The organism is Shewanella sp. SACH (assembly GCF_001887095.2).
Classification (GTDB): Bacteria; Pseudomonadota; Gammaproteobacteria; order Enterobacterales; family Shewanellaceae; genus Shewanella; species Shewanella baltica.
Genome location: NZ_MPDG02000005.1, coordinates 229579 through 278178, shown reverse-complemented (window position 1 = coordinate 278178; position 48600 = coordinate 229579). Strand labels below are relative to the sequence as shown.

Genomic DNA, 48600 nt, shown 5'->3' with positions numbered 1-48600 from the left:
AGCAAAGGCCATGGTCTTGCACACGATCCTTTAAATGCAATTGTGGGTCCTCGACCGATCGGCTGGATTTCATCACGCAATGCCGAGGGGCAACGCAATCTCGCTCCTTACAGCTTTTTTAATTGTTTCAATTACAAACCGCCCATCATTGGCTTTGCCAGCACAGGTTGGAAAGACAGTGTCGCCAATATCGTCGAAACAGGCGAATTTGTGTGGAACCTCACCACTCGCAGCCTTGCCGAGAAAATGAATCAAACCTCCGCCATGTTGCCACGCGGTCAAGATGAGTTTAGCTTTGCTGGACTCACGGCTAAAGCAGGCACGATTGTTAAGGCCGATTTAGTGGCTGAAAGCCCAGTGAATTTTGAATGTAAGTTGTCCCAATGTATTCAACTCACCGCCGCCAATGGCGACAAGATTGATACTTGGTTAGTGTTAGGTGAAGTGGTGGCCGTGCATATCGTCAAGCATTTACTCAATGCCGAGGGGATTTATCAAACCGCACTTGCTGAGCCCGTATTACGTGCCGGCGGCCCATCGGCTTATTATGGGATCTCCGAAGATCTGCGTTTCGATCTACATAGACCACAAGTGTAAGCGGCTGCTCAGGCGCCGCAGGGCTTTGGGTTTTTAAACTTCGTTTGAGTTTTTGACTTATGAGTTTTGGTCTCTCATGGCAGAGCAATTCATGACTTAAGCTTTTTTTAAAAGAAAAATCAAAGTCGTGGGGCTTCACCCCCTGATTTTTAATAAAGAGTCGACCAAGGAGGACTGCTCGTCCTATCCTCCTTGCCTTTCTTTTCACAAGCAGCCAAGACGCCCCTAACGGAGTTGAAAGCCCCTTGGGCATTAAGCGTTCTTATGCTATCGCGTCAGACGCTCGTCCCTGATTCGACTGACGCTATCTCGGCATCTGATAGACAGGATGCCTGAATGTGGTGAAGTGCATGGATGCACATGAGCGACCATGCCTCGCTCACGCAACGAACGCAAATGCCCTGCGTCAACTCCGAAGGGAAGGTGAACTTCTGTGATCTCGGGTTGGCAGTAAATCCCAAAAGAGTTATGTCCCATCTTTTCCAGTGGTCTCCATTCTTACTTTTTATCTGTAGCACAACCTTAATAATTGAGGCAAACAGCAGGTGGTAGTGGGATGTCCTCCTTTGCGATTAACGTTGGGAATTGGTTGGTGATTTGAGTGTATGACTCAGGGAACTTCAAACGTATCAATGACATTAAACGTTGATGCTGAGGATAGACCTTGGGTTCAAGTACCATTAGTAAGGATAAGTACTCCAATAGATGCTCAGGGTTAAATTTGTAATGGTTAGTATCCAATAACAGATACAGTGGATCTCGTCCGCTTTCCCTATATGGATAGCTAATATGCTGATTAACCAAATAATTGAGCAGTGGAAGATCGTGCTCCATTATCGCAATGTCAAGCCAACTTTTACCCGTATAATCTAGTTTGTCGATATCTAAACCTTCGCTGATAAGGGAAATCGTCCTGGTATGAGCCATGCGATACAAAGCATCGTAGTTGAAGGTCTCTTGACGTAATTGGCTGAGTTGTAACTCAGTGAAATACTCGGGGTTATAACCTAACAGTTGATAGAAAAATTCACGATTTACAGCCTCTTCTAACTGCGCGTCCTCGACCATTTTAATGGCTTCATTAATCTTATTCTGAGCCGCAAGCCCGTATATAGTGTTGTCTAAGCTGTGATTGCCACTTTGGCGTCTGGGGAGTGGTTGCCGTTGTTGGTAGTTAAAGCAGTCAGTTAATGCAGGATCAATATGATTGAGATTGCTGGCAGTGACCTCCTTGCCCTCTTTGATTAGTTTATCGCTAAAGTAAGAAAGATTATGTGGCTGCCATTGAGAATCTATTTTGTGAACTAATGACTGGCAGTCTGCAACTGCTTCAGGTGTAGCACTGTTTGCATGTAGTTGTGCAAAATTGGTGTTAAGTTCTGTTAATAAAGCGGAGTTAGGATCAAAAGTTAATGCTGTTTTAGGGCGGATCTCGGTGAGCGTGAGGCCATACATTTGCTGTAAATTTGTCATTTGTTGTGCATCGAAGCTGTAACCATGACGAGGAAAGAAACCTACGGCTTTTTGATCTGATTGAATGCTAAAGTTGGCGGTGCTATTTAGCCCGTGAAGCGCTTTAATTATTTTGACTTGTCGTACAATTAAGTCATCTTCTAATGGAATATTCATATGGAAATAGTCATCTAGACGATCAAGGGCATACTCCATGGTTGTGCCAAGGTATGCATCATCACTGAGAACACTGTTCTTTTCTAGCAGAGTGGTTACTATTTGATCTCTGCCGTAGTAGGCCGCGGTATCGATAAGGTGTAGAGTTTCGTTCTCTTGGATTCCAAAGCCTATAAATGCATCAGTATCATCAATATTTTCAATTGCTTGCAACAATAATTGCTGGCTAAGTGAATCTTGTTTAAGTAGCCAGTCAACATCATCGATGGTGAGCTTCGTTTCTTTAATGAGTGCTAGTGCGTCAGCTTGACTGAGTGTGGCAATATTTTCTATTTGAGATTGAGGTATGCTTCTCCCGATTAGCACAAAAGAGGGGAGATCAGGTACTAAGGCTTTTACTTGTTCGGTTAGGCTTTGATTTTGCTGATTAAGTTGCGAGTTCTTTTTGAGCATTTTTGCCCGCCAATTGGCAGCGAAATTAGAATTTAAAAAGTGATCTATAGCCAACGTAATATCATCGATAGAATATCCCTTGTCTAACCATTGATCCCACTCTTGCTCTCTAGCCCAATTCCAATGTGTTTCTTTTTCCGATGCGATAAGCTGCTGACAACTATGGTAGTTGTTAGGAGCCTTAAGCTTTGTTTGGGTAATTTCTTTTTCAAGTGTCGCGGATGATGAGGTAGAGGGCTGGGTTGTTTCTATCGTGTCATTGAAATACGACGAGCTGTTAGAGTTCTTTTGGGTAAAACAAAATAGCGCTGCAATACAGCCTAGTAAAGCGACAAGGTATTTCTTCATTTTGTTTCAATCCTTAAAACGAGAATAGAATTATAATTATGTTTTATAAGGGGATAATACCACTGGAGTTCGTCGTAATATGAAATTTTTATTTAGCCACCTATTGTAAAAGCACTTTGTTAACTCGTTTGATGTGTGGTTGTAAAAATAGATTTAAGATTTCGTAAGGGATGGGAAGATTAAACGCTGGCATGGAAGTGACCGTCCGCCCCATGGTCGCTTATTCACATCCATGAAGATTTAATCAGCCATCCATTCTTAAAGTTTCCATGAAAGAGAGCAGATAAAGGTTACAGGGATCACCAATATCCTCGGAGTTACCGTAGCAAAAGATAGGGCAGGCAAAACTCTTTTGGGATAAACATCTGACACCGAGATCACAGTAGTTCACCTACCCCTGCTAAGTTGCTGAAGGGCGTTAGCTATTTTCGAATAAGCACCGAAGCCAGTCACTAATGCATGTAACTTCGCTAGGGTGAATGCTGCGCAGCAGCGTTATGAACGAGAGTCATGGATGACGAACTGGCAGTTAGATATGGAAGTTGCTCGTCTTGGAGAATCCAAGGGCGAAGGCCTACGGCCGCTTTGAGCGCGAGATATGGATATCGAGCTGGCTATTTAACATGGACGTTTTTGATAGGACTAGCAGTCCTCATTGGTCGGGTATGGGGTGAGTGACAATTGTCTAACGGTGAGCTGAGCGGCAACAGCGATCTTATCCGCACGTCTCAGTGCTTGGACTCTAAATTCAGCTATTTTTTGTCGGCATAATCACCTTGTTAAGTGATTTGATTCACTTAGCAAGGTGTCTAAAGGTGTTGCTAGGGCTCAAATCGTCTACTGGTCAAATGCGTTGCGATTCTGACTTCTGAGATTATGCTAACTCAGGCACTGCAGAACCACTTCGTTCAACCCTACAAGCTCCAAAGTGAATAACCTGATATTCTGCTCCAGATTTTTTGATCGTTTCAAAAATATCAGATAGATGTCGTTTATGCTTTTTATCCGTGACCAATGCAATATCAACATCTGGACTATATTTTCCATTTTGATGTTGCTGTATTAAGGCATGAGTATTTTCATGATGGTATAAGGCATAATCTTTCACTCTCTCGCCCTCAGTGACGCCATCTTTCTTATAAGTTGCCAAGTTCAGCATGTCATCTCGAATACTCTCAACCGACTTATTTCGACTATTAGCTAAGAGAAGTAAATCGCTTTCACTGAGCCCTAGATGGGGCTCTAATCCTTTAAGCGCATCATTTGGTCGTTTATTCACTTCTGAAAGTACACTCGGCCCTTTAGTGAAGTTTTTATCCTCAGTATAGAAATCTATACGTAATCCATTGGGTACATGTGTCCATCCATCACCGACCTGGCGGCGAAAGGTGGTTGACTTATTCTCAAGCTCTTTCCATCCGCCGTGAGTCAAAATAACTAATTGTTTGGCATGACCTGTTTGGCTTAACGCTATGCCATTATGATTGAAGACTCTTGGTGATATTTTGGCTGCTACATTTTGGATATTCCGAACACTTTTCACATTTTTGGAAAAATTATTTTCGCTTTTCCCTACAGTGTCAAATATTGATTGAGTGGAAGTTATGGGAATAATGGGTGATAAAATTGATTTTGGCATACAGACCTAAAAAGTGGAACTACAAGAGTTGGTATTCTTATCTTATATATCATCAATTTCACTCGAAAATTCCCGAAGTATTCTGTAAAAATATTCCGGTAGTTCTTTTTACACTTAAGAATTTTTCGGGGTTAATATGTCTAGTTATGCAAAATATTGATACTAATGATAAAATTATGATCTGTTACGCTTAAAATCTGTTAGACATGAGCAGCTTTGGTTCAGTAAGGCTAGTGTTCTATTTGCTTCTACAAATTTTCCTTAATGTATAAGTCTGGCTTTTCACAGTAGAGCATGGACATGTCGATCTATTTGATGGCGTCAACATAGACACTTAAATACCATTCATCTACCTGCAGAGGCGTCATTTGGGTCAACAAACAAAAATTGCCGCTCACATTAAGTGTTGAATATCGTGGAGTGCATGAGCGACCATGGCGTGGATTTAAAATCCTCGACCTGATTTTATCTGGTGAGGGAAAGGGTGTCGCTGAGCTTTGGCGGTAGTCGAGGAACTTAAATAAGATAGCGGCAATAAATGAATGTCAGTGATGGTTGCCGTGATAGCTGTTTTAATAGCTTAAGTATTTTTGTGACACTGCAAAAGGATGACGTATGACTGCTGATAACCGCTATTTTTACGAACCGAGCAAAGGCCATGGTCTTGCACACGATCCTTTAAATGCAATTGTGGGTCCTCGACCGATCGGCTGGATTTCATCACGGAATGCCGAGGGGCAACGCAATCTCGCCCCTTACAGCTTTTTCAATTGTTTCAACTACAAACCGCCCATCATCGGCTTTGCCAGCACAGGTTGGAAAGACAGTGTCGCCAATATTGTCGAAACAGGGGAGTTTGTGTGGAACCTCACCACTCGCGGCTTAGCCGAGCAGATGAATCAAACCTCCGCCATGTTGCCACGCGGTCAAGATGAGTTTAGCTTTGCCGGACTCACGGCTAAAGCAGGCACCATTGTTAAGGCTGATTTAGTGGCTGAAAGCCCTGTGAATTTTGAATGTAAGTTGTCCCAATGCATCCAGTTAACTGCCGCTAATGGCGACAAGATTGATACTTGGTTAGTGTTAGGTGAAGTGGTGGCCGTGCATATTGCCAAGCATTTACTCAATGCCGAGGGGATTTATCAAACCGCACTTGCCGAGCCCGTATTACGTGCCGGCGGCCCATCGGCCTATTATGGGATCTCCGAAGATCTGCGTTTCGATCTACATAGACCACAAGTGTAGGGGCTGCTCAGGCGCCGCAGGGCTGTGGTTTTTTAAATTTCGTTTGAGATTGATCTTGGTGTAAAGGTTTGTGCATTAGAAATCTAAATCAACGTCGTGGGGCTTCACCCCACACCCGACCAAGGAGGACTGCTCGTCCTATCCTCCTTGGATGCTCCATGACGCCCCTAACGGAGTTGAAAGCCCCTTGTGCTCATTGACAAATTTGCTATCGCTTCCGAAGGATGCATCCCTGCACCTGCGAAAGCTAGCTCGCCATCCATGGCGAGACTCACGCCATTTGTCTATTCGCCCTGCGGCAACTCCGAGGGGATGGTGTATCCCTTAAGTTTTAATGTTGTTAGTTAGCCCTGAAAAGCCAAATAATTGTGAGTGTCTTAATTCTCAGCTGGGCTGAGACGCCAGATATATGTTGCAAGACCGCCAATCATTAATAACCGATACTCTGCTGTAAAAGGTGATATATCAATTTAGCGTGAATGTAGTTTGAAAAGGAAAGTACATTTGCCTTCTAAACCTGAAGTAACTATATATCTCCTCATTTATTATTGATTTTCATGACTTTTTATTTTTGTGATCAAAGTTTTATTATTCATTACAGTCTTAAGGTGTTCGACCCACGTTTTTGTATAAAGATAATGATCAAAACCCTCTATGTAGCCTGCATATTCACCTTTAAAAGAGGCCTCAATGCTCTGCGGTCTAGCCTTGAAGTATTTCCAACACTTTGTGTGCATTGCCATATTGAACTCAGAGAAATGGTCATTTAAAAGAGCGACAACCTTGCCTGGTTTTAACTTATATGGAGACTCAACTCCCTTAATAAAAGCTATACCACGTTCATAATTCCTGAGCTGCTCAGCACTCAGTTTTTCTACATTAACAAACTCAATAGTCAAATCAGAGCTTTTTGCATGATTGCCTACTTTTGGGACCAAAAATGCTCTTAATCGGAAGTGTTGACTTTGAAATACCTCTTCATCGAGGTCTTTTCTAAAAGTTTCCATATATTCCCGAACAACACGATAGTTCTCTCTTTGTAGCTGCTTCATTGCATCAATTTGAGCCTGCTCAGCAATTCTGGTTAACTGCATTGCAATGGCGAGATTTACGCATAGGGTGTGTGTGTCTCCAAATTCCTTAATCAGAAGGTTCTCAAAATTGGAAAGAGCTGATTGGCATTCTCCCGCAACTGCAAGGTCCAAAGCAGGAAGACTTCGGTGTTCTATTCTGTTTCTTAGCCCAACCAAAAATTCAATATTAGCTACCTCAGCCGCTCCAGTATTTTGCCAGTAATACCGACAACATTTTGATAATTCCCAAGCTTTCGTATCCCCATCAATCATGACTGGATTACCAGAGCCATCTAGGTACCTATAATCTACCCCTTGTTTCTCGAAAATTGCGTGAAACAAGGAAGTGTAAGCAATCACAATATTCACTATAAACCCATAGGTTTTATAGTGAGTAAAAGGATTGTTATAGGTTGATACTGCTAGCAAGGCAAATTCCTTTGCTTTCTCAAGCAAAATACCTCGTGAAGAGAGATCTGTCGTTTGTTGCAGTTTTTGGCTGTGAACGGTCCTGAACTCTTCCAAACTCATGTAGGCAAAGCCCGAGCTGGAATAATCCATACCAATCTTCTCCACATACTGATGCCAACGCTTTGTTGGGTATGTTTTGCATGTCTCAACTGTCCAGTCTGTAGCTTCAGCAAGCTCTTTTATCGTGAAAGTTTCACCTGATCGCTCCTTACTAACAAGAAAGCTGAAAGCTCGGTCTACTTTTTGATATTTACTGGCATGTGCTTTTTGCTGTACAAGTTGTTGCTCAGGCAGGTTAGAGATAAGCTCCAGAATTCCTTCCAACGTAGCACTCGCCATTTGGTATTTTTGATAAAACGCTTTCTTAGTTCCGCACTCATCCAAAGCCGCTTGAAGTGCAATTTTGGCTTTATTTTTACCTGCTAATTGCACCCAGTGTTCGATAGCGACATTTCTAGCCTTTCCAGAAAACTGACCTCCAGGCTTATAGCTACTGTTAATTTTTGAAATAGCTTCGGAGAATGACCAATCCTTATTTATTTGCATTATCTGATTCCTTTCTTAGTAGCTAGAGATCATTAACTAATCTGAACTTATGGCCCTCCTCGTGATCGGATTTTTTGACCACGAGAGTCACATTACACCGGAGATCCTATGCATAAGTTAGTGTAAGCATTTTTCGATGTCGATGATTTTTTTGCTGTTTTCCTCCTGCATTTATAGAGACACCCATTGTTGAATTTTGCAATGCTGATGGCTATTGGTATTAACAGCCAAAGCCGAAGTGACAGAATACACCTCCCCTCGGAGTTGTCGCAGGGCGAATAGACAAATTGCGTGAGTCTCGGCATGGATGCCGAGCTAGCTTTCGCAGGTGCAGGGACGCATCCTTCGGAAGCGATAGCGAATTTGGCAATGAGCACAAGGGGCTTTCAACTCCGTTGGGGGCGTCTTGGAGAATCCAAGGAGGATAGGACGAGCAGTCCTCCTTGGTCGGGTGTGGGGTGAAGCCCCACGACTTTGATTTAAAATAACAAACGAAGTTTGGATATGTAGATTTTCTTGGCCGTAAGGCCGTATTCAAAGTGAAATACGGCGAAAACTGGGGTTTATTATTTACAGCCCAACTGGCAAACGTTAGCCAGCCAAGCTAACAAATTATCGTGTTATTTGATCAATGCGATCGCATCACTGCTGGGTGCCGTCCATTACACCAATCACTCTCGAGATATAGTGAAATCATCTCAATCATTATGATTTATTGGTTACGTGTTTGTTAAGTTATTGACTAATGACATTCTCATTGATAATTTACCCTACTTAAAAAATCATTGGTAATAATAGGTTACCTAAGTAGTACTTTGTGATGAGCTTAACTCGCTTAATACAATGTGCGGTATGGATAGACAATAACTTAATGGATTAAACGCAATGAAAAAAATGATCTTATGTACCCTTGTTTTAAGTCTTGCTGCTTGTAAGAGTACAGATGTAAGAAACATCGCCGATTCTGTGTCTGATATCGCAGGCATCGCTAGCACAGGTACTTCAGGCGGCACTTCCGGTAGTAGTTCCATCCCCACTTACGAACATCAGACTCAGCAATACTCGAATAGCTCCGAACCATTTTATATTAGTGATAATACTAAGATGTCTCCGGAACGCGGTGCGATCCGCTCTATTACCCAGGAGAAAAATCCTAAGGGTATGACTATGGTCAGGGTATTGGCATACCATCAAGACAGTGGCGCAGCGATGGAAAGTAATACTTACTTTTATAAGGTTGACGGTAATGGTTGGCTAAGTGATGTGCCGTTGGCGATGTTCCGCCCAGAAACCATAGATATCAATAGCGGTGTCTATTATCTGAAGGCTCAGAGTGACACTGGAAAATTCTACACCTCAGGCATGATAACCTTGGCTAGAGGCGTCACCAATGTGGTGTCGATTGAGCTTCAATAGGTAATTTTATCCTAAAAGGATAATGATTGACGTCATCACGAAGATGCCGTAAGTGTCATTTTCTTATTGAAAGTAAAAACAAAACCCCAGTAAAAACTGGGGTTTATTATTTGCAGCTCAACTGGCAAAGGTTAGCCAGCTAAGCTAACCAATTATCGCGTTATTTGATAAACGCGAATGCATCACCGTAGAGATGCGCTTCTTCTACACCAATCTCACGGAAGATTTCCCGTGCTGCACCCACCATATCGAAACGGCCGGCGATGTAGATGTCGTAGCCATTTAAGCTGACAAAATCTTGTTTGATTTGCGCTAGCAGATTGGCAGTTTTACCTTGCCAATTGGCTGGGGCTTCTTCGATCACTGGGACGAAGTTCAACCAAGGGTGAGCGTCGTGCCACTCGCGGGCGATGGCTTCAAAATACATGGCATCTTGGGTGCGACAACCCCAATACAGGGTGGTTTTAACCTGTTGGCCAATGGCGATTTGGTGCTCGACGATACTTTTAATGTAAGAGAAACCAGTGCCGCCGGCGATTAAGAGGCGAGGGCGTTGGCTTTCGTGGCGCAGATGGGCTTCGCCGCCTGGGGCTTCGATATCGATAGTGCTGCCATCAATGGCGCAGGCTTTCATGCGCTCGACCACTTGCATTGGGTAGCTTTCACTTACAGCGGCGCCAATGTGTAATTCGATCAGCTCGGCGTTTGGCGCTGACGCGATAGAGAAGGGACGTTTATCTTTTTCACCCATGACAACACATAAGTATTGCCCCGCTTGGAAATCGAAGGCGGTTTCTGGTCTTAACAATACTTGATATACGGCATCGTTAAATGGGCTAACTTTCTCTATCTTACAACGTATGGTTTTCATCAAACTTCCTTTGCACCTTTCTTCAACAGTATGTGTCTAGGTGTCGCTTTAGCGGCCTGTTATTGGCCTATTCTCTTGGCTTAAGCCGATATTTGAGTAACGGCTTAAGCTGAATTATAGGGTTGGGCTGTCGTCTATGCCTAACTCATCCCAGATTGAGTCGATCTTTTGTTTTACTTTTGGATCCATCACGATTGGCGTGCCCCATTCGCGGTTGGTTTCGCCTTCCCACTTGTTAGTGGCGTCGAGTCCCATTTTTGAGCCTAAGCCCGCGACGGGTGAGGCAAAATCGAGGTAGTCGATCGGGGTGTTTTCGATCATCACAGTATCGCGTTTAGGGTCCATGCGGGTGGTGATCGCCCAGATCACATCCTGCCAGTCACGGCAGTTCACATCTTCATCGACGATGACAATAAACTTAGTGTACATAAATTGGCGTAGGAAAGACCACGCGCCCATCATCACCCGTTTGGCGTGTCCCGGATATTGTTTACGAATAGAGATCACTGCCATGCGGTACGAACACCCCTCAGGCGGTAGATAAAAATCAACGATCTCAGGATATTGCTTACGCAAAATCGGCACAAACACTTCGTTTAATGCAACTCCCAGCATGGCGGGCTCATCCGGTGGACGGCCTGTGTAAGTGCTGTGGTAGATGGCATCTTTACGGTGAGTGATGTGGGTAACGGTAAATACTGGAAACTTATCGGTTTCGTTGTAGTAACCCGTGTGATCGCCGTAGGGGCCTTCTTCCGCCAGTTCTTCAGGATCGATATAACCTTCGAGGATGATTTCACTGGTGGCGGGCACTTCTAAGTCGCAGCTTAATGCCTTGCAGACTTCGGTACGTTCACCGCGCAGTAAACCGGCAAAAGCGTATTCGCTCATGGAATCTGGGACTGGGGTGACGGCACCTAAAATGGTCACAGGATCGGCACCAAGCGCGACCACAACCGGATAACGCTCACCGGGGAATTGTTGTTTAAAATCAGCAAAGTCTAACGCGCCGCCACGGTGGGATAACCAGCGCATGATCAGCTTGTTTTTACCCAGTAATTGTTGGCGATAAATGCCTAAATTCTGACGACTCTTGCGCGGGCCTTTGGTGATGGTTAAGCCCCATGTCACCAGTGGTGCGACATCGCCCGGCCAGCAATGCTGAATAGGTAATTGGGTCAAATCGACTTCATCGCCGGTTTTGATCACTTGTTGACAAGGGGGATTGCGCACTGTCTTTGGCGGCATATTCAAGGCTTGCTTGAACATAGGGATCTTAGCGATCGCGTCTTTAAAGCCCCGTGGTGGTTCGGGTTCTTTTAAAAAGGCTAACAGTTCGCCCACTTCTCGCAACGCTAAGGGATCGTCTTTACCGAGCGCCATGGCCACACGTTTTGGCGTACCGAACAGGTTTACCAACACGGGCATGTGATGATCTTTGGGATTTTCAAATAATAGCGCAGGGCCCTTAGCGCGTAATACGCGATCGGCGATCTCTGTCATTTCTAAATGAGGATCAACTGGGTAGCTAATGCGTTTGAGTTCGCCATTGGCTTCCAGATGATCAATAAAGCTGCGTAAATCCTTAAAACTCATGTGGAAATAGCCTCTGCAATGAAAATCCGTGTGGCGCGCACTATAGCATTTTTCTGTTTTAGGGTTAACCAATTCAGTGATCTTCAAGCTTAGGAAGCGTAAAATGGACGCCAGTAAGTCACGATTGATCTCGCTTACGCCCTTTATTTCGAGGTTTATATGAATATCCCAGTAACGTTTACTCAAGGAAAGTGTGTTCAAAGTCAATCACATGGCGTGCATAAGCGGCCGCTAAAGTGCTTGGTTTTGTCGCTGGCTGTGGGGATATCGCTCTTGGGCGCGCTCAGTGTGTCGACTGCGGCGGTTGCCGGAAATCGGGACCATTCGGAGCAAGGCGAGCGCCAAGGTCATCGTGATAGCCACAGTCGTGGAGAAAGTCATTACAACAATCGTCATGACAACCATTACGACAACCGCCATGTACGCAACGATAATCGCCATTATCGTCCCTATTACCGACCTTATTACCCTTGGGGTTTAGGACTGGGTTTAGGGCTTGCAACAGGTTGGGGTTCTGGCTGGAATGTCGGTTATGGTGTGAACAGCCAATGGAATAATGATTGGGGCTGGAATACTTCGCGTGACGCTTACGCTCGAAATTACTGGAACTCGCCCTATTCGGGCATAGGATTGTCGATTCCTATGCGCTACGACGATGAACCTGTGGCGATTTCTGCGCCTGTAAGGGTGACAACCAGTATGCAATATTCTGCGAGTGAAGGCCGTATGGTGTCGAGCATGCCTGCAAATATGGCCGGACAAACGAACGGGCAACTGGTGTCGCAAACGAGTAACGCCACTGGCAAAACAGTTGCGACTCCGCGTCCACGGGCAGCGCACAGCGTGTCTAGCTTGCCGAGTAATGCCAGAATTGTGCAGCAGGATGGCCGTACACTTTACGAGTGGCAAGGCACGCTTTATGCCTTCGACTGGAACAGTCAAACTTATCAAGAACAGTTAGTCAGATAGATTTACATTAGGTAAATGACTGAGAAATTGGAGCCCCTTAGTGGGCTCCAATTTATTTTTAGCACTTAACTTTTTAATTAATATCATTTTATAGAATAGCGGAGAAGACGTTTGGATATTGCTCAAAATCAGGCAGCTCAAAATAAGGCTAAGGGAGCCAGTACTCTGTGGGTGTTGCTCGCCTTAGCGCTTGGCACATTTGCCTTAGGTACCACAGAATTTGCTTCCATGACTTTAGTGCCCTATATCGCCAGCGATTTAGACGTAGATGTCGCCCACGTGAGCTATGCCATTAGTGCCTATGCGCTGGGGGTTGTGGTCGGTTCGCCGATAATTATGGTGTTGGCTGTTCGGGTTAGGCGACGAACGCTGCTGATTGCTTTAGCTGCGTTAATGGCGATTGCCAATGGCTTAAGTGCGTTAGCGCCATCATTGAATTGGCTAATCTTTTTCCGTTTTCTCAGCGGCTTGCCCCACGGTGCCTATTTTGGTGTGGCTATGTTGCTCGCGGCCTCTTTAGTGCCGCCAGAAATGAAGGCTCGCGCCGTATCGCGGGTGATTATTGGCCTTACACTGGCGACGATTATCGGTGTGCCGTTTGCCACTTGGATGGGGCAAACCGTGGGCTGGCGCTCAGGCATTGGCATAGTGGCAATTTTGGCGACCATTACTGCTGTGATGGTGTATTTTTTAGCGCCTAATCAAGCCGTGGCCGCTGATGCGAGTCCCAGAAAAGAGCTACAAACCCTGAAAAATCGTGAAGTCTGGCTGACGCTCGGTATCGCGGCCATTGGCTTTGGCGGTATCTTCTGCGTGTATACCTATCTGGCTGAAACCTTAATCCAAGTGACACAAGTCGAGCCGTTTAAGATCCCGATTATGATGGCGGTATTTGGTATTGGCGCAACATTGGGGACGCTAGTGTGTGGCTGGGCGGCGGATAAGTCGGCCTTAGCGGCTGCGTTTTGGTCGTTAGTGTTAAGCACTGTGGTATTAGCGATTTACCCGAGTTTGACCGGATATTATTGGGCGCTGATGCCCGTAGTATTCTTTGTCGGTTGTGGCTTGGGACTTGCCACTATTGTGCAAGCCAGATTGATGGATGTGGCGCCCGATGGGCAGGCCATGACAGGTGCGTTAGTGCAATGTGCCTTTAATCTCGCCAATGCAATTGGCCCTTGGGTGGGCAGTTTAGTGATCCTGTCTGGAAAAGGGATTGCCGCGACAGGTTATGCGGCGTCTTTGTTGTCATTAGGAGGACTTGTGATGTGGTGGCTGACCCACAGGGAGAGTCGCCGCGCGGTGAGCTTAAACACAGCCAATTGCGCTGACTAGCAAGCGGATCACTCAGGTTCGAGGTGCTGCTATCCTGCATCTCGAAGCTGTTTTGCTCAATCCGCCAACCTCAGTTTCCGCGAGGGCTAGGCTCTTTGTATGGTGATATCGGCGATATAACCATGCTCTGTGGCAACTAAGGCTTGCTTGAGCATACCTGCTGCTTCATCGGCGGACATAAAACTTGAGGTATCTAATGCTTTACCGCTACTTGGCCAAAAGCCTGTATCCATGCCGCCGGGATACACGGCAATCAACTTCATTGGGCTTTGTTTAAGCTCTAATCGCACCGACTCGATAAATCCTCGTACCGCCCATTTTGCCGCGCAGTAAGTGGACTCTCCCGCTTTGGCGGCAAGCGCTGCGGTGGACATAACCACAACCACAGTGACCGCTTGATCTTTATAGCGTTTGACTAGCTCGCGCACCAACAGAATCGTCGAGGTGACATTGTTATTGAGCAGGCTGTGGATATCGCTGGCAGTTTGGGTTTCAATCGCACCAAAGTAGCCGCTGCCCGCACAGTGGATCACGGTTTTAGGGGCTTGCGTTAGGCCATCGAACAGGGCTTCGAGACTCGATTCACTGGCGAGATCGGCGGTGATCGCGGCGATAGGCTTGTTGGAGAAGGGCGTTAATGCATTGGCGACGGTTTGTAGACGCTCGGCATTGCGGCCTGTGAGTGTAAGCGGTTCATTTTCTTTGGCGTAGAGTGATGCTAGCGCCGCGCCTAAACCACTGCTGGCGCCGGTAATTAATATCATAGTGACCTCGGTTAATGCTGCCTTTGCTTGAAAACCGCAGCTTAAACTCAAGTGCGCTTCAATTCATGATAAGGCGAGCGGTTAGATTAAGGTAAATAGTGGTTGATCGAATGCCACTTCATCGCCGTCTTTGGCCCAAATAGTGCTGACCACGCCATCGCGTTCGGCTTGGATGGGATTCATCATTCTCATCGCTTCGATAATGCAGACAACTTCACCTTGGCTCACCTTTTGGCCGACTTTAACCAGCGGCACATCATCGAGTTCTGCCGCCGCATAAAAAGTGCCGACCATAGGTGAGACTTGCACAAAACCTTCAGCACTTGGCGAAACGGTGGTTTGTTTTGCCTGTGTATTTAAAGGTGCCACGCGTGCTGTGGCTGGCGTTTGCGATGACTGCACATTGGCTGGCATAGGGCTGTAGCGAGTGATGCGAATCGACTCTTCACCTTCGGTGATCGCCAGTTCTGCTATGTCAGATTCTTGCACTAACTCAATGAGTTTTTTAATTTTACGAAGATCCATTGCCATTTATCTGCCCTTGCAAAACACGCTATTGAATGGGATTACTGTGGCTGGTTGAGCCGCTTAATGGCCGCTGCCAGTGCAAACTCATACCCCTGAGAACCGAAACCGCAAATCACGCCTATCGCCTTATCGGAAAAATAGGAATGGTGACGGAAGGCTTCACGGGCGTGCACATTGGATAAATGCACTTCAAAGAACGGAATCGCGACGCCAAGCAAGGCATCACGCAGGGCGACGCTAGTATGGGTAAAGGCGGCGGGATTGATAATGATCATCTGCGCATCGGTCGCATGAATCGCGTTGATCAACTCAAACTCGGCGTTTGACTGAATATGCTCAAGCTCAACTTCCGCTAACTTTGCCTGCTGATTTAACTCCGCCACTATGTCGGCCAAGGTTTGATGACCATAAACGCTGGGCTCGCGGCGACCTAAGAGGTTGAGATTGGGGCCATTGACGAGCAAAATTTTGTGACTCATTGCGCTTTCCTTTACGACATGCCTTGGGATTAAAGCTGGGAGGCATTTTTTAGTTTTGTTGATAGGTCACTAACTTAACCTGTTCAAATCGATTTTGCATTATCCGTTAGTCGATTGTGTGCGAGCTGATCATGTACGAGCCGACTATGCCATTGAAATCCAACGCCATTGTCGGCCGATTTCAACTGCGGCCTAACTTCTATCTAAGCTAGTAGAGCGACTAATTATTAAAGCTAATAGTCAGTCTTTTGCTGACGCATGGCTTTAGTGGCGCCTTTTTGTTTCTTGGACTCTAATCGCCGCGTTTGGCTGCCTTTAGTTGCGCGGGTAGGAATGCGTTTTTTCTGCACTTCACCGACACTGGCGATTAAGGCGATAAATTGCTCCAACGCCGTTTGGCGGTTGGCATCTTGGCTGCGACTCGCTTGGCATTTGATGATGATTTTGCCGCTTTTAGTGATGCGGTGATCGGCCTTGTTGAGCAAACGTTCTTGGTAAAACTCGGGTAATGATGAGCTTCTAATATCGAAGATCAGCTGCGCAGCTGTGGACACTTTATTTAAGTGCTGGCCGCCAGCGCCACTCGAACGGATAAATTGCCACTCGATTTCATTTTCCTGAAGTTCCACACGGTTTGAGATTTTTATCATGGCAAACTTAGGCATTTTTCAGCATGGATTGAGAAGCTATCAATAATCACTTATGGCTTTTCAATAGATTTGTTATCATCGGGCGCATTCTTTGCCACTGCATTGGCCAAGGCCATTGCTTGCAAAAGTGTTCTCGATTCGGAGTGCCTCTATGTTATGCCAAATCCCCGATATTGCTAAGGGTGTTATCAGTCTTTTTGCCAGTGGCCGACTATCCTCCACCGATTATCGGACCCGTTTACAGCCAGCGATTAAGAGTTATCGTAAGGATTGGGGCCAAGTTTGCCTGTATATTGAGGCGGACGTGTTACTCGAGGGCTGGGAATTTGAGTCACTCACCGGCAGTGGTGAAGTCCAATTACCTAATTTTGAAGCCTTAGTATTTGTGGGCGGTCCTGATTGGGTGGGAAATTCGGTGCGCTTACTTGGGCCTTTTATGCAGGGCGAAGTGGCATGGTTTCCCCTAGAACAGAAAACCAAAGCGATTGCTTGGATCACTAAGCGTTCGAATATCTAATGGTCTTATGTAGACCGTATTTACAAGGAATGAAGTATGTCTTTATTTAAATCGCGCGCTTTTTCTAAGCAAAATGTTTCTAAAATCAGTGCTATTACGTTGGTGCTGGCGTTTACCGCTGGGCTGAGTGCCTGCGCGCCAGAAGTTGGTAGCGATGCTTGGTGTAAGCAGATGAAAGATAAGCCGTCTGGCGATTGGACTGCCAATGAAGCCGCCGATTACGCTAAACATTGCGTGTTTAAATAAGCTGGCTTTTGAATAAAACGCAGGTTTAAGCATCACAGCCGAGCATGCAAATATTAGCATACTAATGTTTGCAAGCTGTGAACTTCTGCTTCAGCTTTGGGTCAGATGCTGGGTAACCCGTAGTCCTTGACCCTTAAATAAGTGACTCAACCATTGTTAATGCTAATAAGGTGATATTTGAATTCTACCGCTAAGCCATTTTTTACTCGAATGGTGACCTTACTGATAGCCATTATCGTGCTGCAATTTGCTGGCGCGAATCTGGGTGCGCATCAGTTACATGCGGGCAATGGCGCGGAAGAAGCCGATAATCATCCCCATCTGCAATTTAGCGCCCAAGTGACCACTTTGGCCCAATGTGTCGATTGCGTTTGCCCAAGCGAGCAAGCCCTTGGCTTTGCCGATATTGGTGCAAGTATTGATGTGCTAGGCAATAACGCGGGTGAAAATCATGCCAGTGAATTGCATTCCCACTTAGTGAAAACCACTGAATTACAAGATTTTGACCTGTGCCTCGATTGCCAATGCCATGGCGGCCATGTGGCGCTGTTATCTCCTGGGCTAAGCCAGCCTGTGCAAGCGTTAGAAAGCGTCTTTCTCGCTGCTAATGTATCCTATTTCCAGCCCGATAATTTACCTAAGTACCGTCCTCCAATAGCTTAATCCCCCAATATCCAGCTTATTCCTCGGTCTAAAGATCTTGATTCATCTTCTTGGATCTCAATCTATTTCGCCGCGCGATAAGCCTTTTATATTCATCCCCCAAATGCGATTTAACTGATGCTCAGCAGCGTGAGTTGTCGTGCCGGCCATCGGCCTTTTAGCCATGCGATGTGTTGGTTATGCATAGCTTAAGTTACGCATAGTGTTAGCTATGTATTGCTTGGCGGGATGATTCGATCGGCGCTTATTTGCCATGCTCAGAACGATAGGATTGCTTTACATTGAGCTATTTCAAATGAAGCTCAAATCTAGCTGTCTCACATTGGGCGCAAAAGTCAGCCGATCCACATTCGATATTGTTAGGATTTGCGATGAACAAAACGACTCTCGCCCGTACCTTGGCTTGCCTGTTTCGATCGGGCTTGCTGAGCTGCGGATTAGTATTGGCTGCCGGATTGTTAGCCTTTGCCCTCGCGGCAGAAAATGACACTCTTGAAGTCTTCCTTGAAACCAATGCGCTTGAAACCAAAGCCCCTGAAGCCGAGGTGTTTAAAGCTCAATCACTGGGCTTACCCGCCAAAGAAACCGACACGCCATATGTCGCTTTTGGCCAATGGTTGCCCGCGTTACTCACACAGTTCAATCAGTTACCTGAAGTGCAGGCGCAGCTTACACGGCAGCAACAAGCAGAGCTTGCCATTCAGGCGGCGGATCGCGCCGTGTATAACCCTGAGCTTGGGCTTAACTATCAAAATGCCGACACAGATTCCTACAGTTTAGGCCTGAGTCAAACCCTTGATTGGGGTGATAAGCGCGGCGTGGCGACAAAACGTGCCGAGCTTGAAGCCCAAATCCTGTTCGCTGATATAGGTTTAGAGCGTAACCAAATGTTGGCCGAACGCTTACTGGCGTTGGCAGAACAGGCGCAAAGTCGTAAAGCGCTGACCTTTGCCGAGCAGCAACTCAGGTTTACTAAGGCGCAGCTCGGCATTGCCAAGCAGCGGTTGGCGGCGGGGGATTTGTCTAACGTTGAGTTGCAATTGATGCAACTCGAATTAGCAACCAATACCGCCGATTATGCCTTAGCCGAGCAGGTAGCTTTAGTGGCTGACGGCAAAGTGATTGAGTTGCTTGGGGATAATAATCTCGCCTTTAGTGAGTTCATCAAGGAGATCCATGTCTTCGTGGCTCAGGCTAAGCAAGCGCCAGCGCCCGAGTTGAGCACCTACAAATCAACTTTGCCAGCACTGGCGAGCGCTTACCAACAAGTGCTGTTGGCGCGAGTCAATGCCATGCAAGTCAAGGCTGATACGTCAGCGGACCCGACCATTAGCCTAGGCGCAGAAAAGGAGGGCACGGACAATAAGCTCGGGGTCGGTGTATCGATTCCTCTGCAAGTTCGCAATAACTACAGTGAGTTACAAGCAGTGGCCGATAAGGGTATCGCGATCGCCGAGCAAGGCTATCTTGCCCGTGAGCGAGTACTTACCGCCAAGCAGAAACACGTCCTCTACGCGTTACCGCGTTTACTTGAGCGTTACCAAGACTGGCGCGAGTTAGTACAAGTGTCCGGTGCCAAAGCTGCTAAATCCTTAAGCCAACAATGGCAGGCGGGCGATGTGAGTACCAGCGAGTACTTGCAGAGTCGCCGTCAGTTGGCCGCCAGTTATTTGGTGGGGTTGAACCTAGAAACGGCCATTTATCAGAGCTGGTTAACGTGGATGGGCGAAAGCGGTCAGCTTATGCCCTTTTTGAATGGTACGGCTGAACAGATCGGCCAAGCACCTTCACACATGCCAAATGCCGCCGCGCGCACAGTAAACCAATGAGGTAACCCAAATGAATTCACATAATCACTTTAACGCTACTAAGTCTTATCCAGTTGTAATGTCAGAAACTGCAGCGCCTGACATCATTGCGCCTCAAATCACAGTACCTGCAAAGCGGCAGTTCATGCTGTCGACACTCGCCCTCGCATTATGTGTGCTCGGCTCTGCTGCGCTTTTCACCGCCCAACCTTCATGGGCAGGGGACGATCACGGTTCAGCTACTCAAACTGAGCAAGCGGATGAACACGGTGCACAGGCGCTTAAGTTGACCCAAGTGCAGCAAGCTTTGGCGGACATTAGCTTGTTACCCCTGTCGAGCGATAGCTTGAATATCGCCAATTTGAATCTGGATATCAGGGCGACGGCGACCTTAGTGGTGGATCGCGATAGAACTGCCACCCTTGCACCACAGCTCGATGTGCGCGTGTTGGCGCGCCACGTGGTGCCGGGACAAGAAGTCAAAAAAGGTGAGCCTTTACTGACCTTGGGTGGCTCAGCCGTTGCGCAGGCACAGGCGGATTACATCAATGCCGCCGCAGAATGGAGCCGAGTCAAACGCATGAGCGAAGGCGCCGTGAGTGTCAGCCGCCGTATGCAGGCGCAGGTGGATGCCGAACTTAAACGCGCGATTTTAGAGGCGATTAAGATGACGCAAGCACAAATTCGCGCACTGGAATTGACGCCCGAAGCCATCGGCAGTTATCAACTTTTAGCGCCGATTGACGGACGAGTGCAGCAAGATATCGCCATGTTAGGCCAAGTATTTAGTGCGGGCACGCCGTTAATGCAGCTGACCGACGAGTCTTATTTATGGGTCGAGGCGCAGCTAACGCCTACCCAAACTGCGCATATCACTGTCGGCAGTGCGGCCTTAGTGCAAGTGGGGGATAAAACGCTGGCGGGCAAGATCATAGGCCGTTCCCATGAACTCGATAGCGTGACGCGCACCGAGCAAGTGCTGGTGAGTATGCCTAATCCTGATCATGTGCTGCATGCGGGGCAATTTGCCGAACTCTACTTTGCCAATACTGTCGCCAGCTCTGCTGATAAGGCTGGTGGAATCGTGCTGCCCGATGCGGCGCTCACCCGCAGTGGCGATGGCGACTGGCAGATTTTTATTCAAGATGAAGATGGCTTCGAGTCGATTGAGGTAGAAGTGGTGCAGCGTCAGCGCGGCTTGAGTTTAGTGCGCGGCGCTGAGCTTGAAAAAGCCCAGCAGGCACAACTCAAGGTCGTGGTGGCTGGCGCATTTTTCTTGGCGTCCGAGCAGGCGAAAGCAGGCTTTGATATCCATAACCATTAATGTCGCCACTGAACGCTTGAGGAATTTTCTATGTTGCAAAAATTAATCGAAGCCGCGATTAAAAATCGGCTGTTAGTGGTGTTGGCCTTGCTCGCCATGATAATGGCAAGCGTGGTGATGCTGCCTAAATTGAATCTCGATGCCTTTCCCGATGTGACTAACGTGCAAGTGACCATCAATACTGCGGCCGAAGGGTTAGCCGCAGAAGAGGTGGAAAAGCTCATTAGTTATCCGGTGGAATCGGCCATGTACGCCTTGCCGGCGGTGACAGAGGTACGTTCCTTGTCGCGTACCGGCTTGTCGATTGTGACTGTGGTATTTGCCGAAGGGACGGATATTTACTTCGCCCGTCAGCAAGTGTTTGAACAGTTGCAAGCGGCGCGGGAGATGATCCCAAGCGGCGTCGGTGTGCCCGAGATCGGCCCGAATACTTCGGGATTAGGACAGATTTATCAGTACATTCTGCGCGCTGAACCTAGCTCAGGTATCGATGCTGCCGAGCTGCGCAGTTTGAACGATTACCTTGTGAAACTCATCATGATGCCCGTTGGCGGCGTGACTGAAGTCTTGTCTTTTGGTGGCGATGTGCGCCAATACCAGGTACAGGTCGACCCGAATAAATTGCGCGCCTATGGCTTGTCGATGGCGCAAGTCACCGAGGCATTAGAGAGCAATAACCGCAACGCTGGCGGTTGGTTTATGGACCAAGGCCAAGAGCAACTTGTGGTGCGCGGCTACGGCATGTTGCCTGCAGGAGCAGAAGGCTTAGCGGCGATCGCACAGATCCCGCTTACGGAGGATAAAGGCACGCCCGTGCGGGTGGGCGATATCGCTCAGGTGGATTTTGGCAGTGAAATTCGTGTCGGCGCTGTGACTATGACTCGCCGCGATGAGGCTGGCAACGTACAAAACCTCGGCGAAGTGGTGGCGGGGGTCGTGCTTAAACGCATGGGCGCCAACACCAAAGCGACTATTGATGATATCGGCGCGCGGGTGAGTCTTATCGAGCAGGCCTTGCCCGATGGCGTGTCTTTTGAAGTGTTTTACGATCAAGCCGAACTGGTCGATAAGGCCGTGACCACAGTGCGCGATGCGTTGTTAATGGCCTTTGTGTTTATCGTGGTGATCTTGGCGCTGTTCCTCGTCAATATCCGCGCAACCTTGCTGGTGCTCTTGTCTATTCCTGTGTCTATCGGGCTCGCGCTCATGGTGATGTCCTACTATGGATTGTCGGCAAACCTGATGTCGCTGGGCGGTTTAGCCGTGGCGATTGGTATGTTAGTCGATGGTTCCGTGGTGATGGTAGAGAACATTTTCAAACACTTAACTCAGCCGGATCGTCGACATTTGCTGGAGGCGAGAACGCGCGCCGATGGTGAGGCAGACCCATATCATAGCGATGAGGACGGTGGTCAGCAGGCCAATATGGCTGTGCGCATCATGCTCGCGGCCAAAGAGGTGTGTAGTCCAATCTTCTTCGCGACGGCGATTATCATAGTGGTATTTGCGCCGCTGTTTGCCCTCGAAGGTGTTGAAGGCAAGCTGTTCCAGCCGATGGCAGTTAGTATCATTCTGGCTATGATATCAGCGCTGCTGGTGGCCTTGATTGCCGTGCCAGCCCTTGCTGTGTATCTGTTCAAGCGGGGTGTGGTACTCAAACAAAGTGTGGTCTTAGCGCCGCTGGATGCGGCTTATCGCAAGCTACTGACAGCAACGCTTGCTAGGCCAAAGGTAGTGATGCTCAGTGCCTTATTGATGTTTGCTTTGAGCCTCTTATTGCTACCAAGGCTGGGTACCGAATTTGTGCCTGAGCTGGAGGAAGGCACGATTAACCTCAGGGTCACGCTGGCACCAACCGCGAGTTTGGGCACGTCTTTGGCGGTCGCGCCCAAGCTTGAATCTATCTTGCTGGAGTTTCCCGAGGTGGAATATGCCCTGAGCCGCATTGGTGCGCCTGAGCTTGGCGGCGATCCTGAGCCTGTGAGTAATATCGAGGTTTATATTGGACTTAAGCCAATATCTGAATGGCAATCGGCAAGTTCGCGCTTAGAGTTGCAACGCCTGATGGAGGAAAAACTCAGTGTGTTCCCCGGACTCTTACTGACTTTCTCGCAGCCGATTGCGACTCGGGTAGATGAATTGCTCTCGGGGGTAAAAGCCCAGTTAGCGATCAAAATTTTCGGCCCAGATTTAGCCGTGTTATCGGAGAGAGGCCAAGCGCTCACCGATCTTGTCGCGAAAATTCCCGGTGCCGTCGATGTGTCATTAGAGCAAGTGAGCGGCGAGGTGCAATTGGTTGTGCGGCCCAAACGCGAGTTATTGGCACGTTACGGCATTAGTGTCGATCAAGTGATGAGCCTTGTCAGCCAAGGCATTGGCGGCGGGAGTGCAGGTCAAGTGATCGACGGCAACGCAAGATACGACATCAATGTGCGCCTCGCGGCCGAGTTTCGCACTAGTCCTGATGCGATTAAGGACTTGTTACTCAGCGGCACGAATGGCGCCACTGTGCGCTTAGGCGAAGTCGCCAGCGTCGAAGTGGAAATGGCGCCGCCAAATATTCGCCGTGACGATGTGCAGCGCCGAGTGGTGGTGCAGGCCAACGTGGCGGGGCGTGATATGGGCTCTGTGGTGAAAGACATTTATGCTTTAGTGCCACAGGCGGATTTACCCGCGGAATATACAGTGATCATTGGCGGCCAGTATGAGAATCAGCAGCGAGCGCAGCAAAAGCTGATGCTAGTGGTGCCGATTTCTATCGCCTTGATTGCCTTGCTGTTGTACTTCTCCTTTGGGTCATTCAAGCAAGTGTTACTCATCATGGCGAACGTGCCCTTAGCCTTGATTGGCGGCATAGTGGCCCTGTATGTCAGCGGCACTTATTTGTCAGTGCCTAGCTCCATCGGTTTTATCACCTTATTTGGGGTGGCCGTGCTTAACGGTGTGGTGTTAGTGGATTCGATTAATCAGCGCAGGCAAAGCGGCGAAGCACTCTATGATTGTGTTTATGAGGGCACGGTTGGGCGTTTGCGCCCCGTGTTGATGACGGCATTGACCTCGGCCTTAGGCTTGATCCCGATTCTATTGTCATCGGGGGTTGGCAGTGAAATCCAAAAGCCGCTGGCAGTGGTGATAATTGGTGGCTTGTTCAGCTCGACGGCGCTGACCTTGCTAGTGTTGCCGACCTTATATCGCTGGTTATATCGTGGCGACAAGCGCATCGATGAGCTTGATTAACCTCAAGTAAGCCGACAACGTGGGCAATAACTTGTTATATTTCGGGTTATTGCCCAAATTGTAGACAGAGTTATCAGATTGACTAAAAGTCTAAAAATCAGCGAGCTATCGCGCCGTGGTTGGGCTAATCTTAAAGTCGACATTTAAGGACGTTAATTTCTGGAGAGCGTTATGATCGCTGTAATTTTTGAAGTCATCCCGACACAAGAAGGGAAGGAAGAGTATCTGCACGTGGCGGCTGAAATGCGCCAATATTTAGAAGGCCGTAAGGGATTAATTTCGATCGAACGTTTTCAGAGTTTAACCGACGATGGCAAAGTGCTGAGCCTGTCGTTTTGGGAAGACCAAGCTTCTATCACCCAATGGCGCAATCAGATGGCCCACAGCATTGCTGAGCAAACGGGCATAGTGCCGTGTTTGTTTAACTCTTACCGCATTCGAGTGGCTGAAGTGGTGCAAGATTACAGTGAAACTGTGCACATTGAAGCTGAGTAATCGCTTATCTGGTTGATGTGAAACATCGCCGATATAAAAATAAAACCCATCGAGTTCGATGGGTTTTTTATGATCTGCGCTTTAGATTAGGCTTATTTTTCTTGCTGAGCTTTCAGTAGATCGCGGATCTCAGACAGCAGTTCTTGATCTTTAGTCGGTGCAGCGGGTGCTTTAGGCGCGACTTCTTCTTTGCGCTTTAAGCGATTGATTGCTTTGACGCCCATAAAAATAGCGAAGGCGATAATCGTAAAGTCGATAATGGTTTGAATGAATTTACCATAAGCAATCACCACAGAAGGCGCATCGCCTTGAGCAGCCTGCAGCACTATGCTCAAATCACTAAAATTCACTCCGCCTAAAATGATACCAATCGGTGGCATTATGATATCGGCCACAAAGGACGAGACTATCTTGCCGAATGCGGCACCTATGATGATACCAACGGCCATGTCGATCACATTGCCACGGGACGCAAAAGCCTTGAACTCTTTAATTAAGCTCATTAGGTTTCCTCCAAAATTGAGATTAAATGTTAAATTTTATTATGCAAACTGTATCAGGAAAACCTAAGGTCTTTTGCTGCCTGTTACCTTGCCAAGCTTATAGAGGCTTAAGGATTAAGGCAATTATGACATAGCGGATTTATCTCTATGGCAGCGATTTAAGCTTTACAAAGTTATAGTTGTTACTGTTTTGATCGCTTTATTTGTTCGATTTTGTTTATTCGCCCTGATCGGCTTGGCCGATAAAATCGGGCACTTCTAATACTTGCGATCCCCAACGTTTAAATAATGCGGAATAGATGAACTCGATAAAGACGCGGTATTTTCGGGGTAAGTAGGCCCGTTGGGGATAACTGAGCACGACCTTAGTTTGGACCATAGGATAGTCATCAAGCAGCGGGATTAAGTAGCCTTTTTCTAATGCCACTTGGGCAATGATGGAGGGCACCGCTGTGATCCCAAGCCCTGCAATGGCGGCCTCGCGGGCTAAAGTGACATTGTTTACCGTCAATTGAGTCATTGGCTCGGCGACAATCCAAGTTTTGCCATCGAATAACTTCCATGCTCCTTCAATATGCGCCGACTGTAAGCGGATCGCTTTATGTTTGGCTAAATCCTGTGGCACTTTGGGTGTGCCGTGCTCGGCCAAATAAGCAGGGCTTGCCATTAACGATTTATGGGCGTTGACTAAGGCATAGCTTTGCAGGCGAGTGTCACCCGAATCGGCAATTTGAAATAACAGATCGATACCTTCTTCTATGACATCGACCTTACGGTTTGTGAGTTCGGCCTCTATGGTGATATCGGGGTAAAGCGTTAAAAACTGAGCAAAAATTGGCCCTAAAAACAATTGACCTAATTCAATCGGGCAGACAATTTTTAGATTACCTTTGATCAATTGTTGCTGGGCGCTGAGCTGATTTTCGGCGCTCTGCAGATCGGTGAGGATCTTATTGATCCTATTGTAATAACTCGATCCTGCCTCGGTGAGTTTTAGGGCTCTGGTGGTGCGAAATAACAGTTGTGTGCCAGTATCGGCTTCGAGTTCGGCTATCTTACGACTGACGGTTGCCTTAGTGATCCCAAGGGCTTTGGCGGCGCCCGTAAAGCTGCCTTGCTCGACGACTTGAGCGAAAATTTGCACGCGATTGAGATCCATCATTGTTACACCTGTGAAACAGTGGGTTGATTTTTTACTGGCTAATAAACTTAGTGAGACAGTAGTACACTAGATATCACTAATCAAGGAGTCATTCATGTCCAAAAGTAAACTCATTATCGCCGTTCCACTGTTACTCGCTGCGGTTGCGGGAGGCGGTTATTACTGGTGGACACAGGTACGTTTTATCGAAACCACTGATAACGCTTATGTTGAGGCCGATATTTCCCATATCAGCGTTAAAGTGCCCGGCTACGTCGTGTTAAGCGATGTGACCGATAACCAGCATGTGCAAAAGGGTGAGTTATTAGCTCAGCTCGAAGATAACCAATTTAGCGCCAAAGTGAGTCAAGCCGAAGCCTCACTGGCAAGTTCGAAGGCGGACTTGCAAACCTTAGCCGCTAAGGTTGAGTTACAACGGGCGTTAATCACCCAAGCCAGTGCCGGTGTCGTGGCGGCTGAGTCCGATAAAATACGTGCACAGCAACAATTGAGCCGCTCGAAAAAGCTTAAAGTCAGTAATTACAGCTCCCAAGATGATGTCGATCAACTGCAAGCGGGATTCGATTCTGCCGCCGCCCGTCTCGATGAAGCCAAAGCCGTGTTAGTGGCAAAGCAACGCGAGTTAGCGGTGTTTAATGCCCAATTAGATCAGGCGGGTTCTGTGGTAGAACAGGCTGATGCGACCTTAGAATTAGCGAAAATTCAATTAAATGATACCCGTGTGACCGCACCTTTTTCTGGGGTGATAGGTAAACGTGGCGCTATGGTGGGGCAGTACGTGCAGCCCGGCCAAGCACTCTACAGTTTGGTTCCGGATGGGGCAGTGTGGATCACGGCGAACTTTAAAGAGACCCAGATCCAACACATGCAACCAGGACAGTCGGTGCAGGTCAGTCTCGATGCGTTTCCCGACAAAACCTTTATAGGTGTTATCGATAGTCTGTCACCGGCGTCCGGAGCCAAATTCAGTTTACTGCCGGCGGAAAATGCTACAGGTAACTTCACTAAAATCGTGCAACGTATTCCCGTGCGTATTCGCTTAGATTTGTCTGAGGAAGAAGCACACATGCTACCGGGCTTAAGTGCAGTCGTAAAAGTGGATACGGCGTCGGGTCCAGCTACATCGGCAATCGCTGCAAATACAGGTCGTTAGTATGAGCGCAACTGGCTCTATCACTGCGTCTGCTGGTATGGAGGCGCAGGGCATCAGTGCACCTAACAAGCCTACCGATTATGAGCGTGGCAGTCGCCGCTCATGGATCGCCGTATTTGGTGGGTTGATCGGCGCCTTTATGGCGATCCTCGATATCCAAATCACCAATGCATCGATGAAGGAGATTCAAGGCAGTCTTGGGGCAACGCTCGAAGAAGGCAGTTGGATTTCAACCGCGTATCTGGTGGCTGAAATGATCGCGATCCCGCTCTCTGGCTGGCTCAGTACAGGATTGTCGGTCAGGCGTTATCTTTTATGGACCACGGCTGCCTTTATCTTTGCTTCTGTGCTTTGTTCTATGGCGTGGAACTTAGAGGCCATGATCGCCTTTCGGGCACTACAGGGTTTCTTTGGTGGTGCACTAATTCCGCTGGCCTTTAGGCTTATTCTTGAGTTTTTACCCGATAACAAACGTGCCGTCGGCATGGCGTTATTTGGCGTGACAGCCACATTTGCGCCTTCAATTGGCCCGACCTTAGGCGGTTGGTTGACTGAGCAATTTAGCTGGCATTATCTGTTTTATATCAACGTGCCACCGGGCTTGTTGGTGATGGCGATGTTGGCTTACGGTTTAGAAAAGCAGTCGGTCGTTTGGGATAAGCTGAAGAATGTCGATCTGGCGGGCATAGTCACTATGGCGTTGGGTATGGGTTGCCTTGAAGTGGTGCTTGAAGAAGGTAACCGCAAGGACTGGTTTGGCTCGGAGCTCATTCGTAATCTGGCCATTATTGCCGTAGTCAATCTGGTGTTGTTTGTTTGGATCCAGTTAAGGCGTAAAGAACCGTTAGTGAATTTGCGCCTGCTCGGTAAGCGTGATTTTGTGCTCTCCACCGTGGCGTATTTTTTACTGGGGATGGCACTATTCGGCGCTATCTATTTGATCCCGCTTTATCTATCGCAAGTCCATGATTACACACCGTTAGAGATTGGTGGCGTGATTATGTGGATGGGATTTCCGCAGCTATTAGTCTTGCCCTTAGTGCCGAAATTGATGGAGCGCTTCGATAGTCGATATCTCGCCGCCTTTGGTTTTTTAATGTTCGCCATTAGCTATTACATGAATAGCCAGATGACCGCAGATTACGCCGGACCGCAGATGATCGCCTCGCAAGTGGTGCGGGCCTTAGGTCAGCCGTTTATTCTGGTGCCTATTGGTATGCTTGCGACCATGCATTTGAAACCCCATGAAAATGCCTCGGCGTCGACGGTTTTAAACGTGATGCGTAACTTAGGCGGCGCCTTTGGTATTGCGCTGGTCGCGACCCTATCAGACACGCTGGCGCGCGGGCATTTGGCCCATATTAAGGAATCCTTACCCGCAGTGAGCACGCAAGCGCAGGACTATTTAGCACAAAGCGCAAGCATGTTGCAGGCGGGTGGTTCAGATCCCTATACCGCCGCCGCGCAGGCGAAAGCCTTGCTGGGTAAAACCATGAGTCAGCAAGCCTATATTCAGGCCTATAACGATGTGTTTTACATCATGGGCGCTCTGCTACTTATCGCTGTGTTCGCCGTGCTACTGATCCGTAAACCAACTGGGCCTGTGGCCCACGATGCCATGGTTGAGTAATAACGTTTTTCGTTATCCTGTTGTTGCCATAGATTTCCCCAGATCTATTGGTTTGCGCAACAGTTTTGCGCCTTAGTCCTCGCGGATTAAGGCGCTTTTTTATGGTCTTTATGCTGTGGTAGACTCAAAGCTCTTTTTCGATGATTTGCAGAGGGATAATCGTTTGCAGTGGCAAAATCTTACATTTAATCAATTGAATGCCAATACCCTATACGACATATTGAAGTTAAGAGTCGATGTGTTTGTGGTCGAGCAGGCCTGTGCTTATCCTGAGCTTGACGATAAGGATAGGCACCCAGAAACCCAGCATTTAATTGGCTTATCGCCAGATGGGGAACTGCTTGCCTACGCGCGTATTTTACCGCCGGGGCTGAGTTATCCTGAGGCGAGTATCGGCCGCGTGGTGGTATCGCCTGCGGGACGGGGCAAAGGGCTAGCCATGCCTTTAATGCAGCACGCCATCGAATCGGCACTGACGACTTGGCCCGATGCGGGGATCCAAATTGGCGCCCAAGATTACCTTAAAGCCTTCTATCAAAAGCTCGGCTTTTTCGCCTGCTCTGAGATGTATTTAGAAGATGGTATTCCCCATTTAGATATGCGCTATCAATCAGCATAAGCGGCTATCAATATGAGTTATCTACATCAATTATCAACATAAGCGATCAACAAAAGCTAGGCACATAAGCATTTAACATTAAGCCAATAAGGAACCGAGATGTCGACTTCAACGGACTATAAAATCAATCAACAACAAATTGCCTGCGTGGCGAGTTTTCTGGCTAAAGAGGGCAAAACTGAAGCGTTGATCGCGGCGCTCGCGAGCCTTATTCCTGACACGCGCCGCGAAGCGGGTTGTATTCGTTACGAGCTCAATGTGAGCCGTGATGAACCACGCCGCGTGACGTTTGTAGAGAAGTTTGTCGATATTGCCGCCTTCGATGAGCACTGTGCTAAAGACGCCATTCAACATTATTTCCACCAAGTGATGCCCGAATTGGTTGAGTCGTTTCATGTGGAAACCTATCACCAAATCATTGTTTAACCGTGAGACCAATTATTAGGAGCTTGCAGTGTTGATTAACTATATCGAGCCAGTATTTAGACCGCCATCCGAATGGAAGTCATTGATACTGCAAGTGACTAATGGTTGCAGTTGGAATCAGTGCAGCTTTTGCGACATGTATACCCAGCCGCAAAAAGCCTTTCGGGCACAAAAGCTCGACAAGGTTGAGCAGGATATTTTGGCCGTTGCGCAGTCTGGCGTCCCCGTTTCTCGGGTATTTTTGGCCGATGGCGATGCCATGAGTTTGCCCTTTGCGCGCCTCGAAGCGATTTGTGAGCTGATCAACCGCCACTTGCCGCAGGTTACGCGCATCAGCAGTTATTGTTTGCCGCGCAATCTGAATAATAAAACCCCAGAGCAACTCGCACGTCTGCGCGAACTCGGGCTGTCTTTACTCTATGTGGGTTGCGAAAGTGGCGATGACGAAGTGCTCGCCAAAATCCAAAAGGGCGAAACCTTCGAATCATCTTTAGCGGCACTGCTTAAAATCCGTGCGGCGGGGATGAAGTCATCTGTGATGATCCTTAATGGTTTAGGCGGTGTCGCGCTATCTCATCAACATGCGGTTAATTCGGCCACGCTAATGAATGCCGCCCAGCCGGATTATCTCTCTACTTTAGTGGTGACTTTACCCTTAGGCACAGAGCGAATGGACGCGGTATTTGGCGGTCAATTTCAGTTGCCGGATCAAATGGGTTTGTTCCAAGAAATGCATACCTTATTGGATCATTTGGAATTAGAACAGACGATATTTAGATCCGACCATGCCTCTAATTACTTAGTGCTCAAGGGCGTATTAGGAAAGGACAAGGCGAAATTGCTGGCACAGGTTGCACTCGCCATCAATGCACCGCGCAGCATTCCCCTAAGACAAGAATGGCAGCGCGGACTGTGAGCATATGATTTTGCAGGGGTTAGCATAGTTGGTAGCCCCTGCGGTGTTAACTGAGTGAACGCCCCCTTGCTTGTAACTGCCCCAGAGCCGCAGGGTATCGTTTGCATGCATCGCATCGATACAATGTCGTGATGTCACATCAAGCTTCAACATCTGTGGGCCGACATCGCTGCCACATAGTCAATCACTCACAAAGCGAACCAAGCTGATATTGCAAATAGGTTGTTATGCCACATCGTTCAGGTTGGTGTGGAATGCTATAGCACTGTTCTTTCCTTACCTTTCTAAGTTATAGCGCTGTGCTGCGCATCTAAATCCGCGAAAAATATCACCTTGGTCGTCTGGTTGATGGCCTAAGTTGTTCGATGCGGCCACTTTGGCCCAAAAGTACTGTTTTTCGTCGCAAAGCCGCCTATTCGTATCGCTAAGCGCTCTGCATAATGCCCGCATCACTTGGCAATACGGCCCGTGACACAGAATATGCAAGGATATTTACGATGAAAAAAGTAGCAATATGCAGTGCTCTGGCACTTTCGATGGCGAGTGCAACGGCCAGCGCAGAGACAAGCAATAAAGTATCAGCACCGACAATCCGCACCATGACTCAGGCGCAAGCGCCAACGGAACTGAATGCGAACACGACAGCTGTGTTGGTGATTGATTTTCAAAACGAATATTTCACTGGCAGCATGCCGATCCCGAACGGCAAGCAAGCGTTGGGCAAAGCCAAGCAAGTGGTTAAATTTGCGCACCAGAATGCGATGCCAGTTTATTTTGTGCGTCATTTAGGACCCGCTGCTGGGCCACTATTTGCGGAAGGCAGCGTTAACGCTGAGTTTCATCAGGATCTACAACCGCTAGATATTGATTTTGTTATCAATAAGGCGACGCCGAGTTCGTTTGTGGGAACTAATCTTGATCAACAACTGAAAGAGAAGGGCATCAAAACACTGGTGATTACTGGGCTGATGACGCACATGTGCGTATCGAGCACGGCGCGTGATGCTGTGCCTATGGGTTATGATGTGATCATTGCAGAAGACGCCACCGCCACTCGCGATCTGGCAACTTGGGACGGTTCTATCGTAGATCACGCCACGCTGCAACGTGCTGCAATAGCGGGTGTTGCCGATGTTTTTGCTGAGATTAAAACTACTCAAGCGGTGCTCAACATGCCTGTAGTGCGACTATAACGGCCAACAATCGCAAGATACCCGTTAATACATAAATGAGTATTAGCTGGTATCTTTGAGTGAGCGACATTAAGGATAGTCTGAGCCGACGATGATAAATACGATGAACCAGAGTGAGATAGAAACAGCTTCAAAAGTGACCATAGCCATAGTGGTCTTTGATGGGATCATTCCATTTCATCTGTCAGTTCCCTATGAAGTCTTTGAAAAAGTGCTCAAGGCCGATGGCACGCCCGCCTGCGAAATCACCATCTGCGCCGCCACACCCGGAATACTCAAAACTAGTGCTGGCTTTTCGATGATAGTAGAAAAGGGACTGGATGAACTAAGCTCAAAAGACATCATCATAGTGCCGAGTTGGGATGATCCAGCACACGAGCCAGAACCCTGTATTATTAATGCCTTGCAGCAAGCGCACGCCAATGGATCACGCATCATAGGCCTGTGCATGGGCGCTTTTGTTGTGGCTGCCGCAGGGTTACTCGACGGACGTTCCGCCACCACCCATTGGCGCTGGGCACAATGTTTCCGTAATCTGCACACGAATGTGTTTGTCGATGAGAAGGTGCTGTATATCGATAATGGAGATGTGGTGACTTCTGCGGGCACTGCCGCGAGTATTGATTGCTGCTTGTATATCGTTCGGCAAATGTGGGGATCTGAAACGGCTAACGCAGTCGCTCGCCATCTCGTTGTGCCACCGCACCGCCAAGGTGGTCAGGCTCAATACATAGATATTCCCGTTCCAGCCGTTAATCAGCGCGAGCCTTTATCCGCTATCATGGATTGGGCTATAGCAAATATTGCATCGCCGCTGACGGTTGACACTATGGCTGAGAAAGCCTGCATCAGTCGCCGCCATTTTACTCGGCGTTTTCAACAAGCCACAGGTACCAGCTTTTCACTCTGGTTGGTTAATCAACGGCTTATTATGGTGAAACGATATTTAGAAACGACAGATCACTCCATCGACCGTATCGCCGAACAAGCCGGTTTCGCTTCCACCACCTCACTTCGGCGCCACTTCCGTCAACAGTTTGATATTTCCCCATCGAATTACCGATTTGTATTTAGGGGAAAGAGTAAGGCTAGCGAATGAAAGTTGTTTCATCATTAAAATCAGCACTGACTTTGATGTGATGACTTATCAAGGTTTAGGTGAGTCACTAACCCTCCGCTGTTTTAACAGACTGAACTTATCTCAGCTTGAGATTTCCTCTAAAACTTAACTGACGCATAGACATGGTCTGTCTGCTCGCTGGGTAAAAAATCAGTTATTAAGGTGATGTGAGATTTGAACGGCTTGGGATATTTCTAAGTTAGCGTTCCATACCTAAAATCTGAACTAAGGAGTTTCTGGTTGGCATAAAGACATGGTTTTTTCTAACCACGTTAAGAACTCTAATTCATTGCTTCCCAGTCTTTCTGTATGACTGAGCAGTAAGTACTTATGTCCGGATTGAGTAAATCCAAATGGAGCGACCAGTCTCCCACTTTTCAAGTCATCTACTATAAGAGGATATGATCCAATCGCAGCCCCTAAACCGTCAACTGCTGCCTGTAAGCAGAAATAGAAATGCTCAAAGGATTTGGACTTGTTCGTATAAAAGGTATGTGTTGAGCGTGATGACCAATCTGACCATGCAGAAGGTCTCGTTTCACTATGAAGAAGAACAATATCACCTAAGTTGTTCTGAGATTTTCTCCAATATTCAGGGGAAAAAACAGGACCAACCCACTCATTGACTAAGTTGTGCGCCGTATATTCAGGGCTAATATCGAAGTCATCGCGCCGAATGGCTAAAGATAATCCTGTTTCATTTAAATCTACAGGTCCTCCAGCGGTTGATAGCCGAACATCAATACCCGTAAGCCGAAAAAAACTGGCCAGTCGAGGCATCAGCCAGCGCATCGTTAATGTTGGTTCACAGGAAACTTCGAGATGTTTGTTACTTTCCCTTGTTAACTTCTTAATTCCATTATCTAAAGCATTAAAAGCAATGTCAGTGTACTGCTTGAGCAATTCACCTTCCTGCGTTAGACACATTCCTCTGCCTTGCTTGTAAAACAGCATCTGCGATAGATGACTCTCCAGCAATTTAATTTGCTTACTTACTGCTCCGTGAGTGATATGAAGTTTCTCTGCTGCTTTACTGTAATTCGATGACTCTGCCGTAACATGAAATACATAGAATGCTTTTAAATGTCTCATCTGTGACTTTTTCTCACATTTAGGATGCCTTTTTTTCGATTATAACTCATCAATAAATCTATACAATTATCTCAAACTTATGAAAAGTGAGGAGATTAAATGGAGTTATTAAGTTTTGCAGTGTTTGGGCTTTTAATCGTGGTAAGTCCTGGAGCTGACTTTGTTTTAGTATTTAAAAATAGTGCAATCTATGGCAGAAAAGCAGGCGTTTTAACGGCTCTTGGGATAGGGATAGGTGTTTGTGTACATATTACCTATTCTGTTATTGGGATCAGTCATTTAGTTTCTCAAAATGCGGTTTTATTTAGCATAGTGAAGTATGTTGGTGCAGCGTATTTAATTTATCTTGGTGTGACAGGATTAGTCAGTTCCAAGTTAGATCTAGACTATGAAAAAACAAACGTTCAACCCACACAAACTAGAAAGTATATATTTCAAGGTTTTTTATGTAATACATTGAATCCTAAGACGATGATTTTCTTTCTTAGCGTCTTCAGCCAACTAATTTCATCTGATAATGAAAGCATGTCTTTCGCCATTACCTATGGTTTTTACATTGCTTTTTTACATGCAGCTTGGTTTTGTATAGTCGCTTACCTAGTGACATCAAAACACGCGAGTAACATGCTTAAAAAGTTTGGTCATAGAATCAATCAGGCGTGCGGTTTTGGTCTCATTGCTTTTGGCGCGATACTGTCAACCAATGCCTAAACAACACCTTTCACACCTTAAGGAAATATGTTGTAAATTCAGTGGAACCTACACTCACTAAATAATGAATTTATCTCACTTTAGGACAATTACTTTTTAGCTAAATGGACTGCTAAAGGATTAGTTAGGATTGGCATTGTTTCACCAGTGACCTTTTAAAACAGGGATGTTTGAACTGAGCCATCATGGATACTTCTTGTAAAAGAAACTGATGGTGAGTCACTGGGAAACAATGACAATGAATGTCGCACAACTGACGATAAAGTTATCTTGCTAGAGCAATAGACATTAGCTGAACAAGAAGTAAAAACTGCAACTCTATCGGATAGCACTTAAACAGTATTTTCGATAATATTTTCATTGAGTTGTATCAATTCTGATTTCAAATAATCAATCCTCCTCCTCAATGCATCTCACATTTCTGTAAAAAATAACTCAATATATACGTTTTTTCATATATATTATTTACCATATATACTCCAATCAACTTTGGGAGCAATTGATGCAACCCGTCGCATTTTTTAAGGCACTTGCCGATGAGACTCGGCTTAAATGCCTACTGCTAATCCAGCGTGAAGGTGAACTATGTGTGTGTGAGCTGATGGCTGCGCTGTCTGAGAGTCAGCCTAAGGTCTCGCGCCACTTAGCCCAGTTGAAAAAGGCTGGGTTGTTGGTCGATAGGCGCCAAGGTCAATGGGTGTTTTATCGGATCAATGCTGAGATCGCGCCTTGGTGCCAGCAGGTACTTGGCCAAACCTGTGATGATAACGACAGCTTTTTGCAGGAGAACGTGCTTAATCTTTGTCAGATGGGCGGTCGACCCGATCGTGTTATGGCCTGTTGCTAAGCGACTGCTGTTAAGCATTAGTGACAGGGGGGCAGTGATAAGCGGTGCTCTGTCATTTCATGCTGAGTCTAAGTGAGTAGAGTCTTAGTCAATTGTGAGTTTAGGGTCGAGCAGACTCGCGCGATTCTAGCGATATTTAAGTAAGTAAACCGTCAGTGTAGGGATCAATATGTTCCAAATATTTACTGATTTTGCGACTTGGCTAGTGTACGGCGTTTTTGGCCTAGAGGCGGGTTCGGCCTTGGGCGGAGCTGTGCATTTTTTTATTGAAGATGTCAGTAAAATTTTCGTATTGCTGGTGGTGATGATTTATTTCATCGCCTTGCTGCGGGCTTCCTTAGATGTTGAGCGAGTTCGAGATTATTTAGCGGGTAAGAATAAGGGAGTAGGTTACTTGCTGGGGTCGATTTTTGGCGCCATTACGCCTTTTTGTTCTTGCTCGAGTATCCCTGTCTTTTTAGGTTTTACCTCGGCCGGGATCCCCCTTGGGATCACTATGGCCTTTTTGATCACTTCACCTTTGATCAATGAAGTCGCCGTCCTGCTGCTCATGAGTTTACTCGGCTGGAAATTTACCTTGCTATATGTGGCTGTGGGCATGACAGTGGGTATGCTCGGCGGACTATTGTTAGATGCGATTAAGGCCGAGCGTTGGTTGCAGTCCTTCGCCGCCGAAGCCCTCGTTCGTGGACGCCAGATGGCGGCATCGAATGAGGTTTCTACCACTGAGCGGGTCTTATCTTTATCTGAACGTCATGAATTTGCTAAAGCTGAGGCGCTTGAGATTTTTGGCCGCGTCTGGAAATGGGTCATTATCGGCGTGGGTCTTGGCGCTGCCTTGCACGGTTTTGTGCCCGAGGGGTGGGTTGAAACCCATTTAGGCCAAGGCCAATGGTGGTCTGTGCCTGCGGCCGTATTAGTCGGCATTCCCCTGTATTCCAATGCGACTGGCATTATTCCTGTGATGGAAAGTTTGCTGGCGAACGGCCTGCCTATTGGCACTACACTGGCGTTTTGTATGAGCACAGTGGCTGCCAGTTTCCCCGAATTTATTTTACTGAAACAAGTGATGCAGTGGCGCCTTTTGGCGGTGCTGTTGGTTGTGCTATTGACGGCATTTACGTTAGTAGGTTGGATTTTTAATTTTGCAGCACCGTATCTTTAAGGAAATAACATGAAACAAGTCAAAGTATTAGGTAGTGGTTGCGCTAAATGTAGTAAAACCGCCGAGATGATTGCGGATATATCAGAAGAAATGGGCGTGGATGCGATTGTGAAAAAGGACACAGATCCTCAAACCCTGTTGAAATTTAAAGTGATGAAGACCCCTGCGGTAGTGATCGATGGTGAACTCATACACAGCGGCTCAGTACCGACCCGTGACGAAATTGAAGGATGGTTAAGGGACTAAGTTGTAGTCAGCTTTAGTCAATCAAGGTTGCTCGTTCGCCAAGCACATTAGTTAAGAAACATAAGCTAAAAAATACACGCCATTGCCATACTCAGTCTCAGTCTCAGTCTTTGGCAATGGCGGTGTTATCGCCTAAGTAAACTGTTAGTAGCGTTAAGAAAAATATAAAAATTAAAGACATAAAAATTTAAAATCAACATATTGGAATATCATCATGGCAATCAAAATCGGCATTAATGGCTTCGGGCGTATGGGGCGTTTAGCACTGCGCGCGGCATGGGACTGGGATGAGGTGGAGTTTGTGCAGATCAACGATCCCGCAGGCGACGCCCATACATTGGCACATTTACTTGAGTTTGATTCTGTCCATGGTCGCTGGCGTTATCCCGTGACGGCGAATGCCGATGAGATCCAGATCCAAGATAAAATCATTCGCACCACGCGCAATAAAGCGATTGCCGATACCGATTGGTCCGGTTGCGATGTGGTGATTGAAGCCTCCGGCGTGATGAAAACCAAAGCGTTATTGCAAGCTTATTTAGATCAAGGTGTTAAGCGGGTGGTTGTCACCGCTCCCGTGAAAGAAGAGGGCGTGCTAAACGTAGTGATCGGGGTTAATCATCAGCTATACGATCCTGCCATTCATCCGATTGTGACCGCCGCATCTTGCACTACTAACTGCCTTGCGCCTGTGGTGAAAGTGATCCACGAGCAGATCGGCATCAAGCACGGATCTATGACCACGATCCACGATATTACTAACACCCAAACTATTCTCGATGCACCGCATAAGGATTTACGCCGTGCCCGCGCCTGTGGTTTGAGTTTAATCCCAACCACCACGGGCAGCGCGACTGCGATTACCCATATTTTCCCTGAGCTTAAGGGTAAGCTTAATGGCCACGCCGTGCGGGTACCACTGGCTAATGCTTCGCTGACCGATTGTGTATTCGAGCTTGAGCGCACCGTTACCGAAGCAGAAGTGAATGCGCTACTTAAAACCGCCGCCGAAGGTGAGCTTAAGGGCATTTTAGGTTATGAAGAGCGGCCGCTGGTATCGGTGGATTACAAGACAGATCCGCGCTCAAGCATCATAGATGCGCTCTCGACCATGGTGATTAATGGCACTCAACTTAAACTCTATGTGTGGTACGACAATGAATGGGGCTACGCCAATCGCACCGCTGAGCTTGCCCGTTTAGTCGGCCAGCTTGATTTGCCGCGTTAGGAGAGCTCAATTGTTTGCCGCCAAGCCATTTGAACAACTGATGCAATTGCCTGCTGCCGTGCGGCAATATTTGTTGATCACCTTCAATTATTGGAGTTTTACCTTAACCGACGGCGCACTGCGGATGTTAGTGGTGCTGCATTTTCACGATCTTGGCTACAGTCCGCTGGCGATCGCTATGCTGTTTTTGTTCTACGAGATTTTTGGCGTAGTGACCAATCTGATTGGCGGCTGGCTAGGGGCGCGTCTAGGGTTAAATCGCACCATGAACTTGGGCCTTGGCATGCAAGTGTTTGCCTTAGCCATGTTGTTAGTGCCGGCGGCGAGCTTACCTTTGTGGCTTGCAGGCGTGCCTTGGGTGATGGCGGCGCAGGCGTTATCTGGGATCGCTAAAGATCTCAATAAGATGAGTGCCAAAAGCGCGATAAAACTACTGGTGCCAGAAGGCGAGCAGGGCAAGCTTTACAAATGGGTTGCCCTATTAACGGGTTCTAAAAATGCCCTCAAGGGTGCGGGATTTTTCCTCGGCGGCACCTTGCTTGCCTTGCTCGGGTTTGAGTTGGCGATAGCCACTATGGCTCTCATGCTTGGACTCGTCTGGTTACTCAGTTTAGTGATGCTGAAAAAGGATTTAGGTAAAGCCAAGAATAAGCCCAAATTTACGGAGATTTTCTCTAAGAGTCGTAGCGTGAACATTCTCTCTGCGGCGCGATTATTCCTGTTTGCCGCCAGAGATGTGTGGTTTGTGGTGGCGTTACCCGTGTATCTTGCCAGCCAATTAGGCTGGGATCATTGGGCGGTGGGCGGCTTTTTAGCTGTGTGGGTTATCGGCTATGGCATAGTGCAAACCTTAGCACCTAAGATCACGGGCAATCGCCAAGCCCAAAGTCAGCTGATTGATTCCCCCCCCGATGGTCGCAGCGCGTTAATTTGGGCCAGTATGTTGGCCTTTGTGCCAGCGATCATTGCCAGTGCGATACAGTTTAGTTTTTATCCCGAAGCCAGTTTGTTGCTGGGCTTAATGTTGTTTGGCGCCCTGTTTGCGGTGAACTCATCGCTGCACAGTTACTTGATTGTGAGTTACGCCAGTGAAGATGCGGTATCGCTGGATGTGGGTTTCTACTATATGGCCAATGCTATGGGGCGTTTAGTCGGCACTGTGCTGTCTGGCTTAGTGTATCAAGCCTATGGTTTAGCTGCCTGTTTGTGGATTTCGACCGCTTTTATCGGCATCACTGCTATGATTTCGATTAAATTACCTCGGCAAGTTGCGGAATAAGTGCCAATGCAAAAGTGGTTCGACTACAAAGGGTTAATGTTACCTGTGCGTCGGCGTTTTGGGCGCAGCCTATGTATGAGTTTAGGCTTGTGCTTAAGTTTGTTAGCCTTACCTCTTTACGCCGCTCAAACGCAGCCCGCGTTAATTCCGACATTAACACCAGCAAGTGACTGGAAAAACTTAACTTACATTACCCAAGCTTTTAGTGAAATCGCCCTTAAAAATGAGTATGACGTGGCGAAACATCGCGTGCGTAAGTGGCGCATTCCGGTACGAGTATTTGTCGAACATCAAGTGGGCGACAGGGCGCTGCACACCCAATTAGTACGGATGCACTTAGCGCACTTAGCTAAGATTACGGGTCATGATATTCAGCTGGTGGATACGCTCTTGGATGCGAATCTGCACTTAGTGTTTACCCGTCAATCCCAATGGGAGAGTGAAGTTACCCGCTTAATGGGGCCAAGTTCGGCGAAAAATGTCCACGGCTCAGTGTGTATGGCCAAGTTTGCTCTTAATGCTAAGAGCGAAATTGAACGCGCATGGGTGATTATTCCCGTCGATCAGGCGCAAATGCACGGTAAGTTAGTGGCTTGCGTGGTCGAGGAAATTACTCAAGTGCTTGGGCTACCCAATGATTCTGAAAAAGTATTCCCCTCCATCTTTAACGATAAAACCCCGCAGGATTTACTTACAGGGCTTGATTTCATTCTGCTAAAACTGCTCTATAACCCGAGTATTCGCGCTGGTATGACGGCCGCAGAGGTCAAAGCGCCATTGCAGATATTGCTCGAACAATGGCAGCGTGATGACACCCTAATCAATGCCGATAAAACCGTGCGCCAAGGTCAGTTATACCCTTTATTAGGTTATTGATGCTTGAGTGTTACTGCGAAAGTTGACATTGCTAGCATGCGACCAATTAATCCTTTTTCTTTGAGGAATAAGGGCATAGTCTAGCTTTATACAAGGTAAAAACGTTGGAGGGACACCATGCGAATGACACTGCAGTTTTTAGGGGCGACAGAGGAAGTGACCGGCTCGTGCCATTTACTCTCGGTCGATCATGAACACTTATTACTCGATTGTGGTTTGATCCAAGGTGGCAAAGCGGATGAACTGCGTAATCATGATCCCTTCGCCTTCGACCCTGAGTCTATTTCCGCTGTTGTGCTTAGCCATGCCCATATCGACCATTCAGGGCGTTTACCACTCTTAGTTAAAGCGGGTTTTGATGGGCCAATCTACACCCATAAAGCCACGGCAGAACTGTGCGCCATCATGCTCAAAGATGCGGCCATGCTGCAGACCCGCGACACCGAAAGGGTCAATAAAAAGCGCGCTAAACATGATCTTGAACCCTTAGAACCGCTATTCACCGTTGAAGATGCCGAACAGGCCATCACCCAATTTGTGCCGCTGGAATACGGCCAAGTAACTCGGGTCATTCCCCATGTGGATATTTGCCTCTCAGATGCGGGGCATATTTTAGGTTCTGCTTTGGTTGAATTGTGGTTAGGCGAGGGTAAGTCCCAGAAAAAAGTCGTCTTCAGTGGCGATCTTGGCCGTGCGGGTATGCCGATTTTACGCAATCCGACCTTAGTGGATACGGCGGATTTAGTGTTAATGGAAAGCACCTACGGCAACCGTTTTCACCGTAGTTGGACTGAAACCTTAGCCGAGCTGAAAGACATTTTTGCTAAGACAGTCAACGAGAGCCAAGGCAATATCTTGCTGCCAGCTTTCTCGGTTGGACGGGCGCAGGAGTTATTATATCTCTTTCATTTATATGCTAAAGAATGGGATCTCGGCCGCTGGAAAATCTGTCTAGATAGCCCCATGGCAATTGAGGCGACTCGCGTCTACGTCAATAATTATCCGCTGATGGATGAGGACTTTAAACGTTTTACCCGCCAACATCCTGGGCAGCATCCGCTGTTGTCGAATGTCGAGTTTATCCAGACGACCGAAGAGTCGATGGCGCTGAATGAAGTGCATAAGGGATTGATCATTATTGCGGGGAGCGGCATGTGTAACGGTGGGCGTATTCGTAGCCACTTAGAACACAATTTATGGCGGCCTGAATGCGATGTGATCATCTGTGGTTATCAAGCCCTTGGCACACCGGGACGTGCCTTGGTCGACGGTGTTGAGGAGCTGACTATCCACGGAAACAGCATTAAAGTCGCGGCAAAATTACACACAGTGGGCGGGCTTTCTGCCCATGCGGATCAAGCTGAGTTATTGCGTTGGTATCGCCACTTTGAAGGCCAACCGCCGCTGATTTTAGTCCACGGAGAACCCGATGCGCAGCATGGATTGGTCGATGTGGTTAACCAAGATCCTAAAACTAAACCTCAAGCCACCGCGATTGCGACCCATGGCGACAGGTTAGATTTAACCGCGCTGCCACAGTTAGTGTGGCTGCCTGCTTAAGTTAACCATCCTACTTAGCGGCGTACTGATCGAGAGGCTCCCTGCATACTCAATGCGGGGAGTTTTTATTTGTGTTGCAAATCAATATCTCACCGCTTGACAACGACTCTGCTTGCCAATCCGTTTCGGATAAATTCGCAGATGATTTAGATTTCCAATTGTTAACTATTCGTTGTAATCTGAGGTGCAACTGTTAGATTGGCTCCTTGATATGTCGTGTTCGTTAGGCCAAGTCCTAATCCGACGGCGTCAGTCAAACTATAACAATAACAAGCAATCACGAGGTTTGAATGGAAGCGATTACGGAGTTTGTTGGCCTGATTAATGGCTTTGTCTGGGGCACACCTATGTTGGTGATGATCTTAGGCGTTGGTTTGTTTCTTTCCCTCGGGCTGAGATTAATGCCCATTCTGAAGTTAGGCACAGGCTTTAAGTTACTCTGGTCTGGCCGTATTCCCGACAAAGATAAAAATGTGAAAGGGGATGTGAGTCCGTTTAATGCGCTGATGACTTCGCTTTCAGCCACTATTGGTACGGGTAATATCGCAGGCGTGGCGACGGCAATTTTTGTCGGTGGCCCAGGCGCGTTATTCTGGATGTGGTGCACCGCATTAGTGGGCATGGCGACTAAGTATTCTGAGGCTGTGCTGGCGGTTAAATTCCGTGAAGTGGACGATCAGGGTAACCATGTCGGTGGCCCTATGTATTACATTAAAAATGGTCTCGGTAAAAAGTGGGCTTGGTTGGGCACACTGTTTGCGATTTTTGGATCACTTGCTGGCTTTGGTATTGGCAACACGGTACAAGCCAACTCAGTGGCAGCAGCATTAAGCAGTAACTTCGGCGTTCCGGCTTGGGCGTCTGGCGTGGTGATGATGCTGTTGGTCGGCGCGGTATTGATGGGTGGTATTAAGCGTATCGCTGAAGTTGCCGGTAAGTTAGTGCCATTTATGACGATTTTTTATATCACTGCTGGCCTAGGTGTGTTGGTGGTGCATATTCAAGATGTGCCAGCGGCATTCGCCTTAATTATTCACAGTGCTTTTAATCCAGTGGCAGCCCAAGGTGGTTTTGCCGGTGCAGCTGTGTGGGCGGCGATTCGTTTTGGTGTAGCGCGCGGTGTATTCTCCAACGAAGCGGGTTTAGGTAGCGCGCCGATAGCCCATGCTGCGGCACAAACCAATAATCCCGTGGCGCAGGGGCTGGTGGCTATGCTCGGCACTTTTATCGATACTATCGTGGTCTGTTCGATTACAGGTTTGGCGATTGTGGTTTCTGGTTCTTGGACCTCGGGTGAAAATGGCGCCGCGCTGACGTCATACGCTTTCTCCCATGCCTTGCCTCTGGGTAATTATATCGTGGCTATCGCCTTGTCTATCTTTGCCTTCACCACCATTATTGGTTGGAGCTTCTACAGCGAAAAATGTGTGCAGTATCTCTTTGGTATCAAAGCGGTAAAACCTTTTAGGTTGCTATGGACCATAGCCGTGCCACTAGGCGCCGTTAGCTCGTTAGATTTTATTTGGTTATTGGCTGATACCTTAAACGCCATGATGGCCATTCCCAACTTAATCGCCTTGGCACTGTTAAGCCCTGTGGTCTTTGGGTTAACGCGGGAATACTTCATTAAAAAGCGTGCCGATGAAGCAGCAAAGGCCCAATCTTAATCTGATGAATAAAGTTGAGTCACGTTAGAATAAAAAAGCTCACCTAGTTGTGAGCTTTTTTCATTTAAATCAATAATATTTATGTATTAATCCGAGTTGTTGTCGAACTCAGTATCGTCGAGGAACTCAAAGGCTGGAGCGACGTTCGGTACATCTTTAAACAGGCGAGTGAAGTGACGTTGTACGCCTTTCAAATCGATTCCTGCTAAGCCTGAAGCAAAACCAAACCAAGCATAAAGACCACTAAAGTTATCGAACATGGGCGGTAAATATTTAGGTGTCGTCAGTATGCCCTCTTGGCAAGCTTGGTATAACACTGGGATATCTTCGATCGCCAATTTACCGAGGAACAACATAGGGATAAGTTCGGGAAGGCCTGAGGTGATGGCGCTGCGGATAAAGTTAATGTTTTCCACATAGCCGCGCACATAGGAAATATCCTTAGTGAAGAAGCTGCCGCCTTCTACCATACCCCCACGGAAAACCCTTTGGGTGACGCGATAACTGTCGGTCGCGCTCAGGTTTAATCCTCTGAAATAATTGAATACTTCAATAAAGTCGGCGCCATTTTCCGCCATGTCGACCGCGGCGACACGGTCGCTAATACGCCGAGCTCGTCCCGGATTTGAACTTAGGGTCAGCATTTCCAGTAAAACAGCTAAACCCTCTTGAGTCGCGGCTACCCGCGGCGAACCGACACTGAGCCAAGTGGCGTGGGGTTGGGCTCGACCATTTAGCGTTGTGCCGACATGCACCCAACCTTCGTGAACCTCGTATACATTGAGATCCGACTCGCTGAACATGGCTTTGCTATTGAGCTTAACGGTATCGCCACCTACAGCGGCATCGGAGACGATACCGTCACTGAGGCGCACGCGCATGTCATCGCTATGGAAGTATTTCTCTAAGCGTTGACTGAGCACGTGAACCGCTTCGGGGGCGCTAATAATCTTAGGATGATGTTTATTCATGTGTCTCGCTGCCGGCAGCGAGAAGATATAACTGAGTTTATCGCCTAACTGTCGCAGCGTATGACGATCGCCGTGCAATCTGTGACTCGCGCTGCCGTATAATTCTTGGCTAAGTTTACCAAAGGTCGGCGTGCCTCTGTTTTCGAGCATATCGACCACAAGGCGATATTGATCGACGTTAGCCACCAATATCTTGCCGAGTTTATCCCGTTTACCTAAACGTCTATGGATATCCTGTTTTAGGGAGGCGAGTTCTGCGTGGGTTTTGACGGGGTCAAAAGGTAAGGCTATGTTTTGATAGAACTCTTGCTTGATAGCCGGAAGTACAGTGCCCTTATTCGAGAGAAAGCGCTCCTCCATTTCCCGCGGCCATTTGATGGCATCTAAGATTTTTATTGGCGTTTGGATGCGAATTAATTCATCGGAAAAACGGCGTAGATCTTGTTGATATTGGGCTAACGACTCAGACATTCCCGTATATCCTGCAGGTAATTTCAGCGAGAGAGATGTGGCTAATCATAGCCTTAAACCTCATTTATTCATATTGATTCGCAGGCTAGCTGAGGAAATATACCGATTACATAAATTAACTGTTATCGGTTTTGTGAATCATTTTGGTGCACCTGTGACTATTTTGGCACTGTGTTTATGAGCCATAAATTAGTAACTATTTGTTTAATAGTATTTTATTGATATGGCATTAAAGCTGCTTTGTTCTGGACTTAGAAATCGGTTGATTGGAGCGAAACATGGCAGCGATGAGTTATTTGAGTGTGATCGAGCGGTATCACGAATACGAGGCCACAGTACATGAACTGATGGAATCGATTTTAACTGGGATTGCCGATGCCGAGTTATTTAAGCAACCTAAGGTCGATGTCAAAGCGATGAAAGGAATCGCGAAGAGCTATCCCTTTGTTGAACTGATGTATTTACTCGATAGCCAAGGCTTGCAGATAAGCCAAAATATCGCCGTGGTAGATCATCAGATCGAGTTAATTCCGTTAGGTGGCAATCGCGATCGCAGCCAAAGACCCTATTTTATTAATCGTGATGAGTCCGATGGCGTGAACATTACGCGTCCCTATTTATCAAATGCCAGTGGCAATTTGTGCCTTTCTGCCTCCCTAGCTATTTATCAACAGGAGCAAAAACTGGGTTATTTAGTGGTTGATGTGGACTTGACCCGTTTGATTGAATTTATGATGGGCGACAGTGCACGGCGGCGCGTAACACCTGCATTTAAAGCGGTTTATGGCGTGATTGTTGCCGGGTTGTTTGTGCTGGTCACTGTATTGCTCTGGACCGCATTGCGGGACATTTACGGGCTTTTTACGGTCGAGCGAATTGGCCAAGATCCGCTGCAACCTTTTGGGATCATTATTTTTATGACGCTGGCTTTAGCGATTTTCGATCTCGGGAAAACCATTCTCGAAGAAGAAGTCCTAATGCATAAGGATATCTTTCGCCACAGCTCAACGCGGCGAACCATTACGCGGTTTGTTTCTACCATCCTTATTGCCATTTCCATTGAGGCCTTATTGACTATGTTCAAGGCGTCACTCGGTGAGAAACAATATATTGAACCCGCGATCTGGATGATGTTAGCCGTTGTCGGTTTACTCGTAGGATTAGGTGCTTACGTTTATTTAGGTGCTAAGGCCGAATGGTTGCTGATTAAAACTCAAGCCTATAAAAGCGGTAAAAAATGACAAGGATAATGTAGCTTTAAAGGTGGTGATTAAGAAGGTTAAACAAAGTCACACCCAGCACTGAGGGCTGGGTGAGATATTAGGTCTGAGTGGACACGAACTGTGTGAGTTCTAGATAAACACTCTGCGATTTAACGCAGCATCACCATAATGTTGTCCACTAGATAGTGAGATCAAATAGGCTAGAAAAAATCGTCATCTCCTAATGCCCGCTTTAACTCCGCCCGTTCGAGGTAGTCTTCTAAACGCTTTTTGACTTCACGTCTATGTTGCATTGCCTCAGCGGCTTTGCTGTTTCTCGGTGTGGTCATTGCCTCAAGTTCAGTATCGTTGGGCACGACTTCAGTAATATGAGCCATAACGAATTCCTCTTGTTGTTCCTAACGACTTTCTAACTAAAAAGAGTATGGTAGAAAAGCAAATAATTTTGGTAGTCAGGGTAAAATTTTCTGCCCGTGAGCCGGATAATTCAGCTCGCTGCGGTTTAGCGTCAAGCCAAGACTGGGATTGCCTATTTGATTAATTTAGTTCTTGCTTATTTTGTGATTGAGAGCACAACATCGTCATCGATATATTCGGGTTAATTCCTAGTTAAATAGTAGGATAAACTTGAATTTAGGCGTAATTACAACAACACTTGTAACATTGTTTATTGCTGTTCGTTTGCTAGGGAATTGGCTCATATGGACAAGGATGAGTTTTCTAAATCGCATAGCCCATCAAATAATATCTACTTTAGCGTGCTGAGCTCTAGCTGGCTGATGATTGTCGCTGCTTTACTTTTTATGGGCATCTCTTGGTATGTGCTGGAGCAATATCTTAGAGATAGGGGTGAAGAGCGTTTCGAGAACAGTGTTCAAGAGTTAACCGAAGCGGTGAATCGCAGAATGCTTGCCTACGAGCAAGTCTTACGCGGTGGTGTCGGCTTGTTATTGTCCTCCAATAGTGTGACCCGCAAGGAATGGCAAACCTATGTTGTCAATGCACATTTATCTGAGTATTACCCGGGTTTCCAAGGCTTTGGCTATGCTCAGTTACTTAAACCTGACACATTAGATACCCACGTCCAACAAGTTCAAGCCGAAGGCTTTAAAGACTATAAAATTTACCCTGAAGGAGTTCGTGATCAGTATTGCGTGATCTTGTATTTAGAGCCTTTTGATTGGCGCAATCAAAGAGCCTTTGGCTATGACATGTGCTCCGAGGCTAATCGTCGCAAAGCCATAGATCACGCCATTACCACTGGTCAGCCAACTATCTCTGGCAAGGTCGCCTTAGTGCAAGATACACCCGAAGATGCTAAAGCAGGTTTTTTGATGTATTTGCCAATTTATCAAGGGATTGTGGCAACGGAGGCTGAACGGAAACAGCAGGCGATTGGACTCGTGTATGCGGCGTTTAGGATGGACGACCTCATGCAAGGAATTATGGGGGATCGATTCTCAGGTTTGAAGCTCGCCATTTATGAAAACCCACAGGCAAGTGTTGACAGTTTAATGTTTACTAGCAGTAAAGTACTGCCAAATCAAAAAGATGTGTTCTATCAGTCACAGACCGACTTAATTGGCGGTAAGCAGTGGCGCTTGGACATTTCATCACAATCGCGTTTTATCTCAAGATCGGAA

The 48600-nt window shown here is 47.2% G+C and carries 44 protein-coding genes; 30 read left to right on the top strand and 14 right to left on the bottom strand.

Annotated features, from left to right (window positions below):
* Positions 1–597, top strand: a 597-nt coding sequence (locus BM607_RS18060) for a flavin reductase family protein (protein ID WP_071940710.1), incomplete at its 5' end; no start/stop codon positions are given.
* 522 nt (positions 598–1119) lie between these two features.
* On the opposite strand, the gene BM607_RS18050 is transcribed toward BM607_RS18060, so the two are convergent.
* Together BM607_RS18050 and BM607_RS18045 are read right to left on the bottom strand one after the other, a co-directional pair.
* On the bottom strand, positions 1120–3027 hold the full coding sequence (locus BM607_RS18050) for a hypothetical protein (protein WP_006079943.1): 1908 nt from the start codon (positions 3025–3027) through the stop codon (positions 1120–1122).
* Between the two features lie 874 nt (positions 3028–3901).
* The gene (locus BM607_RS18045; protein WP_071940709.1) at positions 3902–4666 is read right to left on the bottom strand and encodes a putative adhesin; all 765 of its coding nucleotides are present in this window, start codon (positions 4664–4666) and stop codon (positions 3902–3904) included.
* Positions 4667–5281: 615 nt separating this feature from the next.
* Here BM607_RS18045 and BM607_RS18040 point away from each other — a divergent pair.
* Complete coding sequence (locus BM607_RS18040) at positions 5282–5911, top strand: flavin reductase family protein (protein WP_011845657.1); 630 nt, start codon at positions 5282–5284, stop codon at positions 5909–5911.
* Between the two features lie 545 nt (positions 5912–6456).
* Here the strand turns inward: BM607_RS18040 and BM607_RS18035 are convergent.
* Positions 6457–8001 carry a DUF3644 domain-containing protein gene (locus BM607_RS18035; RefSeq protein WP_249269614.1) on the bottom strand — a complete coding sequence of 515 codons (1545 nt, stop codon included), beginning with the start codon at positions 7999–8001 and terminating at the stop codon, positions 6457–6459.
* Positions 8002–8895: 894 nt separating this feature from the next.
* Between BM607_RS18035 and BM607_RS18025 the strand changes: the two genes are divergently transcribed.
* Positions 8896–9417, top strand: a complete 522-nt coding sequence (locus BM607_RS18025; protein WP_249269613.1) for a hypothetical protein — start codon at positions 8896–8898, stop codon at positions 9415–9417.
* 160 nt (positions 9418–9577) lie between these two features.
* Here the strand turns inward: BM607_RS18025 and fre are convergent, their stop codons facing one another.
* Both fre and ubiD read right to left on the bottom strand, forming a co-directional pair.
* On the bottom strand, positions 9578–10288 hold the full coding sequence (fre, locus tag BM607_RS18020) for an NAD(P)H-flavin reductase (protein WP_071940021.1): 711 nt from the start codon (positions 10286–10288) through the stop codon (positions 9578–9580).
* A gap of 114 nt (positions 10289–10402) precedes the next feature.
* Entirely contained in the window at positions 10403–11884 is a 1482-nt protein-coding gene (gene ubiD, locus BM607_RS18015) for a 4-hydroxy-3-polyprenylbenzoate decarboxylase (protein ID WP_006079949.1), read from the bottom strand.
* A gap of 159 nt (positions 11885–12043) precedes the next feature.
* Here ubiD and BM607_RS18010 point away from each other — a divergent pair, with 159 nt between their 5' ends.
* Both BM607_RS18010 and BM607_RS18005 read left to right on the top strand, forming a co-directional pair.
* Positions 12044–12853 (top strand): hypothetical protein, encoded by an 810-nt coding sequence (locus BM607_RS18010; RefSeq protein WP_071940020.1) that lies wholly within the window; start codon positions 12044–12046, stop codon positions 12851–12853.
* Positions 12854–12964: 111 nt separating this feature from the next.
* Entirely contained in the window at positions 12965–14188 is a 1224-nt protein-coding gene (locus BM607_RS18005; protein WP_071940019.1) for an MFS transporter, read from the top strand.
* Positions 14189–14274: 86 nt separating this feature from the next.
* Here the strand turns inward: BM607_RS18005 and BM607_RS18000 are convergent, their stop codons facing one another.
* The 4 genes from BM607_RS18000 to arfB form a co-directional block, all read right to left on the bottom strand.
* On the bottom strand, positions 14275–14952 hold the full coding sequence (locus BM607_RS18000) for an SDR family NAD(P)-dependent oxidoreductase (protein ID WP_071940052.1): 678 nt from the start codon (positions 14950–14952) through the stop codon (positions 14275–14277).
* Between the two features lie 81 nt (positions 14953–15033).
* On the bottom strand, positions 15034–15483 hold the full coding sequence (gene accB / locus BM607_RS17995) for an acetyl-CoA carboxylase biotin carboxyl carrier protein (RefSeq protein ID WP_071940018.1): 450 nt from the start codon (positions 15481–15483) through the stop codon (positions 15034–15036).
* A 35-nt stretch (positions 15484–15518) separates the two neighbouring features.
* A complete protein-coding gene (aroQ, locus tag BM607_RS17990; RefSeq protein ID WP_006084274.1) occupies positions 15519–15959 on the bottom strand; it encodes a type II 3-dehydroquinate dehydratase in 441 nt (146 codons plus the stop codon).
* 233 nt (positions 15960–16192) lie between these two features.
* Positions 16193–16624, bottom strand: a complete 432-nt coding sequence (arfB, locus tag BM607_RS17985; protein ID WP_006084272.1) for an alternative ribosome rescue aminoacyl-tRNA hydrolase ArfB — start codon at positions 16622–16624, stop codon at positions 16193–16195.
* A 136-nt stretch (positions 16625–16760) separates the two neighbouring features.
* Here arfB and BM607_RS17980 point away from each other — a divergent pair, with 136 nt between their 5' ends.
* From BM607_RS17980 to BM607_RS17950, 7 genes are all read left to right on the top strand, one after another.
* On the top strand, positions 16761–17126 hold the full coding sequence (locus tag BM607_RS17980; RefSeq protein WP_006079956.1) for an STAS/SEC14 domain-containing protein: 366 nt from the start codon (positions 16761–16763) through the stop codon (positions 17124–17126).
* Positions 17127–17162: 36 nt separating this feature from the next.
* Positions 17163–17372, top strand: coding sequence for a DUF3012 domain-containing protein (locus BM607_RS17975; protein ID WP_071940017.1), 210 nt, complete (start codon positions 17163–17165; stop codon positions 17370–17372).
* Between the two features lie 210 nt (positions 17373–17582).
* Positions 17583–18035 carry a hypothetical protein gene (locus BM607_RS17970; RefSeq protein ID WP_071940016.1) on the top strand — a complete coding sequence of 151 codons (453 nt, stop codon included), beginning with the start codon at positions 17583–17585 and terminating at the stop codon, positions 18033–18035.
* A gap of 371 nt (positions 18036–18406) precedes the next feature.
* The gene (locus tag BM607_RS17965; RefSeq protein WP_071940015.1) at positions 18407–19864 is read left to right on the top strand and encodes a TolC family protein; all 1458 of its coding nucleotides are present in this window, start codon (positions 18407–18409) and stop codon (positions 19862–19864) included.
* Between the two features lie 10 nt (positions 19865–19874).
* Positions 19875–21167, top strand: a complete 1293-nt coding sequence (locus BM607_RS17960) for an efflux RND transporter periplasmic adaptor subunit (protein ID WP_071940014.1) — start codon at positions 19875–19877, stop codon at positions 21165–21167.
* Between the two features lie 30 nt (positions 21168–21197).
* Positions 21198–24404 (top strand): CusA/CzcA family heavy metal efflux RND transporter, encoded by a 3207-nt coding sequence (locus tag BM607_RS17955; RefSeq protein WP_071940013.1) that lies wholly within the window; start codon positions 21198–21200, stop codon positions 24402–24404.
* Positions 24405–24575: 171 nt separating this feature from the next.
* The gene (locus BM607_RS17950; RefSeq protein WP_006079962.1) at positions 24576–24899 is read left to right on the top strand and encodes an antibiotic biosynthesis monooxygenase; all 324 of its coding nucleotides are present in this window, start codon (positions 24576–24578) and stop codon (positions 24897–24899) included.
* A gap of 92 nt (positions 24900–24991) precedes the next feature.
* Here BM607_RS17950 and mscL read toward each other — a convergent pair whose 3' ends face one another.
* On the bottom strand, positions 24992–25402 hold the full coding sequence (gene mscL, locus BM607_RS17945) for a large-conductance mechanosensitive channel protein MscL (protein ID WP_006084265.1): 411 nt from the start codon (positions 25400–25402) through the stop codon (positions 24992–24994).
* A gap of 217 nt (positions 25403–25619) precedes the next feature.
* A complete protein-coding gene (locus BM607_RS17940; RefSeq protein WP_006084264.1) occupies positions 25620–26564 on the bottom strand; it encodes a LysR family transcriptional regulator in 945 nt (314 codons plus the stop codon).
* Between the two features lie 94 nt (positions 26565–26658).
* Here BM607_RS17940 and BM607_RS17935 point away from each other — a divergent pair, with 94 nt between their 5' ends.
* The 7 genes from BM607_RS17935 to BM607_RS17905 all read left to right on the top strand — a co-directional run bounded on the left by BM607_RS17935 (position 26659) and on the right by BM607_RS17905 (position 33600).
* Positions 26659–27717, top strand: coding sequence for an HlyD family secretion protein (locus BM607_RS17935; protein ID WP_006079965.1), 1059 nt, complete (start codon positions 26659–26661; stop codon positions 27715–27717).
* 1 nt (position 27718) lies between these two features.
* Positions 27719–29347: a DHA2 family efflux MFS transporter permease subunit gene (locus BM607_RS17930; protein ID WP_071940012.1), complete on the top strand. Its 1629-nt coding sequence runs from the start codon at positions 27719–27721 to the stop codon at positions 29345–29347.
* A 163-nt stretch (positions 29348–29510) separates the two neighbouring features.
* The gene (locus BM607_RS17925; RefSeq protein ID WP_071940051.1) at positions 29511–29966 is read left to right on the top strand and encodes a GNAT family N-acetyltransferase; all 456 of its coding nucleotides are present in this window, start codon (positions 29511–29513) and stop codon (positions 29964–29966) included.
* Between the two features lie 99 nt (positions 29967–30065).
* Positions 30066–30392, top strand: a complete 327-nt coding sequence (locus BM607_RS17920) for a putative quinol monooxygenase (RefSeq protein WP_006084260.1) — start codon at positions 30066–30068, stop codon at positions 30390–30392.
* 28 nt (positions 30393–30420) lie between these two features.
* On the top strand, positions 30421–31308 hold the full coding sequence (locus BM607_RS17915) for a radical SAM protein (RefSeq protein ID WP_071940011.1): 888 nt from the start codon (positions 30421–30423) through the stop codon (positions 31306–31308).
* A 497-nt stretch (positions 31309–31805) separates the two neighbouring features.
* Positions 31806–32501 carry a cysteine hydrolase family protein gene (locus BM607_RS17910; RefSeq protein WP_011845680.1) on the top strand — a complete coding sequence of 232 codons (696 nt, stop codon included), beginning with the start codon at positions 31806–31808 and terminating at the stop codon, positions 32499–32501.
* Positions 32502–32592: 91 nt separating this feature from the next.
* A complete protein-coding gene (locus BM607_RS17905) occupies positions 32593–33600 on the top strand; it encodes a helix-turn-helix domain-containing protein (RefSeq protein WP_006079971.1) in 1008 nt (335 codons plus the stop codon).
* A gap of 246 nt (positions 33601–33846) precedes the next feature.
* On the opposite strand, the gene BM607_RS17900 is transcribed toward BM607_RS17905, so the two are convergent.
* Positions 33847–34713: a LysR family transcriptional regulator gene (locus BM607_RS17900; protein ID WP_006084256.1), complete on the bottom strand. Its 867-nt coding sequence runs from the start codon at positions 34711–34713 to the stop codon at positions 33847–33849.
* A gap of 99 nt (positions 34714–34812) precedes the next feature.
* Here BM607_RS17900 and BM607_RS17895 point away from each other — a divergent pair, with 99 nt between their 5' ends.
* The 9 genes from BM607_RS17895 (at position 34813) to BM607_RS17855 (ending at position 44292) form a co-directional block, all read left to right on the top strand.
* Positions 34813–35424: a LysE family translocator gene (locus BM607_RS17895; protein ID WP_006079973.1), complete on the top strand. Its 612-nt coding sequence runs from the start codon at positions 34813–34815 to the stop codon at positions 35422–35424.
* A gap of 502 nt (positions 35425–35926) precedes the next feature.
* Positions 35927–36271, top strand: a complete 345-nt coding sequence (locus BM607_RS17890; RefSeq protein WP_071940010.1) for a metalloregulator ArsR/SmtB family transcription factor — start codon at positions 35927–35929, stop codon at positions 36269–36271.
* A 169-nt stretch (positions 36272–36440) separates the two neighbouring features.
* Positions 36441–37436, top strand: a complete 996-nt coding sequence (locus BM607_RS17885; RefSeq protein ID WP_071940009.1) for a permease — start codon at positions 36441–36443, stop codon at positions 37434–37436.
* Positions 37437–37445: 9 nt separating this feature from the next.
* Positions 37446–37682: a thioredoxin family protein gene (locus BM607_RS17880; protein WP_006079976.1), complete on the top strand. Its 237-nt coding sequence runs from the start codon at positions 37446–37448 to the stop codon at positions 37680–37682.
* A 214-nt stretch (positions 37683–37896) separates the two neighbouring features.
* Positions 37897–38910: an ArsJ-associated glyceraldehyde-3-phosphate dehydrogenase gene (locus BM607_RS17875; protein WP_071940008.1), complete on the top strand. Its 1014-nt coding sequence runs from the start codon at positions 37897–37899 to the stop codon at positions 38908–38910.
* 10 nt (positions 38911–38920) lie between these two features.
* Entirely contained in the window at positions 38921–40189 is a 1269-nt protein-coding gene (gene arsJ, locus BM607_RS17870; RefSeq protein WP_071940007.1) for an organoarsenical effux MFS transporter ArsJ, read from the top strand.
* Positions 40190–40195: 6 nt separating this feature from the next.
* Complete coding sequence (locus BM607_RS17865; RefSeq protein ID WP_071940006.1) at positions 40196–41065, top strand: DUF2927 domain-containing protein; 870 nt, start codon at positions 40196–40198, stop codon at positions 41063–41065.
* 117 nt (positions 41066–41182) lie between these two features.
* Positions 41183–42625 (top strand): MBL fold metallo-hydrolase, encoded by a 1443-nt coding sequence (locus BM607_RS17860; protein ID WP_071940005.1) that lies wholly within the window; start codon positions 41183–41185, stop codon positions 42623–42625.
* Positions 42626–42915: 290 nt separating this feature from the next.
* Positions 42916–44292, top strand: coding sequence for a sodium:alanine symporter family protein (locus BM607_RS17855; RefSeq protein WP_071940004.1), 1377 nt, complete (start codon positions 42916–42918; stop codon positions 44290–44292).
* Positions 44293–44378: 86 nt separating this feature from the next.
* On the opposite strand, the gene BM607_RS17850 is transcribed toward BM607_RS17855, so the two are convergent.
* A complete protein-coding gene (locus BM607_RS17850; RefSeq protein WP_071940003.1) occupies positions 44379–45734 on the bottom strand; it encodes a flavohemoglobin expression-modulating QEGLA motif protein in 1356 nt (451 codons plus the stop codon).
* A 278-nt stretch (positions 45735–46012) separates the two neighbouring features.
* Here BM607_RS17850 and BM607_RS17845 point away from each other — a divergent pair, with 278 nt between their 5' ends.
* A complete protein-coding gene (locus tag BM607_RS17845; RefSeq protein ID WP_006084247.1) occupies positions 46013–46975 on the top strand; it encodes a PDC sensor domain-containing protein in 963 nt (320 codons plus the stop codon).
* 182 nt (positions 46976–47157) lie between these two features.
* On the opposite strand, the gene BM607_RS17840 is transcribed toward BM607_RS17845, so the two are convergent.
* Positions 47158–47334, bottom strand: a complete 177-nt coding sequence (locus BM607_RS17840) for a hypothetical protein (protein ID WP_006079984.1) — start codon at positions 47332–47334, stop codon at positions 47158–47160.
* A gap of 324 nt (positions 47335–47658) precedes the next feature.
* Here BM607_RS17840 and BM607_RS22210 point away from each other — a divergent pair.
* Positions 47659–48600 (top strand): CHASE domain-containing protein (locus BM607_RS22210; RefSeq protein ID WP_249269612.1); only part of this gene is annotated, 942 nt, incomplete at its 3' end.

Coding starts and splice junctions, on each gene's coding strand:
- ubiD (WP_006079949.1), bottom strand. CDS start 11,884: ATGAGTTTTAAGGATTTACGCAGCTTTATTGATCATCTGGAAGCCAAT.
- fre (WP_071940021.1), bottom strand. CDS start 10,288: ATGAAAACCATACGTTGTAAGATAGAGAAAGTTAGCCCATTTAACGAT.
- BM607_RS17930 (WP_071940012.1), top strand. CDS start 27,719: ATGAGCGCAACTGGCTCTATCACTGCGTCTGCTGGTATGGAGGCGCAG.
- BM607_RS17900 (WP_006084256.1), bottom strand. CDS start 34,713: ATGAGACATTTAAAAGCATTCTATGTATTTCATGTTACGGCAGAGTCA.
- BM607_RS17885 (WP_071940009.1), top strand. CDS start 36,441: ATGTTCCAAATATTTACTGATTTTGCGACTTGGCTAGTGTACGGCGTT.
- BM607_RS18045 (WP_071940709.1), bottom strand. CDS start 4,666: ATGCCAAAATCAATTTTATCACCCATTATTCCCATAACTTCCACTCAA.
- BM607_RS17960 (WP_071940014.1), top strand. CDS start 19,875: ATGAATTCACATAATCACTTTAACGCTACTAAGTCTTATCCAGTTGTA.
- BM607_RS17845 (WP_006084247.1), top strand. CDS start 46,013: ATGGCAGCGATGAGTTATTTGAGTGTGATCGAGCGGTATCACGAATAC.
- BM607_RS17980 (WP_006079956.1), top strand. CDS start 16,761: ATGTTATGCCAAATCCCCGATATTGCTAAGGGTGTTATCAGTCTTTTT.
- BM607_RS18040 (WP_011845657.1), top strand. CDS start 5,282: ATGACTGCTGATAACCGCTATTTTTACGAACCGAGCAAAGGCCATGGT.
- aroQ (WP_006084274.1), bottom strand. CDS start 15,959: ATGAGTCACAAAATTTTGCTCGTCAATGGCCCCAATCTCAACCTCTTA.
- BM607_RS17855 (WP_071940004.1), top strand. CDS start 42,916: ATGGAAGCGATTACGGAGTTTGTTGGCCTGATTAATGGCTTTGTCTGG.
- BM607_RS17860 (WP_071940005.1), top strand. CDS start 41,183: ATGCGAATGACACTGCAGTTTTTAGGGGCGACAGAGGAAGTGACCGGC.
- BM607_RS18025 (WP_249269613.1), top strand. CDS start 8,896: ATGATCTTATGTACCCTTGTTTTAAGTCTTGCTGCTTGTAAGAGTACA.
- BM607_RS17935 (WP_006079965.1), top strand. CDS start 26,659: ATGTCCAAAAGTAAACTCATTATCGCCGTTCCACTGTTACTCGCTGCG.
- BM607_RS17965 (WP_071940015.1), top strand. CDS start 18,407: ATGAACAAAACGACTCTCGCCCGTACCTTGGCTTGCCTGTTTCGATCG.
- BM607_RS17905 (WP_006079971.1), top strand. CDS start 32,593: ATGATAAATACGATGAACCAGAGTGAGATAGAAACAGCTTCAAAAGTG.
- BM607_RS17880 (WP_006079976.1), top strand. CDS start 37,446: ATGAAACAAGTCAAAGTATTAGGTAGTGGTTGCGCTAAATGTAGTAAA.
- BM607_RS17940 (WP_006084264.1), bottom strand. CDS start 26,564: ATGATGGATCTCAATCGCGTGCAAATTTTCGCTCAAGTCGTCGAGCAA.
- mscL (WP_006084265.1), bottom strand. CDS start 25,402: ATGAGCTTAATTAAAGAGTTCAAGGCTTTTGCGTCCCGTGGCAATGTG.
- BM607_RS17890 (WP_071940010.1), top strand. CDS start 35,927: ATGCAACCCGTCGCATTTTTTAAGGCACTTGCCGATGAGACTCGGCTT.
- BM607_RS18050 (WP_006079943.1), bottom strand. CDS start 3,027: ATGAAGAAATACCTTGTCGCTTTACTAGGCTGTATTGCAGCGCTATTT.
- BM607_RS17875 (WP_071940008.1), top strand. CDS start 37,897: ATGGCAATCAAAATCGGCATTAATGGCTTCGGGCGTATGGGGCGTTTA.
- arfB (WP_006084272.1), bottom strand. CDS start 16,624: ATGCCTAAGTTTGCCATGATAAAAATCTCAAACCGTGTGGAACTTCAG.
- BM607_RS18035 (WP_249269614.1), bottom strand. CDS start 8,001: ATGCAAATAAATAAGGATTGGTCATTCTCCGAAGCTATTTCAAAAATT.
- BM607_RS17850 (WP_071940003.1), bottom strand. CDS start 45,734: ATGTCTGAGTCGTTAGCCCAATATCAACAAGATCTACGCCGTTTTTCC.
- accB (WP_071940018.1), bottom strand. CDS start 15,483: ATGGCAATGGATCTTCGTAAAATTAAAAAACTCATTGAGTTAGTGCAA.
- BM607_RS17955 (WP_071940013.1), top strand. CDS start 21,198: ATGTTGCAAAAATTAATCGAAGCCGCGATTAAAAATCGGCTGTTAGTG.
- BM607_RS17920 (WP_006084260.1), top strand. CDS start 30,066: ATGTCGACTTCAACGGACTATAAAATCAATCAACAACAAATTGCCTGC.
- BM607_RS17975 (WP_071940017.1), top strand. CDS start 17,163: ATGTCTTTATTTAAATCGCGCGCTTTTTCTAAGCAAAATGTTTCTAAA.
- BM607_RS18010 (WP_071940020.1), top strand. CDS start 12,044: ATGAATATCCCAGTAACGTTTACTCAAGGAAAGTGTGTTCAAAGTCAA.
- BM607_RS17970 (WP_071940016.1), top strand. CDS start 17,583: ATGGTGACCTTACTGATAGCCATTATCGTGCTGCAATTTGCTGGCGCG.
- BM607_RS17910 (WP_011845680.1), top strand. CDS start 31,806: ATGAAAAAAGTAGCAATATGCAGTGCTCTGGCACTTTCGATGGCGAGT.
- BM607_RS17895 (WP_006079973.1), top strand. CDS start 34,813: ATGGAGTTATTAAGTTTTGCAGTGTTTGGGCTTTTAATCGTGGTAAGT.
- BM607_RS17865 (WP_071940006.1), top strand. CDS start 40,196: ATGCAAAAGTGGTTCGACTACAAAGGGTTAATGTTACCTGTGCGTCGG.
- BM607_RS17840 (WP_006079984.1), bottom strand. CDS start 47,334: ATGGCTCATATTACTGAAGTCGTGCCCAACGATACTGAACTTGAGGCA.
- BM607_RS17950 (WP_006079962.1), top strand. CDS start 24,576: ATGATCGCTGTAATTTTTGAAGTCATCCCGACACAAGAAGGGAAGGAA.
- BM607_RS18000 (WP_071940052.1), bottom strand. CDS start 14,952: ATGATATTAATTACCGGCGCCAGCAGTGGTTTAGGCGCGGCGCTAGCA.